Here is a 57,671-nt window from a genome sequence, read left to right on the forward strand (position 1 = left end):
TAGGACACCGCCGAACAAATTTTGGGAAAACCCCCGCATCGGAAGATGCGGGGGTTTTCTGCGTTTCAGGGGTCTGTCATCTCTGCTGAGCAGGCCAAGCCCTTCTCGCTCAGCAGAGATGCGGAAAATCAGAGTCGGCCTGCCGCCTTCAGCGCGAGGTAGGCGTCCGCCAATGCGGGAGCGAGATCATCAGGCGTCGCGTCCACGACCGTGACAAGGCGCCGGCGGAGTTGCTCCGCGGTCCGATGCCGTTCGCTCTGGGCCTGCGCGGCCGCCGCGGCCTCGTACACCGCGTCGGTGTTTCCACGAGCCGTCGCCATACGGGCGATATGCGGGTCGGCCACAGAGGCGAGCAGCACCGTGTGGCGCTGGGTCAGTTGGGAGAGCACGGGAAGCAAGCCCTGTTCGACCGGGGCCGTGTCGAGCGTCGTGAACAGGACGATCAGGGAGCGGCGTGGAGCCGTGCGGAGCGCGGTGGCGGTGAGCCCCCGGGCGTCCGTCTCGACGAGCTCGGGCTCCAGTGTGGCCATGGCGTTGACCAGGGACGGCAGGACGTCGCCCGCGGCGCGGCCCTGGACGAGGGCGCGGACTCGGCGGTCGTAGGCGAGGAGGTCCACGCGGTCGCCCGCGCGGGACGCGAGGGCCGCCAGCAGGAGTGCCGCGTCCATGGAGGCATCCAGGCGGGGGGCGTCGCCGACTCGGCCGGCGGAGGTACGGCCGGTGTCGAGGACCAGGAGGATGCGCCGGTCGCGTTCGGGACGCCAGGTGCGTACCGCGACCGCGGACTGCCGTGCCGTGGCGCGCCAGTCGATGGAGCGGGTGTCGTCGCCGGGGACGTACTCGCGCAGGCTGTCGAATTCCGTGCCCTCGCCACGGGTCAGAACGCTGGTGCGGCCGTCGAGTTCACGCAATCGGGCGAGTTTCGAGGGCAGGTGCTTGCGGCTGGTGAAGGGGGGCAGGACCCTTACGGTCCAGGGCACTTTGTGGCCGCTCTGCCGGGAGAACAGGCCGAGGGGGCCGTAGGAGCGGATCGTGACGCGGTCCGCTTGGCGGTCACCGCGGCGGGTGGGGCGTAGGCGGGTGGTGACGCGTCGGCGTTCGCCCGGCGGGACGGCCAGGCGGTGACGCGAGGCCTCGACTTCCGTGCCGGGCTGCCAGCTGCTCGGCGGCCAGGCGTCCCGGATGCGGGCCCGGAGCGGGCGCCCGGACGGGTTGGTGACCGTCAGGGTGACGTCCGCGGTCTCGCCCAGGCGGGCGGAGATGTCGCCGGAGCGGGTCAGCACGAGGCGTCGTACAGGGGCCGCCAGGGCGAAGTCGCAGGCGCAGGCGAGCGCCAGCGGGCCGTCGACGGCGAGGATGCCCGTCCAGCTCGGTTCCCAGATACCGATGGGGATCGATCCGATGGCCGCGATGAGGGCGGCGCGTCCGGTGAGGGGCATCAGCGGGGGACCGGGACGTGGGCGAGGATCGCGTTGATGACGGAGTCGGCGGTCACGCCCTCCATCTCGGCCTCGGGGCGGAGCTGGACGCGGTGGCGGAGGGTGGGCAGGGCGAGGGCTTTGACGTCGTCGGGGATGACGTAGTCGCGGCCGGTCAGCCACGCCCAGGCGCGCGAGGTGGCCAGGAGGGCCGTGGCGCCGCGTGGGGATACGCCGAGGGTGAGCGAAGGGGACTCACGGGTGGCTCGGCAGATGTCGACCACGTATGCGGTGATCTCCGGGGAGACGGTCGTCTTGGCGACGGCGGCGCGGGCGGCTTCGAGCTGGGCGGGGCCTGCGACGGGGCGGACACCGGCGGCGCGCAGGTCGCGGGGGTTGAAGCCCTCGGCATGTCGGGTGAGGACGTCGATCTCGTCCTGACGGGAGGGGAGAGGGATCGTCAGCTTCAGCAGGAAGCGGTCGAGTTGGGCTTCCGGGAGGGGATAGGTGCCCTCGTACTCGACGGGGTTCTGGGTCGCGGCGACCAGGAACGGGTCGGGCAGGAGGCGCGGCGTGCCGTCCACCGTGACCTGGCGTTCCTCCATGGCTTCGAGGAGGGACGACTGGGTCTTGGGCGGGGTGCGGTTGATCTCGTCCGCGAGGAGGAGGTTGGTGAAGACCGGGCCGGGCTGGAAGGAGAACTCGGCGGTGCGGGTGTCGTAGACGAGGGAGCCCGTGATGTCGCTCGGCATGAGGTCGGGGGTGAACTGGACGCGCTTGGTGTCGAGTTCGAGCGTGGCCGCGAGGGCGCGGACGAGCAACGTTTTGGCGACTCCGGGGACTCCTTCAAGGAGAACGTGTCCGCGGCACAGGAGAGCTACGACGAGACCGGTCACGGCGGAGTCCTGGCCGACCACGGCTTTGGCGATCTCCGCGCGCAGGGCCTCCAGAGAGGCCCGGGCGTCGGCCGGGGCCCCGGTGTTCCCGGCGTTGTCAGTGGTCGGGTCCATCATGGACGGCGTACCTCTCTTTCGAGGGCGTCGAGCTGGTCGGTGAGGGCGATGAGGGCCGCGTCGTCGCCGGGCGGCGGTCCGAAGAGCAGGGCGTGCAGGGCCTGTCCGTCGCCGTGGAGGTGCGCGGACAGGGCGGGGAGCAGGGCCTCGGGCGCGTGCGCCTGGGAGACGGGGACGCCTACGAGGGGGGCGAGACGGGTGCGGGCGGTGGAGCGAAGAGCGGTGGCGGCGCGGTCGCGGGCGCTCGCCTTGCGGTAGAGACGGGCGCGGCCTTCGACGGTTTCGGAGGCGCGTATCGCCACGGGGAGTTTCTCGGGTACGAGGGGGCCGAGCCGACGTGCCCGCCAGAAGGCGGCGAGGGCTGCGGCGATGAAGAGCTGGAGCGTGCCCCAGAGCCAGCCCGAGGGCAGCAGGTCGAACAGGGACTTCTGGTCGCCGGTGTCGGTGGCCGTCGCGTCGGAGAGCGAGGGGAGGTACCAGACCAGATGGGGGCGGGAGCCGAGGAGTTGGAGGGCGAGCGAGGCGTTGCCCTGCTCGTCGAGGCGGTCGTTGAGCAGGATGTCGGGCGCGCCGAGGACGACGGTGTCACCGCCCCCGGAGGCCGCGGGGACGCGCAGCAGGGTGGCCAGGCGCTGGCTGGGGTAGCAGGAGTCGGCGTCGAGGTGGGTGGTGGTGTAGCGGATGCCACCGGTGTCGGCGCTGCCCGCTCGCCGGGCCGCGGTCAGGGTGCAGTGGGGTGCGAGTGTGGACCTGAGGCTGGTGGCGGGGTCGGCGGTGACGCCGGGGGCGAGCCGTTCGACGGACGGGCTGCCGGCGGCGACCAGGACGGTGCGGCCGCCCGACCGGGCTGTCGACGCCCGCAGCTGGGTCTGCTGATGCGGGGTCAGGAGGTCCGGGACGGCGACGAGAAGGGTGGTGTCCCGGCCGGCCGCGGCGCGTGCCTCGGCCAGGGTGGTGACTACACGTGTGTCCACGCCCCGGTCGGCGAGGAGTTCGGCGACGGCACGGCTGCCGGACTGGTCGGCGGAGCGCGGGTCGAGGTCGCCGTGCCTGGTGTCGGAGCGGATGACGGCGATGGCGACGGCCCCGGCGAGGACGAGCACCACGGCGAGGACGATGCCTCGGGTGCGGGTCCACACCTGACGGGTGGTGGGTGCGGTGGAGGTGGTCGGGAGGGTGGCCACGCCGGTGGTCATTCGGCGGCTCCCTGGCGGGTGTTGTGGGCCGTGCTGTGGGTGCTGCCGGCGAGGATCGGCTTGCTGTGTTCCAGGTCGCGGTCGAGGCTGGTGACGTGGTCGTACGACGCCTGGGTAGCCCTGCGGCCGCCGTACGTCACGTCGTCGAACTCCCGGGCGGCGGCGCGCAGTCGGTCGGTGTGGGCGGGCAGGGCGCGGCCGGCTTCGGCGGCGGCCTCGTCGGCGGTGCGGCCGGGGCGGATGTCGAGCAGCGCGCGTTCCTCCAGGGCGCGGACGACGGCGCGCATGCGTTCCTGGAGGGCCTGGTTCCAGTGGCCCTGGGCGGCGTGTGCCTCGGCGGCCGCGCGGTGTTCGGCGGCGCTGCGGGGACGGTCGTCGAACAGGGCGGCGGCGGAGACAGGTTGGCGGCCGGGGGTGCCCAGGCGCCACCACAGGGCGCCCAGGACGGCGATGACGGCCAGGACCACGACGACCAGGCCCAGTGCGCCTCCGGGTGTCGCGGACGCGGCGGCGGCCAGCAGGCGGTCGATCCAGTCCAGGACGGCGTTCAGGGCGCGCTGCAGCAGCCCGGGATCGTGCTCGTGGTACATCCGTTTGGACAGCTCACGCCGTGCCGCCTCCCGCGCGGGGTCGCGTGGGGTGGTCACCGGCGGTTGGTCGCCCGAGCCGGTCAGCGACAGCAGGGCTGTGTCCCGGGCCCGCAGCAGGCCTCGTACGGCCTCGCCGGCAGCGCGCGGCAGGGTTGCGGGCACTGCTGTGAGGACTCCCCCCGTCGGGCTCACCGCATCAGCTCCCGGGGACGGTGCCGGGGGTGCCGGCGCCGTAGTTCTCGACACCGGCGGCGCGGGCCAGTTCGAGGTCGAGGGCCTCGCGGCGGATGCGCTGGTCGATGTAGAGGAGCACGGTGACGCCCGCGTTGATCGGGAAGGTGAGCATGGAGCCGATCACCGAGCCGATGCCGCTGATGAGGAGGAACGTCCAGCCGTAGTTGGTGTTGGTGTTCTCGAGGAAGCCGGTCAGGCCGTTGCCGCTGGTGTAGGCCCCGAGCAGGGTGAAGGGGACCACGGCGAGCGACGAGACGATGTTGGCGATGATCGAGGCGAGGAACTGGATGCCGAAGACCCGCCACCAGGAGCCGCGGACCAGCTTCATGGAGCGGCCCAGCGACTTGGTGATGCCCTGCTTCTCCAGCATGAGTGCGGGCGAGGCCAGGGAGAAGCGGACCATCAGCCACACGGTGACGACGGCACCGGCGAGGATGCCGAGGACCAGCAGGGCGGCGATGGCGCCTCCGGGGCCGCCGGCGATCGCGACGACGATGCCGGGCAGCGCGCCGACGAGCAGGACGCCGACCGCGATGAGTCCGGTCAGGAGGATGAGGCCGAACAGCTTGAGGACCTGCGGGCGGGCGTCGCGCCAGGCCTCACCGATGGTGACGGACTTGCCGAGCACAGCGCGGCTGGTGACGGTCGTCAGCAGGGCTGTCGCGATGATGGTGCCGACCAGGGTGATCAGCACGACGGCGCCCGAGCTGAGCGCGACCTCGCCCGCGGCGCGGCTGATCTCGCTGAGGGAGGCGCTCGGGTCGTTGAGGGCGTCGGTGGTCTCGGTGTCGTTCAGGACCAGGCCCTGGAGCAGGATCACCGCGACCTCGGTGATGACGGCGACCGTCAGCGAGATGCCGAGGACCGTGCGCCAGTAGGTGCGCATGGTGGAGACCGCGCCGTCGAGGATCTCGCCGACGCCGAGCGGGCGGAGCGGGATCACGCCGGGCTTGGCGGCGGGCGGGGGGCCGCCCCAGCCGCCGCCCCAGGCTCCGTATCCCCCGGGCGGGCCGTATCCACCGGGGCCTCCAGGGCCTCCGTGTCCTCCGGGCCCGCCGTATCCGCCGCCGGGGGGCCGGCCGCCCCAGCCGGGGCCGGGGGGTGGTGGCGGCGGTGCCTGGCCTGGTGCCGGGGCGCCGGTGGGCGCGGACCACTGGCCGGGCGGCGGCTGCTCCTTGGACCACTGCGAGCCGGAACCCTGTGGATCCGGTCCCGGCTGATCGGCGGGCTGCTCGGCAGGTTCTGCGGGGACGGGGCGGTCGGCAGGGGCGGACGCGCCGGGTTCCCGCCCGTCGGACGGGGCGGATCCGGGCGAGGCCCAGCCCGGAGTGTCGTTCATCGAAGCTCCTTCACGGTGCCCGTCCGCTGTCGCGGTGGCAGGTTGGCTGCCATCGTGCCATGGGGTGGGTGCCCAGTGACCGGCCGCGGTAGAGGCTGCGCACCTTCAATTGTCCGCCGGATACGGGGCAGACTGACCGCATGGCTGATCAGTACGCGCAAACCGGCGAGGACAAGCGGCCGACGGGAATACCGGTGATCCGGTGGGAGGAGCCGCCCGAGGGTCCTGTGGTGGTCCTTCTCGACCAGACCAGACTGCCGAGTGAGGAGGTCGAGCTGGTGTGCACGGACGCGTCGGCGCTGGTCGAGGCGATCCGTTCGCTGGCGGTGCGCGGGGCGCCGGTGCTCGGGATAGCGGGCGCCTACGGGGTCGCGCTCGCCGCCGCGCGGGGCTTCGACGTGGACGAGGCCGCGGTGGCCCTGTCGGGTGCCCGGCCCACGGCCGTGAACCTGTCCGTCGGGGTGCGCAGGGCCGCGGCGGCGTACCGGTCCGCTCTGGTCAAGGGCGGTGACGGCGGGGCGGCGGCCGCGGCGGCGCTCGATGCGGCGCGGACGCTGCACCGGGAGGATGCCGAGGCCAGCGCCCGGATGGCCCGGCATGGGCTGGCGCTGCTGGACGAGTTGCTGCCCGGCGGAGGGCACCGGATCCTGACCCACTGCAACACGGGTTCGCTGGTGTCGGGAGGGGAGGGCACGGCGTTCGCGGTGGCCCTCCGGGCCCATCGGGCAGGGCGGTTGCGACGGCTCTGGGTGGACGAAACGCGTCCGTTGCTGCAAGGTGCTCGCCTGACGGCATACGAAGCGGCTCGCAGCGGTATGGCGTACACCTTGCTCACCGACAACGCGGCCGGTTCGCTGTTCGCGGCGGGTGAGGTGGACGCGGTGCTGATCGGGGCGGACCGGATCGCGGCCGACGGATCGGTGGCGAACAAGGTGGGGAGCTATCCGCTCGCGGTGCTCGCGCGGTACCACCATGTGCCGTTCATCGTGGTGGCCCCGGTGACGACGGTGGATCCGGCGACACCGGACGGGGCGGCCATCGAGGTCGAACAGCGCCCCGGATATGAGGTGACCGAGGTCACAGCACCACAGGTGCCGGTGGCGGGAGCGGGAGGCGGGATTCCGGTGGCACCCCTGGGAACCCAGGCGTACAACCCGGCGTTCGACGTGACGCCGCCGGAACTGGTGACGGCGATCGTCACCGAGGAAGGCGCCGTTTCGCCCGTGACAGCCGAGGCTCTTGCCGAGCTGTGTGCCAGGTCACGCCAGGTAACGATTAGCTAATGGGATGATGTCGTTTATGAAGGGACGAGTCCTTGTCGTCGACGACGACACCGCACTGGCCGAGATGCTCGGCATCGTGCTGCGTGGTGAAGGTTTTGAGCCGTCTTTCGTAGCCGACGGCGACAAGGCGCTGGCCGCTTTCCGTGAGACCAAGCCCGACCTGGTGCTCCTGGACCTGATGCTGCCCGGTCGGGACGGTATCGAGGTATGCCGTCTGATCAGGGCGGAGTCCGGGGTGCCGATCGTGATGCTCACGGCGAAGAGCGACACCGTCGACGTGGTCGTGGGCCTGGAATCGGGCGCGGACGACTACATCGTGAAGCCGTTCAAGCCGAAGGAGCTGGTGGCCCGGATCCGGGCCAGGCTGCGCAGGTCGGAGGAGCCGGCGCCGGAACAGCTGGCCATAGGTGACCTGGTCATCGATGTGGCCGGGCATTCGGTGAAGCGGGACGGGCAGTCGATCGCGCTGACCCCGCTGGAGTTCGACCTGCTGGTCGCGCTCGCCCGCAAGCCGTGGCAGGTGTTCACGCGTGAGGTGCTCCTTGAGCAGGTCTGGGGCTACCGGCACGCGGCGGACACCCGTCTTGTCAACGTTCACGTCCAGCGGTTGCGCTCCAAGGTCGAGAAGGACCCGGAGCGGCCGGAGATCGTGGTGACCGTCCGTGGTGTCGGATACAAGGCGGGACCCAGCTGACATGTCCGGGGACAGTGCCGCTTCGGCCCCCGGTCGGTCCGGGGACCGTCCGGAGCGGCCTGTCGGCGGGAATCGGCTGGGAAAGCGCTGGCGGCTGCTCTTCGAGGGCGGACTGCTCCAGGGCGGGGTTCAGGGCAGCCCGGTGCTGCGCCTGTTCATGCGCTGGGTGCGGCGGCCGCTGCTGCCGGTCATGCGGCTGTGGCGGCGCAACATCCAGCTCAAGGTCGTCGTCACGACCCTGCTGATGTCGTTGGGCGTCGTACTGCTGCTCGGCTTCGTCGTCATCGGGCAGGTCCGCAACGGCCTGCTGGACGCCAAGGTGAAGGCCTCGCAGAGCCAGGCCACCGGTGGTTTCTCGGTGGCCAAGCAGAAGGCCGACGAGGCCGCGACCGGCGTCAGTGACACCGCCCAGACGGCGGACGGACGGCAGTCGCAGAACCTCACCTCGTGGATGAGCGACCTCGTGGAGTCCCTGTCCAGCGGTGGCCAGGGTGCCTTCGACGTGGTGACGCTGCCCGCGGGCGACAACAACGGCGGCGGCGGTCGCGGACCGCGCGCCTCCGGCCAGGTCGACCCGACGGCCAGTGTTCCCGACGCCCTGCGCACGAGGATCAACGGCAGTATCACCGCCGCGCAGAGCTACACGCGGATCATCTACACGGACGACAAGGAGTCGCAGCCTGCTCTGGTCATCGGCAAGCAGGTCAACGACCCGAACAACGATCCGTACGAGCTGTACTACCTCTTCCCGCTCACCCAGGAGGAGAAGTCCCTCAGCCTGGTGAAGGGCACGCTGGCGACCGCCGGGCTGTTCGTCGTCGTGCTCCTCGGGGCCATCGCCTGGCTCGTGGTGCGCCAGGTCGTGACGCCCGTGCGGATGGCGGCCGGGATCGCCGAGCGGCTGTCCGCGGGGCGGCTTCAGGAGCGGATGAAGGTCACCGGCGAGGACGACATCGCGCGGCTCGGCGAGGCCTTCAACAAGATGGCGCAGAACCTCCAGCTGAAGATCCAGCAGCTGGAGGACCTGTCACGGATGCAGCGCCGGTTCGTCTCCGACGTCTCGCACGAGCTGCGGACGCCGTTGACGACCGTGCGGATGGCCGCGGACGTCATCCACGATGCACGCGAGGACTTCGACCCGGTGACCGCGCGGTCCGCGGAACTGCTCGCCGACCAGCTGGACCGGTTCGAGTCGCTCCTCGCCGACCTGCTGGAGATCAGCCGCTTCGACGCGGGCGCGGCGGCACTGGAGGCCGAGCCGATAGACCTCAGGGAGGTCGTACGGCGGGTGGTCAGCGGGGCCGAGCCGCTCGCGGAGCGCAAGGGCACGCACATACGCGTGGTCGGCGACCTGCAGCCCGTGGTGGCCGAGGCGGACGCCCGGCGGGTGGAGCGGGTGCTGCGCAACCTCGTCGTCAACGCCGTGGAGCACGGCGAGGGCAAGGACGTCGTCGTCAAGCTGGCGGCGGCCGGCGGCGCGGTCGCGGTCGCGGTGCGCGACTACGGTGTCGGGCTCAAGCCCGGCGAGGCGACCCGGGTCTTCAGCCGCTTCTGGCGGGCGGACCCGGCACGCGCGCGTACCACCGGCGGTACCGGCCTGGGACTGTCGATCGCCCTGGAGGACGCGCGGCTGCACGGCGGCTGGCTGCAGGCGTGGGGGGAGCCGGGCGGCGGCTCGCAGTTCCGGCTGACGCTCCCCAGGACGGCGGACGAGCCGCTGCGGGGCTCGCCGATACCCCTGGAACCCAAGGACTCCCGGCGCAACCGGGGTCCCGACGGCGCCGGTCCGCCGGGCGGTGGCGAGGACAAGCGGGCGACGGTACCGGTGCAGCCCGGTGGCCAGGCGTCGCCGCTGGCGCCCATGCAGCAGCGGCTGGCCGCGGTGGCGCCCACGGCCGATCCGACCGCGCTGCCCGGCAACGGCGCGCGCGTGGTGCCCCGGCCGGCCCAGGGCGCACGGCGTCAGGAGGGCCCGCCCGAGACCGGTCAGGCCGGCGGGGCGGACGAGTCGAACAAGCCAGGGGAGGCATTTCGTGGGCGCTGACCGCGAGGGGAGCGCTCGGCGCGGACCGGCGCGCGCGGTGGCGTACGCCGCCTGTGGGGCCGTACTGCTGGGGGGCTGCGCCTCGATGCCGGACAGCGGCGACCTGCGGGACGTCGAGTCCACGCCGCGGCAGGACACACAGGTGCGGGTGTTCGCCATACCGCCGCAGCAGGACGCCTCGGCCACGGAGATCGTGCAGGGTTTCCTGGAGGCCCTGACCAGTGACGATCCGAACTACGACACGGCGCGCAAGTATCTGACCAAGGCCGCCGCGAAGACCTGGCAGCCGGAGTCGCAGACCACCGTGCTGGCGAACGGGCCCAGCATCCAGACGGACTCGCGCCCGGTGAACCGGGAGGGCGACAGCGGCATCACCTACACGTTCCAGGGCAGCCGGGTGGCCACGGTCGACGCGCAGCAGGCGTACGCGCCCGCGGACGGGGCCTACCGCCGGACGGTGCATCTGACCAAGGACGGCAAGAGCGGACAGTGGCGGATCGACTCGCTGCCGCAGGGTGTGGTGATGGGCAAGTCCGACTTCCAGCGCAACTACACGTCCGTCGACAAGTACTACTTCGCTTCGGACACGTCGGCCGAGGAGACCGGGCAGCCGGTGGCGGTCGCCGATCCCGTCTTCGTGCGCAGCAGCGTGGACCCGACGACCCAGCTGGTGCGTTCGCTGCTCAGCGGCCCCACCACCTGGCTCGGCCCGGTGGTCCGGTCGAGTTTCCCGACCGGTACGACGCTGAAGAAGGGCGTGTCGGGGCTGGCCCCGGACGACCAGAACCGGGTCACGGTGCCGCTGAACGTCAAGGCGTCCCGGATCGGCTCGGCCATGTGCAACGAGATGGCGACCCAGCTGCTCTTCACGCTGCGGAACCTGACGCCCACCGTGGAATCGGTCGCCGTGCAGTCCGTCAGCGGTGCCCACATGTGCGACGCCAACGAGGAGCAGGCGGAGACCACCGCCTGGCGGGCCTCGACCAAGCGCCCCGAGTACCTGTACTTCCTTGACGCCAAACACCGGCTGGTGCGGATGGCGACCGGCGGCAGCGGTACCACCGGCGCGGTCGCCGTACCGGGCCCGTTCGGCGCGGGCACCAAGCCGCTGCGGTCGGTCGCGGTCGCCCGCGACGAGCGGACCGCAGCCGGGGTCGGCAGCGACGGCAGGGCGCTGTACGTCACCTCGCTCGCGTCGGACGGTTCGCTGGGCAACGCGGTGCTGACCAGTCACGGTGCGACCGAGGACGACCGGCTGACGGCGCCGAGCTGGGACGCCCGCGGCGATCTGTGGGTGGCCGACCGGAACCCGGCCAAGCCGCAGTTGTACATGCTGGCGCAGGGCGTGGGCCAGCCGCTGGCCGTGCAGATCCCCGAACTGAACGGCCGTGTCGAGGACGTGCGGGTCGCCGCGGACGGGGTGCGGATCGCGCTCGTCGTCGAGAAGGACGGCAAGCAGTCGCTGCTCGTCGGGCGGATCGAACGCACCAAGTCCGATGACCAGCAGGAGGTTTCGGTCCTCGAACTGCGCTCCGCCACCCCCGGCTCCGAGGAGGTCACCGCGATGTCCTGGGCCGGGGACAGCCGGCTCGTGGTGGTCGGGCGCGAGCAGGGCGGCGTGCAGCAGACGCGGTACGTCCAGGTCGACGGCTCCACCCCGGACGGGCCGGCGCCCGCGGCGCTCACGGGCGTCCTGGCGATCGCCGCGTCCGAGGACGACCGGGTGCCCCTGGTGGCCGACTCGCAGGACGACGGGATCGTCCGGCTGCCGTCCGGGGACCAGTGGCAGAAGGTGGTCAAGGACGGGTCGGCGCCGGTCTATCCCGGCTGAGCCCCGAGCCGTGCGTGAGCGGCCGTCCCGGACCGGCACCGAGCCGACGGGACGGCCGTTTCTCGTTTCCGGGTGCGGCACCTGCCTACGACATGGGCTTCTCACCCGTGTGGGTGACGTGCTGTGCGTATGGCGTGGAGTTGTCCACAGGCGGTTGTCCACAGGGGTGGCCGGTCCGGCCGGTCGTTGGCACAGTGGGCACATGCGGGGGTGGTGGCAGGACCTCACCGACCTGGTGCTACCGGCCGAGTGCGGAGGCTGCGGGACGCCTCGTACGGTGCTCTGCGCGGAGTGCCGTGCCGCCCTGAGCGGGGCCGTACCGCGCCGGGTGCGACCGGTGCCGGAGCCGCCGGGGCTGCCGGCGGTGTACGCGGCGGCGCCTTACGCGGACGAGGTACGGGCGGCTCTCCTCGCCCACAAGGAGCGCGGCGCGCTGGCGCTCGCCGGGGTGCTGGGCGCGACGCTCGCGGGAGCGGTGCGGGCCGGCCTCCGCGACGGCAGGATCGTGCGGGTCGTCGGCTCGTGGACCGGTACGGCGGACGGCGCCGCCGGGTCCGGGCCCGTGTTGCTCGTTCCGGTGCCGTCCGCGCCGTGGGCCGTGCGGGCGCGGGGACACGATCCGGTGCGGCGGATCGCCCTCGCGGCGGCCGCGGAGCTGCGGCGTGCCGGGACCCCGGCCCGGGTCGCCCCGGTGCTGCGGCAGCGGCGGGCCGTGGCCGACCAGGCGGGGCTCAACTCCCGGCAGCGGTTCGCGAACATCGCGGGTGCGCTGGAGGTGACGGAGTACGGTGCCGGGCTGCTCGCCGGGGGTCGGGTCGTCCTCGTCGACGACCTCGTCACCACGGGCGCCACCCTCGCGGAGGCGGCACGCGCGGTGCGGGAGGCGGCGGAGGACGCCGGGGCAGGAGAGGGCACGACGGCCGTGTATCGGCGCGCGGCCTGGGCAGGAAGGGAGGAACGGAAGGCCGGACCAGGGGAAGAGCCGGCGAGGTGGAGACGGGAGACACCGGGAATGGCCGAGGTGAACGGCCTGGCGGGGTCGGTCCGTGCGGCTGTGGTCGCGGCCGCACCGGATTCTTTCGAAATGAACCGGAACTGACCGTGAACGTACAACGTTGCAGGTAGTGACAGGGCCAATTCACCTGAATGGAGGTACGCATCAGTAGAGGGTGACGACATCCGTCCGGGCGAGATATGTTCGGTTGTGAGAGGGAAAGCCGCAGGCCATGTCTCTCCTATCCGAATGCCGTGCCGCGGGTTTTCCGCAATCATCGCGGTGCTGGGGTGCAGATCTTGCCCAAGGGGGAGGAGGAGGTGAAGTCGCCGAGTCCGTGGCTCCGGGGTTCACCGGAGCTGGTGCAAAAGGGAGACGCTCCGCAGTGCAGCGGAGTGATCCGGGAACGGAGTTCTGCGTGGACATCGTCGTCAAGGGCCGCAAGACCGAGGTGCCCGAGCGGTTCCGCAAGCACGTGGCCGAGAAGCTGAAGCTGGAGAAGATCCAGAAGCTCGACGGCAAGGTGATCAGCCTCGACGTCGAGGTGTCCAAGGAGCCCAACCCCCGACAGGCCGACCGCTGTGACCGAGTGGAGATCACGCTCCGCTCCCGCGGTCCGGTGATCCGGGCGGAGGCAGCGGCCAGTGACCCGTACGCGGCACTCGACCTGGCGGCGGAGAAGCTGGACGCGCGGCTGCGCAAGCAGCACGACAAGCGGTTCTCGCGCCGTGGCGCACGGCGGATCACGGCCGCCGAGGTCCCCGACCACGTCCCGGGCGCGGCGACGCTCAACGGGAACGGCTATCCCGTCCATGAGGAAGAGCCCGACGGCGTGCCCACCAAGAAGATGGGCTCCCTGGAGGTGAAGGGCGAAGGCCCCCTCATCGTCCGCGAGAAGACCCACGTCGCCTCCCCGATGAGCCTCGACCAGGCCCTCTACGAGATGGAACTGGTCGGACACGACTTCTACCTGTTCGTCGACTCCGAGACCAAGGAGCCGAGTGTCGTCTACCGGCGGCACGCTTACGACTACGGCGTCATCCACCTGAGCACGGACCCGATGGTTGCCCAGGCGCAACCCCCGGCGGCGGGAGGCACGCTGGGCGGCTGACCCGCCCGGCCGGCAGCCGAGCCGGTGCCCCTGGATGCGCCGTGCGCGCCCCCAGGGGCACCGGTGTGCGACCACTTGGCGCCCCGCTCCGTGACCTCGTTTTCGCCCGGGCATGGAATCATGGCCGCAACGGCCCAACCGGTGGGCCGCTGCCTTGGGTTGGCGGATGGCACAGCACCACAGGCCACAGCCTTCAGGGGGAGGAACGATGGCGGACAGTTTCGGACCGATGCAGGACGGTGATGCCGACGGCGGCGTCGTCGGCATGGGCCCGGACGCGGGCGGTGTTCCACGCAAGGAACCGATCAGGGTCCTTGTCGTCGACGACCATGCCCTCTTCCGCCGCGGACTGGAGATCGTGCTCGCCGCCGAGGAGGACATCCAGGTCGTCGGGGAGGCGGGCGACGGCGCGGAGGCCGTCGACAAGGCCGCCGACCTGCTGCCCGACATCGTGCTGATGGACGTCCGGATGCCCAAGCGGGGCGGCATCGAGGCCTGCACCTCCATCAAGGAGGTCGCACCCAGCGCGAAGATCATCATGCTGACGATCAGTGACGAAGAGGCCGACCTCTACGAAGCGATCAAGGCGGGCGCGACCGGATACCTCCTCAAGGAGATCTCCACCGACGAGGTGGCCACCGCAATTCGCGCGGTGGCCGACGGGCAGTCGCAGATCAGCCCGTCCATGGCGTCGAAACTCCTCACCGAGTTCAAGTCGATGATCCAGCGCACCGACGAGCGCCGGCTGGTGCCGGCGCCGCGGCTCACCGACCGGGAACTCGAAGTGCTCAAGCTGGTCGCCACGGGGATGAACAACCGCGATATCGCGAAGGAGTTGTTCATCTCCGAGAACACCGTGAAGAACCATGTGCGCAACATCCTGGAGAAGCTCCAGCTGCACTCCAGGATGGAGGCGGTGGTCTACGCGATGCGGGAGAAGATCCTCGAAATCCGCTGAGGCCGCCGGTCAGCGAAGTGCGATGATCAGGGCGCGGGTCACTTCCTTGAGAAGCGGCTCGCGCAGTTCGGGGGCGTCCACGCGTTCCACGCGCACCGTCATGCAGTCCACCCAGCTCGCCGCCTCGATCAGCGCCTCCGCCACCGCCGGGATCGCCTTCGGGCCGTCCAGTGTGACCTGGCGGGCCACCAGGATGCCGCCTGCCTCGCGCGCCGGGTCCACCCGGCCCACGAGCCGGCCGCCGGCCAGCACGGGCATCGCGTAGTAGCCGTGCACCCGCTTCGGCTTCGGGACGTAGGCCTCCAGACGGTGGGTGAAACCGAAGATCCGTTCCGTGCGCGCCCGGTCCCAGATCAGGGAGTCGAACGGGGAGAGCAGCGTCGTACGGTGCCGGCCGCGCGGGGGCGCGGCCAGGGCCGCCGGGTCCGCCCAGGCGGGCTTCCCCCAGCCCTCGACCTCGACCGGTACCAGACCCGAGTCGGCGATCACGGCGTCGACCTGCTCGCCCTTGAGCCGGTGGTAGTCGGCGATGTCCGCGCGGGTGCCGACGCCCAGCGACTGCCCGGCCAGCCGGACCAGGCGGCGCAGGCACTCGGCGTCGTCCAGCTCGTCGTGGAGCAGCTCGCCCGGGACCGCGCGCTCGGCCAGGTCGTACACCCGCTTCCAGCCGCGCCGCTCGACGCACACCACCTCGCCGTACATCAGCGCCCGCTCCACGGCGACCTTGGTGCCGGACCAGTCCCACCACTCGCTGGTCTTCTTCGCGCCGCCCAACTCCGTCGCGGTCAGCGGGCCTTCGTCGCGCAGCTGCTTGATGACCTGGTCGTAGGCGCCCTCGGGGAGATCGTGGCTCCAGTGCGGGCGGTCGCGGTAGGCGCGGCGGCGGAAGGCGAAGTGCGGCCACTCCTCGATGGGGAGGATGCAGGCCGCGTGCGACCAGTACTCGAAGGCGTGCGCGTCCTGCCAGTAGGCGGCCTCGACCGTCCGGCGGCCGACGCGGCCGAGACGGGCGTACGGAATGAGCTCGTGGGAGCGGGCGAGGACCGAGATGGTGTCGAGCTGGACCGCGCCGAGGTGGCGGAGCACGCCCCGGACGCCGGAGCGGCGGTCGGGGGCGCCGAGGAAGCCCTGTGCCTTCAGCGCGATACGACGGGCTTCGTCCGCCGAGAGGGTGGCGGCGGGGCGCGGGAGGGTCGTCATGGACCGGACGATAGAGGGTGGCACTGACAGTCCGGCGCGAGCTGCGGTTTCAGCCCTGCGACGGGGCCGGCAGGTAGGGCGCCGCCGACGGCAGGCCCAGGTCCGACGGAAGCAGGGAGCCCACCCAGCAGTCGCGTCGTACGCCCTTGTTGTTGAGGGAGGAGCGCAGGGTGCCCTCGACGGTGAAGCCGGCGCGTTCCGCGACCGCGCGGGAGGCGTGGTTGCCGACCTCGGCACGCCACTCGACCCGGTCGATCGCCATCCGCGTGAACGCCCAGCGGGCGGCCGCCAGGGTGGCCTCGGCGGCGTAACCGTGGCCGCGGTGCTCCTTGGCGGTCCAGAAGCCCACCTCGGCCGCCCCCAGGGAGCGCATGGTCAGGGCGAGCATCCCGGCCAGCTCCCCGGTCGGCAGGAAGACGCCGAAGGTGAACATCGAACCCTCGGACCAGCCGTCCGGGACCATCTGCTCCGTGAAGCTGCGGGCGTGCTCGGCGAGGTACGGCGAAGGGATCGTCGTCCAGCGCTGGATGTCGGGATCCTGGACGGCCGCGTACACCGCGTCGGTGTCCTGCGGGCCGACCGCGCGCAGCAGCAGACGAGGAGTGGTGAGCGTGACGGGTTCCATCGGCCGATTCTGCTCGCCGTGGCGGCCGGTACGCCATCGGTTTCGCCGTCCGTGACCGCGTGATCACATTTCGCGCATTTCCTCGTCCCGGCGCGGCACTATCCGCGGGCCCCGGCCGTTGTCCCCCATGAAGCGGCAAATCCCAGCGACACCACCCGGCACCACCCCTCAATCCCCTGCAACAGTGACACGAGGCGGGCTCACAGGGCCCGCAGGAAAGTGACGGACGGCCGTTGGGCCGCCCAGGCCTCCCGACGTGGCCGGGTCCTCGCATACGATGGCCGTTGCTCAGTACGTCAAATGGAAACCGACCCTCCCAGGCCCGACCGGCAAGGAGACAAACCCCCGTGTCCGTCCTCTCGAAGATCATGCGTGCAGGCGAAGGCAAGATCCTGCGCAAGCTGCACCGCATCGCGGACCAGGTCAACTCCATCGAAGAGGACTTCGTCGACCTCTCCGACGCCGAGCTGCGGGCCCTCACCGATGAGTACAAGCAGCGCTACGCCGACGGCGAGAGCCTCGACGACCTGCTCCCCGAGGCCTTCGCCACCGTTCGCGAGGCCGCCAAGCGCGCCCTCGGCCAGCGTCACTACGACGTGCAGATCATGGGCGGCGCGGCTCTCCACCTCGGCTACGTGGCGGAGATGAAGACCGGTGAGGGCAAGACCCTCGTCGGCACCCTGCCCGCGTACCTCAACGCGCTGTCGGGCAAGGGCGTCCACCTCATCACGGTCAACGACTACCTGGCCGAGCGCGACTCCGAGATGATGGGCCGTGTCCACAAGTTCCTGGGCCTGAGCGTCGGCTGCATCCTCGCCAACATGACGCCGGCCCAGCGCCGCGAGCAGTACGCGTGCGACATCACGTACGGCACGAACAACGAGTTCGGCTTCGACTACCTGCGCGACAACATGGCGTGGGCCCAGGACGAGCTCGTCCAGCGCGGCCACAACTTCGCCATCGTGGACGAGGTCGACTCCATCCTGGTCGACGAGGCCCGTACGCCGCTGATCATCTCCGGCCCGGCCGACCAGGCCACCAAGTGGTACGGCGACTTCGCCAAGCTGGTGCTGCGCCTGAAGAAGGGCGAGGCCGGCAACCCGCTCAAGGGCATCGAGGAGACCGGCGACTACGAGGTCGACGAGAAGAAGCGCACGGTCGCGATCCACGAGTCCGGTGTCTCCAAGGTCGAGGACTGGCTGGGCATCGACAACCTCTACGAGTCGGTGAACACCCCTCTGGTGGGCTACCTGAACAACGCCATCAAGGCGAAGGAGCTCTTCAAGAAGGACAAGGACTACGTCGTCATGGACGGCGAAGTCATGATCGTCGACGAGCACACCGGCCGTATCCTCGCCGGCCGCCGCTACAACGAGGGCATGCACCAGGCGATCGAGGCGAAGGAAGGGGTGGACATCAAGGACGAGAACCAGACCCTCGCCACGATCACCCTCCAGAACTTCTTCCGCCTCTACAAGCGCCACGACCACAACGACAAGGAACAGCCGGGCCTGTCCGGCATGACCGGTACGGCCATGACCGAGGCCGCCGAGTTCCACCAGATCTACAAGCTCGGCGTGGTCCCGATCCCGACGAACCGGCCGATGATCCGCAAGGACCAGTCGGACCTGATCTACCGCACCGAGGTCGCCAAGTTCGAGGCGGTCGTCGACGACATCGCGGAGAAGCACGAGAAGGGCCAGCCGATCCTGGTCGGCACGACCTCCGTCGAGAAGTCGGAGTACCTCTCGCAGCAGCTCTCCAAGCGCGGTATCCAGCACGAGGTGCTCAACGCCAAGCACCACGAGCGCGAGGCGACGATCGTCGCGCAGGCCGGCCGGCGGGGCGCCGTCACGGTGGCCACCAACATGGCCGGCCGTGGTACCGACATCAAGCTCGGCGGCAACCCCGAGGACCTCGCCGAGGCGGAGCTGCGCCAGCGCGGCCTCGACCCCGAGGAGCACATCGAGGAGTGGGCGCAGGCGCTGCCCGCCGCCCTGGAGAAGGCCGCGCAGGCGGTCAAGGCCGAGTTCGAGGAGGTCAAGGACCTCGGCGGCCTCTACGTCCTCGGTACCGAGCGGCACGAGTCGCGCCGGATCGACAACCAGCTGCGCGGTCGTTCCGGCCGTCAGGGCGACCCCGGCGAGTCCCGCTTCTACCTCTCCCTCGGCGACGACCTGATGCGCCTGTTCAAGGCCCAGATGGTCGAGCGCGTGATGTCCATGGCGAACGTGCCGGACGACGTGCCGATCGAGAACAAGATGGTCACCCGCGCGATCGCGTCCGCGCAGTCGCAGGTCGAGCAGCAGAACTTCGAGACGCGTAAGAACGTCCTGAAGTACGACGAGGTGCTCAACCGGCAGCGTGAGGTCATCTACGGCGAGCGCCGCCGCGTCCTGGAGGGCGAGGACCTCCAGGAGCAGATCCAGCACTTCACGAACGACACGATCGACGCGTACGTCGGTGCGGAGACCGCCGAGGGCTTCCCGGAGGACTGGGACCTCGACCGCCTGTGGGGCGCCTTCAAGCAGCTCTACCCGGTGAAGGTCACCGTCGACGAGCTGGAGGAGGCGGCCGGTGACCGCGCCGGCCTGACCGCCGAGTACATCTCCGAGTCCATCAAGGACGACGTCCACGAGCAGTACGAGTCGCGCGAGGCGCAGCTCGGCTCGGAGATCATGCGGGAGCTGGAGCGCCGGGTCGTGCTGTCGGTCCTGGACCGCAAGTGGCGCGAGCACCTGTACGAGATGGACTACCTCCAGGAGGGCATCGGCCTGCGCGCGATGGCCCAGAAGGACCCGCTGGTCGAGTACCAGCGCGAGGGCTTCGACATGTTCACCGCGATGATGGACGGCATCAAGGAGGAGTCCGTCGGCTACCTGTTCAACCTGGAGGTCCAGGTCGAGCAGCAGGTCGAGGAGGTCCCGGTCGAGGACGCCGACGAGGTCACGGACGGCGTCCAGGACGCGGTGCCGGCCCAGGCGGGCTCCCGTCCCGAGATCCGTGCCAAGGGCCTGGAGGCGCCGCAGCGGCGGGGCATGCACTTCTCCGCGGCCACCGTGGACGGCGAGGGCGGCATCGTCGAGGGCGAATTCGACTACGACGACGATGAGCCGGCCCGCTCCGAGGCCGACGGCCTGACCCGCGCCGAGCGCCGCAAGCAGGCGAAGAGCCGCCGCGGCCGCCGGAAGTAACCCCGGCAGCAGAGAGCGTCGCGCAAGGGTCGGCCCCCTGGAGAAGGGGGCCGGCCCTTCGGCTTGGGCGATTCCCGGGACGGCGGCCCGGCACGGCTCGGACGGGCGCCCGTACGGCCACGACGGGCGCCTGTACGCACCGGCCGGAGCCCATGCGGCGGGACTGCGGCCAGGACCGGGCGGCTCGGCCCCGTGGCCGTATCCCGGCCGTATCCCGGCCCGTCAGCCGCCGTCAGCCGCCGTCAGCCGCCGTCGGTCGCCGTCAGCGGCGGTCAGCGGCGGTCAGCGGCGGTCAGTCGTCGTGTGGGGCGCGTGGGCCGCCCATCTCCACGGCCGTGCAGCGCCAGCGCAGGTCCGCGCCCTGTTCCAGGCGGAAGGCCATCGCACGCAGCCGGTCGCCCGCGGCGATGCGCGCGAAGACCTCCAGGGCACCGGCGCGTGGGACGAAGTAGCCGATGTCGCGGACGACGGGGTCGTTGCCGTGGGTGCGCAGGGGGCCGCGTTCGGCGAGCCGGGCCAGGTCGTCGTAGGCGCGCCCGGCGGTGTGGCGGAGCATCCAGTGGACGGGGCGGCGGCCGCTCAGGACGGCCAGCAGACGCTCCGCGAAGAGGTCGGTGGGGCGCGGGCCCGGCGGAGCCGCCGGAGGCGTGAGCGGCCTGCGGGAGGAGGGGGCGCCGGGGCGGCGGGAGTCGCGGCGGCCGGGCGGCCGGGTACCCGGGCGGAGGTGGGCGGTCCGGGTCATGACCTTGTTCATGGGGGGTCACCGTTCGGCGGGCCCGGCGGATACCGGGCGGTAACTTTCGGTCACGGATCTTGTACGGGGCCGGGGCGGCGACAGCAAGGCGGCGATGGTCCATGCCGGGGGTCCCGGAATGTTCACCTATCCGAGTGATCGAGGGTGCGGGGAACCCGCTGGGCGGGCGGCGGCACCGGGTGAATCGCGGGGCGTGGGGTGGACGCTCCCGACATCACCGCCCGGGACTCGAAAGGGGACGCCCGCACGTATCCTGAAGGCCCTCCGGGAGGCGCCAGAACCTGCCGGGGACGCCGAGTCGAAGAGTCCGGAAGAGAGCGGCCAGCCATGCGCGTCTACGTCCCCCTGACCCTCCCCGGGCTTGCCGAGGCGCACAAGACGGGCGAACTGGGGACCGGTCCCTTCGTCGCCTACGCCGTCACGCCCGCGCTGCGCGAGTGGTACCTCTCCGACGACATGGAGGAACTGGAGTACGCCGCGCTCAACCGGGCCGCGCTGGCCTCCCTGCGGCTGCTGGCCGCGGACCCGGACGCGATGCGGCGCCGGGTCGTGGTCGCCGTGGACGTCCCCGACGGCGCGGCGGCGGCCGACCCGGACCGCGGGCTGGACCCGGCGGCGCTCGGCGAGGTCCGGGTGACCGGGACGGTGGCGCTGGCCAAGGCGGCCTCGGTGCACGTCGACTCCGACGACGCGGACGAGGACGTGACGGCGGCGGCCGACGCGCTGGAGGCGGCGGACGGCGGGGACGACGACGCGCAGTTCGTCGTGGACGGGGCCGAGGACCACGAACTGCTCTGGTACGCCACGCAGGAGATCCCGAACCTGGTGGTCTTCGGCGGCTGAGCGGGGCCGACGGGGGCCGACGGGGCCCGGCTGGAGCCCGCCGGACGGCTGTGGCCTGCGGTGATGTGCCGGTGGTCTTGATTGTCAGTGGTGGCGGGTAGCGTTTTTGGCATGGGGAAGCACGAAAGCGCACACATTGTCTGGGACTGGAACGGGACGCTGTTCCACGACAACGACGCGATCATCGGGGCGACGAACGCGGCCTCGGCCGAGCTGGGCCTGGCGCCGATCACACTGGAGCAGTACCGGGCGCTGTACTGCGTGCCGGTGCCGAGGTTCTACGAGCGGCTGATGGGGCGGCTTCCGACGGAGGCCGAGTGGGAGGTCATGGACGAGATCTTCCACCGCTACTACGCCGAGCACCGGGGCCGGTGCGGGCTGACCGACGGGGCGGCGGAGCTGCTGGCCGGGTGGCGTTCGGCGGGGCGCAGCCAGTCGCTGCTGAGCATGTACGTGCATGACGAACTGGTTCCGCTGGTGCGGGGGTTCGGAATCGAGCCGCACTTCGTACGGGTGGAGGGACGGACCGGGCCGTCCGGGGGCAGCAAGGCCGAGCACATGGTGCGGCACCTGCGGCAGCTGGCGGATGTGGAGCCCGGCCGGACCGTGGTGATCGGGGACGCGGCGGACGACGCGGTGGCGGCGCGGGCGGTGGGGGCGAGAGCGGTGCTGTACACCGGGGGGTCGCACGGCAGAGCCAGTCTGGAGGAGGTCGGGGTGCCGGTCGTGGACTCCCTGGCGGAGGCGGTCGAGGAGGCGGAGCGACTGGTGGCGTGAGCCGGTGCCGGTGGGCCGGGGCCGGGGGTGGGGCGCTTGCCGGGTGCCGCTGCGCCCACCCGTGCCGCCCTGCGGCACGCCTGCCCGCAGCTGAGTGGCGTGCCCCGCATGTCAGCCGGGCCGGCGCGGCGTCTCTGTGCAGAACGTCAAAGTTCCACCCCCGCTTTTGTACACATACGGCTCATGACGACCCCCCGGTGGAGAGCGATAGCCTGGTGGCGTGATCAGCGCGATAGTTCGCGGGGGCATCGGTGCCCCTGCCCTGCGCCCGGTTTGCACGGAGCACCTCCGTGACCGGGCGGCGGTCGCTGGTCTTCCCGGGCGGAGGGCGCCGAAAGCGGCCCTGGCGGGTTCGCTGCCGAGAGCAGCGTCACACCTGCCGAGCAGCTCAAAGATGGCTCAATACCCCCCGCTCGTCTCCCCATGCGGCATAGCGTCGGAGCAGACCGGAGAACCCGGCCGTGGCGTCGAGCCGCAGTGGGAAGAGCCCGTACTTCCTTCTACGTCACGCAATGGCGCGCGACAGGAGCCAGAGGACCATGCAGACCAAGCTGGACGAAGCCAAGGCCGAGCTGCTCGATCGGGCCGCCCGGGTAGCTGAGAACAGCCCGGCCGGGGGGCACCTACCGACTGGGACGACGGGAACGGCGGATCAGGAGTCCGTCTTCGCGTTCCTCCAGCGCTACTACCTGCACACCGCACCGGAGGACCTCGCCGACCGCGACCCGGTCGACGTCTTCGGCGCCGCCGTCTCGCACTACCGTCTCGCCGAGAACCGCCCGCAGGGCACCGCGAACGTCCGGGTCCACACCCCGACCGTCGAGGAGAACGGGTGGACGTGCAGCCACACCGTGGTGGAGGTCGTCACCGACGACATGCCCTTCCTCGTGGACTCGGTCACCAATGAGCTGACCCGGCAGGGACGCGGCATCCACGTCGTCATCCACCCCCAGTTCGTGGTCCGCCGCGACCTCACCGGCAAGATGATCGAGGTGCTGCCCACCCCGCCGGCCGACGAGGAACTGCCCCACGACACGCACATCGAGTCCTGGATCCACGTCGAGATCGACCGCGAGACCGACCGCGCCGACCTCAAGCAGATCACCGCCGACCTGCTGCGCGTGCTCTCCGACGTCCGCGAGGCCGTCGAGGACTGGGAGAAGATGCGCGAGGGCGCCGTCCGCGTCGCCGAGCAGCTCGGCGAGGAACCGGTCCCCGCCGACCTGCCGCGCCCCGAGGTCGAGGAGGCCCGCGAGCTGCTGCGCTGGCTGGCCGCCGACCACTTCACCTTCCTCGGCTTCCGCGAGTACCAGCTGCGCGACGACGACTCGCTGGCCGCCGTGCCCGGCACCGGCCTCGGCATCCTGCGCTCCGACCCGCAGCACGCCGGCGACGAGGGCCACCCGGTCAGCCCCTCCTTCGAGCGGCTCCCGGCCGACGCGCGCGCCAAGGCCCGTGAGCACAAGCTCCTGGTCCTGACCAAGGCGAACAGCCGGGCGACCGTGCACCGGCCGTCGTACCTGGACTACGTCGGCGTCAAGAAGTTCGACGCGGACGGCAACGTGGTGGGTGAGCGGCGCTTCCTGGGCCTGTTCTCGTCCGCCGCCTACACCGAGTCGGTGCGCCGGGTGCCGGTCATCCGGCGCAAGGTCGACGCCGTGCTGGAGCGGGCGGGCTTCTCGCCCAACAGCCACGACGGCCGTGACCTGATGCAGATCATGGAGACCTACCCGCGCGACGACATGTTCCAGACCCCGGTCCCGGAGCTGGAGTCCATCGTCACGAGCGTGCTGTACCTCCAGGAGCGCCGCCGGCTGCGGCTGTACCTGCGCCAGGACGAGTACGGCCGCTACTACTCGGCCCTCGTCTACCTTCCGCGCGACCGCTACACCACCGGTGTCCGGCTGCGGATCATCGACATCCTGAAGGAGGAGCTCGGCGGCACCAGCGTCGACTTCACGGCCTGGAACACCGAGTCGATCCTCTCCCGGCTGCACTTCGTGGTCCGGGTCCCGCAGGGCACCGAGCTGCCCGAGCTGTCCGACGCCGACAAGGACCGTATCGAGGCCCGTCTGGTCGAGGCGGCCCGCTCCTGGGCCGACGGCTTCGCCGAGGCGCTCAACGCCGAGTGCGGCGAGGAGCGGGCGGCCGAGCTGCTGCGCCGCTACACGAACTCCTTCCCCGAGGGCTACAAGGCCGACCACACCCCGCGCGCGGCGGTCGCCGACCTGGTCCACCTGGAGCGGCTCACCGAGGAGGCGGGCAACGACTTCGCGCTCAGCCTCTACGAGCCGGTGGGCGCCGCCCCGGGCGAGCGCCGGTTCAAGATCTACCGCAAGGGCGCGGCGATCTCCCTGTCGGCGGTGCTGCCGGTGCTGAACCGGCTGGGCGTCGAGGTGATCGACGAGCGGCCGTACGAACTGCGCTGCGCGGACCGGACGACCGCGTGGATCTACGACTTCGGGCTGCGGATGCCGAAGGTGTCCGGCGGCAGCAACGGCGACTACCTGGGCGACGACGGCCGGGAGCGTTTCCAGGACGCCTTCGCGGCCACCTGGACCGGCCTGGCGGAGAACGACGGCTTCAACGCGCTGGTGCTGAGCGCCGGGCTGAGCTGGCGCCAGGCGATGGTGCTGCGGGCGTACGCGAAGTACCTGCGGCAGGCCGCTTCCACGTTCTCCCAGGACTACATGGAGACGACGCTCCGCAACAACGTCCACACCACCCGGCTGCTCGTCTCCCTGTTCGAGGCGCGGATGTCACCGGACCGCCAGAAGGCCGGCCTGGAGATCACCGACGCCCTGCTGGAGGAGCTGGACGCGGCGCTGGACCAGGTGGCGAGCCTCGACGAGGACCGCATCCTGCGCTCCTTCCTGACCGTCATCAAGGCGACGCTGCGCACCAACTTCTTCCAGGAGACGGTCGACGGCGCCCCGCACGCCTACGTCTCCATGAAGTTCGACCCGCAGGCCATCCCCGACCTCCCGGCGCCCCGCCCGGCGTTCGAGATCTGGGTGTACTCGCCGCGGGTCGAGGGTGTGCACCTGCGCTTCGGGAAGGTCGCGCGAGGCGGTCTGCGCTGGTCCGACCGGCGAGAGGACTTCCGCACCGAGATCCTCGGCCTGGTCAAGGCACAGATGGTGAAGAACACCGTCATCGTGCCGGTCGGCGCCAAGGGCGGCTTCGTGGCCAAGCAGCTGCCGGACCCGGCGAAGGACCGGGACGCGTGGCTGGCCGAGGGCATCGCCAGCTACAAGACGTTCATCTCGGCGCTGCTCGACATCACCGACAACATGGTGGCCGGCGATGTCGTGCCCCCGCAGGACGTGGTCCGGCACGACGAGGACGACACCTACCTGGTGGTCGCGGCCGACAAGGGCACGGCGACGTTCTCCGACATCGCCAACGAGGTCGCGGGCAGCTACAACTTCTGGCTCGGCGACGCCTTCGCCTCCGGCGGCAGCGCCGGCTACGACCACAAGGGCATGGGCATCACCGCGCGCGGCGCCTGGGAGTCCGTGAAGCGGCACTTCCGGGAGCTGGGCACCGACACCCAGACCGAGGACTTCACGGTCGTCGGCATCGGTGACATGTCCGGTGACGTGTTCGGCAACGGCATGCTGCTGTCCGAGCACATCCGCCTGGTCGCCGCCTTCGACCACCGGCACATCTTCATCGACCCGAACCCGGACGCGGCCACCTCCTTCGCCGAGCGCCGCCGCCTGTTCGACCTGCCCCGCTCCAGCTGGGGCGACTACGACACCGACCTGCTCTCGGCGGGCGGCGGGATCTTCCCGCGCAGCGCCAAGGCCATCCCGGTCAACGGCCACATCCGCGAGGCGCTCGGCATCGAGGAGAAGGTCGCCAAGCTGACCCCGGCCGACCTGATGAAGGCGATCCTGGCGGCGCCGGTCGACCTGCTCTGGAACGGCGGCATCGGCACCTACGTCAAGGCGTCGACCGAGTCCAACGCGGACGTCGGCGACAAGGCCAACGACGCCATCCGCGTCGACGGCGCCGACCTGCGTGTCAAGGTCGTCGGCGAGGGCGGCAACCTGGGCCTGACCCAGCTCGGCCGGATCGAGTTCGCCCGCCAGGGCGGAAAGATCAACACCGATGCCATCGACAACAGCGCCGGCGTGGACACCTCCGACCACGAGGTGAACATCAAGATCCTGCTCAACGGTGTGGTCGCGGACGGCGACATGACGGTCAAGCAGCGCAACAAGCTGCTCGCCGAGATGACCGACGAGGTCGGCGCCCTGGTGCTGCGCAACAACTACGCGCAGAACGTGGCGATCGCCAACGCCCTCGCCCAGTCCGGGGACATGCTCCACGCCCAGCAGCGCTTCCTGCGCCACCTGGTCAGGGAAGGCCATCTCGACCGGGCCCTGGAGTTCCTGCCCACCGACCGCCAGATCCGCGAGCGCATCGGCACCGGCCAGGGCCTGACCGGCCCGGAGACGGCCGTCCTGCTGGCGTACACGAAGATCACGGTCGCCGACGAGCTGCTGGCCACCACACTGCCGGACGACCCGTACCTGAGCAGCCTGCTGCACGCCTACTTCCCGACGGCCCTGCGCGAGCGGTTCGCCGCCGCGCTCGCCACCCACCCGCTGCGCCGCGAGATCACCACCACGGTCCTGGTCAACGACACCGTCAACACCGGTGGCACGACCTACCTGCACCGGCTGCGCGAGGAGACCGGGGCGTCCCTGGAGGAGATCGTCCGGGCGCAGACCGCGGCCCGCGCGATCTTCCGCTCGGCCCCGGTGTGGGACGCGGTCGAGGAGCTGGACAACACGGTCGACGCGGCCGTCCAGACCCGGATCCGGCTGCACTCCCGCCGCCTGGTGGAGCGTGGCACCCGCTGGCTGCTCAACAACCGGCCGCAGCCGCTCCAACTGCTGGAGACCGTCGACTTCTTCTCCGAGCGGGTCGAACAGGTCTGGCAGCAGCTGCCGAAGCTGCTGCGCGGCGCGGACCTGGAGTGGTACCAGCACGTGTACGACGAGCTGTCGGGCGCCGGTGTGCCCGACGAGGTCGCCACCCGCGTGGCCGGCTTCTCCTCGGCCTTCCCGGCGCTGGACATCGTCTCGGTGGCCGACCGCACGGGCAAGGAGCCGCTGGACGTCGCCGAGGTCTACTACGACCTCGCCGACCGGCTCGGCGTCACCCAGCTGATGGACCGCATCATCGAGCTCCCGCGCGCCGACCGCTGGCAGTCGATGGCCCGCGCCTCCATCCGCGAGGACCTGTACGCGGCCCACGCGATGCTCACCGCCGACGTGCTCGCCGCGGGCAACGGCACGTCGACCCCCGAGCAGCGTTACGAGGCCTGGGAGCAGAACAACTCCGCGATCCTGGGCCGGGCCCGGACCACCCTGGAGGAGATCCGCAGCTCGGACTCCTTCGACCTGGCCAACCTCTCGGTGGCCATGCGGACGATGCGGACGCTGCTGCGCACGCACGCGTAGCGGTACGAGAGAGCAGTACGAGTCAGTCGTACGACATGAAAGGCGCCCCGGGCCGGTGAAGGTCCGGGGCGCCTTTCTTTCCTTTCCTCCCTGCCGGTGCCTGTTCTTGCCGATATCCAGGGAGAAATGGACGGTGAATTTACCGTTTCCTGCTAATCGGGACACCTCGGATAAGGTCTGCCGTGTGACAGTGCAACTCACGGTGGGGCGGCCGGTCCCGCGGGTCGTCCTCGAAGTCGTGAAATTCGGGGTCGTCGGCGGCAGCGGTGTCCTCGTCAATTTCCTGGCCTTCAACCTGCTGCTGCACGGCCCGCGTTGGCCGGCCATGACGGCGACGGTGGCGGCCAGCTGCATGGCGATGGCGACCAATTACGTGGGCTTCCGTTTTTTCGCCTATCGCGACCGGGCCTCGCGCACACGACAGCAGATCGCACTTTTCTTCGTGTTCAGCGGTGTGGGCGTCGTACTGGAAAGCGGTCTGTTCTATGCCGGTTATCACGGTCTCGGTCTCGCGGGGCCGCTGGAATCCAACGTGGTGAAGGCGCTGTCGATCGTGCTCGCCTCCGCCTTCCGCTTCCTCGTCTACCGGACGTGGGTCTTCCAGACGGACGCGAGCCGCGCCGTGTAGCAACGGCGCGGCTCGCGGTCGTGGGTCTGCCGGGTCTGCGAGGTCTGCTCGCTCCGCCTCAGGAGGGCTGGGCGGCGGCCTTCGGCTTCGGCTTCGGAGCGGTCTTCGGCTTGTCGGACTTGTCGCCGGTGAAGGCCTCGTACTCCGCGAGGACGTCCTCGGTCGGCCCGTCCATGCGCAGCACACCCCGCTCCAGCCACAGCACCCGCTCGCAGGTGTCGCGGATGGACTTGTTGTTGTGGCTGACCAGGAACACCGTGCCCGCGTGCTGGCGCAGCTCGCGGATGCGCTCCTCGGACCGCATGCGGAAGGACGCGTCACCGGTGGCCAGGGCCTCGTCGATGAGCAGGACGTCGTGGTCCTTGGCGGCGGCGATGGAGAACCGGAGCCGGGCGCCCATGCCGGAGGAGTAGGTGCGCATCGGGAGGGTGATGAAGTCGCCCTTCTCGTTGATACCGGAGAAGTCGACGATGTCCTGGTAGCGCTCCTTGACCTCCTCCCGGGACATGCCCATGGCGAGGCCGCCGAGGTAGACGTTCTTCTCGCCGGTCAGGTCGCCCATCAGGGCCGCGTTGACGCCGAGGAGGGAGGGCTGGCCGTCGGTGTAGATCGCGCCGTGCTCCACCGGGAGCAGGCCGGCGACCGCCTTGAGCAGGGTCGACTTGCCGGAGCCGTTGGTGCCGATGAGACCGATCGCCTCGCCCTTGTAGGCGACGAAGGAGACGTTCTTGACCGCGTGCACCGTGCGGGTGCCCGCCGCCTTCTCGGCGTTCTTGCGGCGCAGGATCCGGTTGAGGGCGGCGGTGGCGGAGCCGCGTCCGGCGCCGGTGCCGTTGACCCGGTAGACGATGTCGACGCTGTCGGCGACGACGGTGGGGATGGGGGTGTCGCTCACGTTCTCAGCCACGGCCGTACGTCTCCTCAGCCTTCCAGAAGTAGATGAAGCCGCCGACACCGAAGAGCACGGCCCAGCCGGTCGCGAGGATCCACACGTGCGGGGGCAGCTGGCTGGAGTGGAAGCTGTCGATCAGCGCGTAGCGCATCAGGTCGATGTAGACGGCGGCCGGGTTGCCCTTGAGCACCGGGTTCACCCAGGTCGGCAGACCGTGGTGGTTCTTGGTCAGCTTGTCGATGTTCCACATGACGCCGGAGATGTACATCCAGGTACGCAGCACGAACGGCATCAGCTGGGCGATGTCCGGGGTCTTGGCACCCCACCGGGCCATGATCATCGCAATGCCGGCGTTGAAGCTGAACTGCAGGATCAGCGCCGGGATCGCCAGCAGCCAGGAGGCGGCCACCGGAACGCCGAAGCAGAGCAGGATGACGACCAGGGCGGCCATCGAGAACAGCAGCTGCTGGAGCTGCTGGAGGCAGAAGGAGATCGGCAGCGCGGCGCGCGGGAAGTGCAGGGCGCGGACGAGGCCGAGGTTGCCGGAGATCGCGCGGGTGCCGACCATGATCGAGCTCTGCGTGAACGTCCAGATGAACACGCCCGTGACCAGGAACGGGATGTAGTCCGGCACGCCACGCTTGGTGCCGAGCAGCACACCGAAGATGAAGTAGTAGACGGCCGCGTTCAGCAGCGGGGTCATGACCTGCCAGACCTGGCCGAGCTTCGCCTGCGCGTACTGCGCGGTGAGCTTGGCGGTGGCGAACGCGACGATGAAGTGCCGCCGCGCCCACAGCTGGCGGATGTACGCCGGCAGAGAGGGACGGGCACCGCTGACCGAGAGTCCGTACCGGGCGGCGAGCGCCGCGAGGTCGTCCTCGGCCGTGACCGGGGCCGGGGGCGGTGTGTGGAGAACCTGGGTCACATCCGCTGCTTTCACTCGGGGGGTGGGGATGCTGCGGCGTCCGGCTGGCGCCGGGCCCGTCATCCGAAGTTTCCTTACGCTTCTCTTCACGTTTTCTTACGTCGGGACGGGACCGTATCGTCGCAACGGGAGCGTAGGCCGATTCGGCGTCGGAACGCAACCGTTTCGTCGTCACGGTTGCCTGTGTGCCGTAACGCGTTCGAGGTCGGGGCGCGACCGATTCGTTGCTGTGCGGTGCGGACACGTGTTCGGTACGGCGGTGAGCTGGGGTGTGTTCAGCGGGTCCGTGCTGCGGCGTTCGGGTGGACGCGGCGTGTCGGAACGTCGTCGGAACGCAACCGTTTCGTCGTTACGCCCCTATGCTGGAGGCATGACGACGAACGCCGAGGAGTCCCAGACGCGTCCGCGCCGACGAGCCCCCGCCGGGGCGGCCGTCCTCCGAGAGGACGTGACCGAGGCCATCCGAGCCGCCGTCTTCGAGGAGCTCGCGGCGGTCGGGTATGCCCGGATGTCCATCGAGGGCATCGCACGCCGGGCCGGTGTCGGCAAGACCGCGGTCTACCGCCGCTGGCGCTCCAAGCTGCACCTGGTCCTCGACGTCGTCTCGGCCCTCGCCGTGCTGGGCCTGCCGGTGCCCGACACCGGCTCCCTGGAGGGCGACCTGCGACTGCTGTACGAGGTCACCTCCCGCGCGCTGCGCCATCCGGTCGCCTCGCAGATCATCCCGGACCTCCAGGCCGAGGCGGCCCGCAACCCCGATATCGCCGAGGCCATGCAGAAGACGCTGCGCGAGGGCCAGGAGGGTGTCGCCAGCAAGATCATCGAGGCGGCGCAGCGGCGCGGTGAACTCGCCGAGAGCATCGACGACGACCTGGCCATGGACCTGATCTCCGGCCCGCTGTACTGGCGCTCGGTGGTGATCCGCACCCCGAAGCTGCCCAAGGGCTACCTGGCGGCGCTGGCCCACGGGACGACGGAGGCGCTCAAGGCGCTGTGAGCCGGGGGCCGTCCGGCGGTTCGAGCCGCGGCACGGCGGCGGTGGCCGACGGCCGGGGTGCGCGGGGTCCCGGGAGGACTGTGCGGCCGCAGGGCGGAGGGGACCGGGCCTGATCAGCCGCTGCCGCGGCGGGCGACGTCCGGGTGATGTGGTGGGGGTGTCTCCAGGCCGCGGGGCCGGTGGCGTCGGCGAGTGACGGCGCTGTCGCAGGGGGTGTGGGAGGCCTCGCGTCTGTCCGCGGCGCGATCCGCCGGGCGGTGCCGACCGCGGGGGTGTCAACGGTCCCTGGCCGTAGGGATGTCGGCGGTCCTTGGCCGTGGGGGTGTCAACGGTCCCGGGCCGTGGGGATGTCACGGGCGGGGCGGCCGTCTCGTCGTAGAGGGTGCAGGCATCCTCGATCAGGGAGTGGACGATGAACCTCACGCTGTGGATCGCCGCCGGACTGCTCGCCGCGGTGGCGCTGGTCGGCGGGGTCAGCAAGACGTTCGTGCCGCGGGAGAGGCTGGCCGCGGCCCACGGCGGCGGCTGGACCGGCGACGTCGGCGACGGCTTCGTGCGGACGCTCGGCATACTCGAACTGCTGGCCGCGGCGGGGCTGGTCCTGCCCGCCGTCACTGGCATCGCGCCGGTCCTGGTGCCGGTGACGGCCGGTGCCTGGGTGCTGCTGATGACCGGTGCGTCGATCACGCACGGGCGGCGCGGCGAGCGGGCGTTCGTGGCGCTGAACCTGGTCTATCTCGCGCTCGCGCTGGTCGTCGCGGTGGGCCGGTTCGGACCGGGCTCCTTCTGACGGGACAGGACGGGACAGGCAGGGCGAGGGGGAGGGGCGGAGCACATGGAGAACCGGACCGAGGAGTTCCAGGAGCTGCGGCCGATGCTGTTCTCGATCGCGTACCGGATCCTGGGCAGCGTCGGCGAGGCCGAGGACGCCGTCCAGGAGGCCTGGCTGCGCTTCGCGGGCTCACCGGCGGAGATCAGGTCGCCGAAGGCCTTCCTGTCGGCCACGGTCACCCGGATCTCGATCGACGTACTGCGCTCGGCCCGGGTCCGGCGCGAGGAGTACGTCGGCCCGTGGTTCCCCGAACCGCTGCTCGCCGACCCCTACGAGGACCCGGTGCGGTCGGCGGAGCTGGCCGACTCGGTGTCGATGGCGGCCCTGCTGCTCCTGGAGCGGCTGAGCCCCCTGGAACGCGCGGTGTTCGTCCTGCGCGAGGTGTTCGACTTCGGCTTCCCCGAGGTCGCGGCGGCGGTGGGCCGTTCGGAGGCCGCCTGCCGGCAGCTGGCGGTCCGGGCCCGGCGCCACATGGCCGAGGGCCGCCCCCGCTTCGAGGCGGACCGCAGGGGACGCGACGAACTGGCCGCACGCTTCTTCGACGCCCTCCAGGAAGGCGACCTGGCCGGCCTCCAGGACCTGCTCGCCGCCGACGTGTCGCTGGTCGGCGACGGCGGCGGCAAGGCCCCGCAACTGGCCCGCGCGGTCCTGGGCGCCCAGCACGTGGCCCGCCTCCTCGCCGCCGTCTTCCCGGTGCTGGCCAGGATCGAGGTGACCTGCGAGCGGCACGAGGTCAACGGCCAGCCCGGCGCGATCTTCCGTGACCGCCACGGCAAGGTCCTCCAGACGTTCTCCCTCGACATCCTCGACGGCCGGGTCCAGGCGATCCGGCTGGTACTCAACCCCGACAAACTCGGCCACATGGGCCCGGTGGCGGACGCCTGGTCGATCTCCGAGGAACTCAAGCGGGCCCGCAGACCCCTGGACTGACGGGTCCTCAGGCCCCCAGGCGCCGGGTCAGCGCCACCAGGTCCGCCGTCCGCAGCACATCTCACCGCCATGGCCCGCCGTCGGGAACCGTGCGGAGAAGGCATGCTCGGGACCGAACTCGAAGGGTGCGCCCAGGGCGTCACCGACGGCCGAACCGATGACGGCGCCCAGGGCGCGGTCGGGGCGGGACGAGGGAGGCATGCCCGCAGGCTACGGGGTCAGCCCCGGGTCGCCTCGGGGTGCAGGCGCAGCCAGCCCTCCCAGGCGGAGGTGATCATGTCCTGGACGTCGTGCCTGGGCTTCCAGTCCAGTTCCGTCGTGATGCGGTCGGCGGAGGCGACCACCCGTGCCGGGTCACCGGGGCGGCGCGGGGCGACGGTCGCGGGCAGGGCGTGGCCGGTGACCGCGTTGATGCGGTCGATCATCTCGCGGACCGAGACGCCCTCGCCGCGCCCGATGTTGAGGGTCAGTTCGCGGCCCGGCTCGGCCTGGAGGGCGCGAGCCGCGACGACATGGGCCTCGGCGAGGTCCACCACGTGGATGTAGTCGCGGACGCAGGTGCCGTCCGGTGTCGCGTAGTCGTCGCCGAAGATGAGCGGCGGCGCGTGCTCCGTGAGCCTCTCGAAGACCATCGGGACGAGGTTGTACACGCCCACGTCGGCCAGTTCGGGGCGGGCCGCGCCGGCCACGTTGAAGTAGCGGAGCGAGGCCGTGGCGAGGCCTGTGGCCCGGCCCGTCGCGCGGACCAGCCACTCGCCCGCGAGCTTCGTCTCGCCGTACGGCGACATCGGCACGCACGGCGTCTCCTCCGTCACCAGGTCGACGTCCGGCATGCCGTAGACCGCCGCGGAGGAGGAGAAGACGAAGGAGGCGACCTGCGCCTCCGTCACCGCCTCCAGGAGGACCCGCAGGCCTTCGACGTTCTCGTGGTAGTAGTGCAGCGGACGAGCCACCGACTCGCCCACCTGCTTCTTCGCCGCCAGGTGTACGACCCCGGTCACCTCGTGCTCGGCCAGCACGCGCGCGACCTTCTCACCGTCGAGCGTGGAGCCCGTCACGAGGGGCACGTCCTCCGGCAGGCGCTCCGCGATACCGGAGGACAGGTCGTCGTACACCACCGTCCGCTCGCCCGCCGCCGTCATCGCGCGTACGACATGCGCCCCGATGTAACCGGCGCCGCCGGTGATCAGCCAGGTCATGTGTGGCCGTCCCCTCCGTGAGTTGGCCCGTGGTGTTCGTCAGCCGTGGTCACCCCTCAGTGAAGCAGGTGCCGCCGACATCCGCGGACGGCCCACCTGCCCCGCCGTCCCCGCGAGGACACGTGACGTGCTCTGCCGGCGGCGGGTGGCGCGCCACAGCCGGGTGAGGGAGAGCACGGCGGCGCTGGCCAGCAGGCCGTTGCGGGCGAGCATCAGCAGACAGCCGGTCCAGGTGCACTGGACGACCTCGGCGTAGAACGCCGGGTAGGCGACGGCGCTGAGCGCGGTCGCCGCCGCGATCAGCGCGGCGACCGGACGCTGGGTGGTGTGCCGTGCGGACAGGGCGACGGCGGCCAGGCCGAGCAGCCAGATCATGTACTGCGGGCTGATCACCCGGCTGGTGACGGTGAACAGGAGCACGGCGCTCAGTGCCGCGTCGTACGGGGTGGCCGGGGTCCAGTGCCGGGCGCGCACCCGCCACAGCAGGAGCAGCGCGAAGGCCGCCGCGGTGAGCGCCAGGGAGACGGTCGCGACCGCGCGCACATGCGGCCCGACCAGTTCGATGGCGCCGTACTGGTAGCGGGTCGTGCCCGGCCAGCCGGCGTGCCGCGCGAGGCTGAGCGCGGTCCCGCCGAGCGACTCGACCTGCACGCCCCGGCCGCCCTGCTGACGGAGAAAGGCCAGCGGGTTGCGGAACGACACCACCAAGGCGGCGAAGGCGACGGTCCCCGTCAGGGCCGCCGACAGCCATGCCGTGCGGGTCGGGCGGCCGGGCGCCAGGCCCAGCAGCACCAGCGCCGGCCACACCTTCACCAACGCGCCCAGCGCCGCCAGCGCACCGCACGCGCGCGTGGAGCGTTCCAGCGCCAGCAGGGAGAACACGGCGAAGGCGGTGACCTCGACGTCGTAACGGGCGAGCGGGAGGTGCAGCAGCAGTGGCAGACCGCCGGTCCAGAAGGCCGCGCCGAGCAGGGTGCGGCCGGGACGCGTGCCCGCGCGGGCGAGCGCCGCCGTGATCAGGGCGTCGGTGGCCAGGGTGAGCGCCACGAACGCCTGGAAGTAGCTCAGTCCGGGCACCAGGCCCGGCGCGAACAGCACCGCGCCGGCGCCCGGCGGGTACTGCCACAACGTGTCGTGCGCCGGGAAGGCGCCGTGCGACAGCACGCCGTACCAGTGGAAGTACAGCCGCCACACTTCGCGCGCGACCGCTCCGTGACCCAGGGTCCGCTCGTTGTTGTGGGCGAGGAGCCACAGCATCAGCGCGCGCGTGGTGACCCAGGTGACGGCGAGGCAGAGGAGACGGAGGAGGCGGAGGAGGCGAGGGAGGTCGGATGGGCGGCGGAGCCGCAGGAGTCGAACAGCCGGGGCGAACGGGACGCGCGGGAGCGGGAAGAACGGGCGGCGATTCATCAACGGCGAGCGTAAGCCGCGCGGATGGTGTATCCATGCCGATACGCCGTCAATACCCGGCAAAGGTTGGCTAATCGCAAAAGATCGGGCCGTGGTGACTATCGGGCCTCTCGTAAAAGCACATCCGCACACGACGCGAACAGCTCAGGACGGCCGGTCGGCGCCACGGAGCCGGCCGCGCCCGCCGGGCGGTCCGTCCCGGTGGCCGGGGGCCGTCCGGGTGCTCACCGTGGCCGTCCCGGCCGCGGTGATGCTCGCGGTAGGACTGTGGGGGCTGCACCGCGGCGGCATGTGGCGCGACGAGGCCGTCACCTACCAGGTCGCCCGGCGCACGGTGCCGCAGATCTGGCGGCTGCTGCACGGCGTGGACGCGGTGCACGGCCTGTACTACCTGCTGATGCACGTCGTCCTCGCCTGCGATCCCGGCCACCCGGGCGAGGTCGTCCTCCGGCTGCCCTCGGTGTGCGCGGCCGCCGGCACCGCGGCTCTGGTCGCCGCCCTGGGCGCCCGCCTGGCCCGGCCGCGCGTCGGCCTGTGGGCCGGGCTGCTGTACGCGGTCACCCCGCTGGTCGGTCACTACGCGCAGGAGGGCCGCTCGTACGCCCTGGTCGCCGCGGGCGCCACCGGCGCGACGCTGCTCCTCGTGCGGGCGGTCCGGGGGGAGGGGCGACGGGCCTGGATCTGGTACGGCACCGTGCTCGGAGTCACCTGCTGGCTGCACGAGTTCGCCGTCCTGCTGCTGCTCGCGCACGCGGGAACCCTGGCGCTGTCCCGTTCGTCGGGAAGGGTGTGGCGGGGGTGGTGCTGCGCGGCCGGGGGCGTGGCGCTGTCGCTGCTGCCGATGGTCGTGGTCTCGCACGGACAGTCGGCCCAGGTGGCCTGGCTGCGGGAGCCGGACGTGGAGACCGCCCAGGAGCTGCTGCGCCAGTACCTCGGACCGACCGACGGGGTGTACTGGGCGTGCCTGGCGCTCGGGCTGCTCGGACTGACGCGGCTGGTGGGCCGGCGCGGTGAGGTGACCCTCGCGGCAGTGGCGCTGCCGCTCGCGGTGCTGCCGCCGGTGGCGCTGATGCTGGCCTCGCAGCTCACCCCGCTGTACGTCGACCGGTACGTGCTCTACGCGCTCGCCGGGGCGCCCTTGCTGGTGGCGCTCGGCGCGGACCGGGTCGCCGGGATGCTCGGCCGGCTCCGACTACGGCTCCGACTACGGCTCGGGCTCCGACTACGGCTCCGACTACGGCTCCGGTCCCGCGCCACGGCGACCGCGCCCCGGTGGCCGGCGCTCACCCTGGCCGGGGTCCTGGCGATCGCCCTCGCCTTCACCCACCAGGTCCCGCTGCTGCGGACGGACCGGGTGCCGGGCACCCGTCCCGACGACCTCGGCGCGATCGCGGCGGCCGTGGCCCGTGCGCTGCGGCCCGGCGACCCCGTGCTGTTCCTGCCGGCCCACGCGCGCGGTGCGGAACTCGCGTATCCCGCCGACTTCAAGGGCACGCGGGACGTCGCGCTGGCCGAGCCGGGGGCGCAGTCCGGGACGTTGTACGGGCGTGAGGTGAAGGAGGGGGTGCTGCGACGGCGGTTGGCGGGGGCCGACGAGGTGTGGGCCGTGATGGAGAAGTACGCGCTGGTGAGGGGGTATCGGCCGCGGCTGGGGACGGAGCGGGCCAAGTTCGCCGTGCTGAACCAGCAGTTCGTGCTGCGGCAGGAGATGGTGATCGACCGGATCGCGCTGCGGCTGTACGTGCGGCCGATCCGGGTGGGTTCGGCCGAGTCCGCGGTGCGGGGCGACGGAGGCCGGCCGCGCCCACGCGACGGCGGCCGCGCATCGACCACGGTCCCGCGTCCCTGAAGGCCGCAGACAGGCCCTAGTTCGTGCCCTCTTCCGAGGCGGCTGCGTCCAGCGTCCCCGTCAGCTGGTCCAGGCGTGCCTTCAGGTCCCGGATCTCGTCCACGTCGAACCCCGTCGCCGACACGATCCGGCGCGGCACCTCCAGTGCCCGCTCCTTCAGCGCGGCCCCCTGCTGCGTCAGCCGCACCTCCACCGAGCGTTCGTCCCGCGCGCTGCGCTCCCGGTGCACCAGGCCTGCCGCCTCCAGGCGCTTGAGCAGCGGCGACAGGGTGCCGGAGTCCAGGCGCAGGTGTTCGCCGAGCTTCTTGACCGGCAGATCGCCCTGTTCCCACAGCACCAGCATCACCAGGTACTGCGGGTAGGTGAGACCGAGATCCTTGAGGATCACGCGGTAGACGCTGTTGAAGGCGCGGGACGCGGCGTGCAGGGAGAAGCAGATCTGGCGGTCCAGACGGAGCCACTCTGCCTCGGGGGAGGGAGTCGGGGTCGTCGCGGTCATGGCTCAATCGTAGCGCTTGCGGGTCATTTAGTTGTGCACAATTAAATCGTGTGCTCTACTTATGGCCGTGAGGGCGGCCGGAACGGGAGCCGCCGGAACACCGATACTTCGAGTACATCGAGAGGGATGGTCTTCCATGGACGCCATCTACACGGCAGCCGCCACCGCCACCGGCCGGGAAGGACGGGCGGTCAGCTCGGACGGGCAGCTGGACCTCACGCTGGCGTTCCCGCCCGCGCTGGGCGGCAACGGCCAGGGCACCAACCCCGAGCAGCTCTTCGCCGCCGGTTACGCCGCCTGCTTCGCCAGCGCCCTCGGCGCCATCGGCCGCCAGGCCAAGGTCGACACCGGTGAGATCTCCGTGACCGCCGAGGTCGGCATCGGCAAGGACGAGTCCGACGGCGGCTTCGCGCTCAAGGTCACCCTGCGCGTCGAGCTCCCCGAGGCGCTCGCCAACGAGACGGGCGAGAAGCTGGTCCACCAGGCCCACGCCTTCTGCCCCTACTCCAAGGCCACCAAGGGCAACATCCCGGTCGACCTCGTCATCGAGTAGATCCGGTCGAACGAGTAGATCCAGCCGAACGAGTCGGTCGAGCGGATCGAGCCGGTCGGGCCGAAAGGGCGGATCGAGCCGGTCGGGCAGTAGGCGGTACCGGGGGCGCATCCCCCGTCGGGGTGAGCCGGGCGAGCACCTCCCCGGTCCGCCGGCTCCAGTCCACGACCACCGCCCCCGAGGGCAGCCGCTCCCGCCGCGTCAGCAGCAGCCAGCGCACCCGGGGGCGGTGGTCCTGGCCGTCGGTCAGGTCGATGCCGTACCCGGGGAGCAGCCGGACGGCGTAGTACGCGTCCGTGAGCACGGGTTCCCCCGGGCCGATGTGCCGGGCCGCCCAGTCGTACGACGGCCAGCGCGGCGGCTGGACGAAGCCGACCGGGTCCACCGAGCGCGGTACGACCGCCCCGGCCTGCGCGGCCAGAAACCCCAGGCAGACCCCGCCGGCCGTGGCCCAGCCGAGCGCCCGCCGCCACCTGGGCCAGGGCCGCTGTGCCGCCAGCTCCACGGCGAGCGCGCACTGCGGAGCCACCAGCACGAGTCCGAGCACGCCGACGAGCCGGCCGCCCGCCAGCACCAGACACTCCAACACGAACAGCAGTACGAGCGGATCACGCCAGCCCACGAGGCCCGCCGAACCTCGCGACGCCGTTCCGGCCGCTCTGCCCGTTCCGGCCGCTCCGCCCGCTCCGCCCGCGCCCCGCGCCGATCGCCGTGAAGCCGGCCCTGCGGTGCCGTCGAACGCCGGCTCAGCCACGCCACCGCACGTCGGACCGGCCGCGCCGCGAAATGCCGGCCCAGCCGCGTCCCACGCCCGACTCCGCGACAGCGGCCCGGCCGGTCCCCGCGCGGCACGCACGGCCGGTCCCCCGGCCGCCCGCCGGGCCCGCAGCCACAGCGCCGGGACCCCGAGCAGGGCCAGCCAGCACCGGTCGGCCGACCCGGTCCACCCGGTCCACCCGACCGACCCGGTCAGCCCGGACAGTCCGGTCAGCCCGCTCAACCCGTCGTACGGCCCGTAGGGCGACGACGGCAGCACGCGCGCGTGTGCCCCGAGGACGAGCACGGCCGCCGCCACCGCGCACATCAGCGCCCACCGCCCCCACACCGCGCCCCGCCACCCCCGCTGCCACCCCGCCGCGAACGCCACCGCCCCGGCCGCCGCGCCCACCCCGGTCACCGGGTCGATCAGCGCCACCGCCCCGTACAGCAGACCGAGGGCCGCGTATCCGGACAGGCTGCGCAGGCCGCTCGGACCGACATAGCGCACCCGGCGCAGATCGCGGGCGCGGGTGCCGGTCAGCGCCCAGGCCCAGAAGGCGAGGCCGAGCGCCAACGCGGACGGGTAGCCGAGGCTCCCGGTCAGCGGCAGCAGGGCCAGCGAGCCCCCGCCCCACGCCGGGCGCGTCCCCCAGAGCACGGACAGGAAGGCCAGCGCCAGCACCGGCGCCCAGGGACGCGGGGTGAGCACCCGGACCAGCCGGCCGAGGCCCGTCAGCAGCACCAGCAGGTGCAGCGGGCCGCACACCCGCAGCAGCTGCCATCCGCTGAGCCCGGTCAGCCGCGCGAGCGCACCCTGCGCCAGCACGTACGGGGACACGGCCGGGCCCGTCAGCCCCGCTCGCAGCCGGGCCACCGCCGCCGCGTGCTGCCCGGCCTCGCAGCACGGCGGCACCCGCCAGTACGCCAGGGTCATCAGCAGCCAGAACAGCAGGCCGAAGACCTGGTACGGAGTGAGCCTGCGGACCCGGCCGCCGCGCAGGGCGGTGGAGCCACGCGTGGCGCGCCGGAGCAGGGCGCCGGTACTCACCGGAGGAGACGGACAGGGGGGACCATTCACCGAGTGTTCCCGTCCGCCCCCACGGCGTTGCCGCCCGTCACCTCATCGAGTGACGCCGACCGCCCTGGGCGATCCCTGAGCGGGCACCGGGGCCGGCCGCCGCGCCAGCGGTTCGAGGAGCAGCGGCACGCCCACCACCGGCAGCAGCCAGGCCAGCACGATCAGCCGGTCGCCGCCGATGGTGATGTCGGGGTGGCCGGCCTGGGTGAGGATCCCGGTTGCGGCGGCCGCCAGCAGGAGGACGCCGAAGGCGGGCCGCCGCCGTGCGCCCCACGCGCCGGCCGCCAGCGCGGCCGGGAACAGCGGCTCCGTCAGCTGCCGGCGCAGCCACTCCACCCAGAAGTCCCACTCCAGATGGAGGAACTCCCGCCCGGGGTGGGCCCGGTCCGGGTGGGTGTAGTGGCCGGTCAGCAGGTCCTGCACGCTCTCCGCCTCGGAGGGGTAGCGCAGCAGCCGGGCGAGGAGCAGGGTGCCGGCCACCGCCCCGCAGCTCACCGCCGCGATCACGGTCACCGCGCGCCCGGGTCCCCGGCCGTGCCGGCGCCGCCAGAGCGCGACCGCCGCCGCGGCCCCGGCCAGACACCCGCCGAGGAAGAGCGCCTGTGAGTGCTTCACGGTGAACAGCGCCACCAGCGCCCCCGCCACCAGCGCCGTTCCCGCCCGGGTCCGCCCGGTCAGGGCCAGCGCACAGCCCCACACCGCCGTCAGGGTCAGGGCCAGCAGCAGACCCTCGGCCATCGGCCGCATCGCGGTCGTGCCGACCGGCAGGACGTAGTACAGGGCCTGCCCGGTCAGCGCGAGCGGCACCGGGACCGCCACCGTCCGCAGCACCAGGAAGACCAGCACCCCGCCCGCGCCCGCGGCCAGCACGCTCGCCAGCCACACCCCCCACGTCACCCCGAACACGGTGACGAACGGCACCAGGAACACCGGATAGCCCGGCCGCACCTCGAAGATCCGCCGCAGCCGGGGGGCCACGAACGGCGCGATGTGCCCGTCCGTCTGCGCACCACCGGCCCGCAACCGCCGCTCCACGCGCCGCAGTTCACCGGCCCGGCAGTCCGCGGACACCCGGCCCGCCGGACTCGGCGCGTGGAAGCGCAGTACGTCCACCCGCTGTGCGCGCTCCGCCGCCGCCCCCTCGCCCGCGCACGCCCAGTCCACCGTCTCGGCCGCCGCCTCCCGCTTGCCCGCCCCGGCCAGGGCCAGCGCGTACGACACGTAGTTCTTGGAGTCGGGCGTGTCCCGGCCGGTGACGGCGGCGAGTTGCAGCACCGCGAAGACGGCGGCCAGCACCAGCACCCAGGCGCGCGGTCTCACGTCGACGCCAGCAGATCGGGCGCGCCGGCCGGACCGGGCACCCGGGCCGGCTCCGGCATCGGCTCGCCCAGCAGCAGGGTCCGTACCACCCGTTCGGCGGCCCGGCCGTCGTCGAACTCGCAGAACCGGGACCGGAAGTCGGCCCGCAGTCGCGCCGACTCCTCGTCCCGCCAGCCGCCCGAGGCGAACAGCCAGGCCAACTCCCGGTAGGAGTGCGAGACATGGCCCGGCGCCTCGGCGGTGATGTCGAGATAGGCGCCCCGGCTCGCCGTGTACGCGGCCCAGTCGTCGGCGTGCACGACGATCGGCCGGTCCAGGTTGGCGTAGTCGAACATGACGGAGGAGTAGTCGGTGACCAGGGCGTCCGAGGCCAGCATGACCTCCTCGACGTCCGGTTCGCCGGTCGCGTCGACCACGATGCCGCGCCGGTGCAGCTCGGCCAGGCCCGTCCCGCGCGCCGGACCGGTCGCCAGGGCCGGATGCAGCCGGACCACCAGGGTGTGCCCCTCGCCCAGGTCGGCGGCGAACCGGGCCAGGTCGATCCGCTCGACGTGCCCGCCCCGGACGTAGTCGCGGCGGGTCGGCGCGTACAGCACCACCGTGTGGGCGGCGGGAATGCCGTACCGGTCCCGGAAACCGGTCCGGCCGCCGGTGACCAGGACGTCGTTGCGCGGGCTGCCGGTGCGGGCCGACGCGAAGTGACAGGGGTAGGCCCGCTCCCACACCAGCTCCGAGTGCCGGTTGGCGACCAGGCTGTGGTCCCAGCGGTCGGCCCGGCGCAGCATCTGCGGCACGTCGAAGCCCAGCCGGGCGCCGGGCTTGCCCAGCAGGTCGGCGCCCAGGTACTTGAGCGGGGTGCCCCGATGGGTGTGGACGTGCACGCTGCCGGGTCGTTTCACCAGCGTGCCGGGCCAGTTGACGTCGTTGACGAAGAACTTCGCGCGGGCGGCCAGCCGCTGGTACTCCGGGGAGTCCAGCAGTACATGCTCCACACCGGCCGGGAGCCCCGCCGCCACCTCCGCGTCCCGCACCACCCAGACGCCGCGCAGCCGCGGGGCGATCTCCCGGGCCGCGCGGTACACGGCCGCCGGGTCGCCCCGCAGCCCCTGGTGCGAGGCCGCCGAGTACAGGACCAGCTCCTCGTCCAGGGGGCGCAGGCCGCGCAGCCCGGTCAGGGCGCGCCGGGCCCGGATCCGGGCCGCCTGCCGCACCCGCAGTGCCTGCCGCCCGCCCTCCCGGCCCGCCCGCGCCGCCTGCTGCCGCAGCCGGTACGAGGCGTACGACCCGCCCAGCACATCGAGGTCGCCCCCGCCCTCCGTGGCCCCCTCCGGCCGGAACGCCCGGTACAGCTCCGCCGTGCGCCGGAAGAACTCGCCCCGGTCGGCGGGCGGCAGCCGGTCCGGCTTGGCGAGGATGTCCAGGCAGTGCTCGCCCATCTTCCGGTGCAGGTAGGGCCGCCAGCCCGCCAGCTCCGGGCGGGCGTCGACGAACGCGAAGACCCGCTGGTACTGGTCGTGGACGTCGAAGTGCTTGCGGCTGGTGGTGGAGAGGATGTTGCCCTGCCGGCGCTGGCGGTAGTTGAGGCAGATCCGGTCGAGGGTGGCGATCCGGGCCGCGCTGAGCATGACCGGGAAGGTCCAGGGGGTGTCCTCGTAGTAGCCCGGCGGGAACTGGAAGCCGTTCTCCTCGACGAAGGACCGGCGGTAGACCTTGTTCCACACCACCATCAACAGATCCAGGATCTCGGGGTGTTCGGCCGCCGTGAAGACCTCCGACGTGATGCCGAGCACCTCGGCGAGGGCGTTGCGCCGGGTCCCGCCCCACCAGTAGGTGCGGGCGTAGTCGAAGACCAGCACGTCCGGGTCGCCGGTCTCCGCCAGCCGGTCGGTGACCGCTTCCAGCGCGCCCGGGGTGAGGGTGTCGTCGCTGTCGAGGAAGAGCAGGAAGTCACCGGTGGCGTAGGGGAGTCCGGCGTTGCGGGCGCGGCCGAGGCCGACGTTCTCGGGCAGGTGCAGGACCCTGACGCGCGGGTCGCGGGCCGCGTACTCGTCGAGGATCGCGCCGCAGCCGTCCGGGGACCGGTCGTCGACGGCGATCACCTCGATGTCGTGGCAGGACTGCTCCAGGACCGAGTCGAGGCACTCCCGGAGGAAGCCCTGCACCCTGAAACAGGGGATGATCACGCTGAGTCGGGGCACGGTCAGCTCCTGACGAGGGTCGCGGCCGGGGCGGGCAGACGTTCGGCGAGCGGGATCACCGCCGGGATGTCCTGCGGCGGCCGGCCGAGGAACACCCGCCGCACCACCCGCTCGGCGGCCAGGCCGTCGTCGAACTGGCAGAAGCGCGCCCGGAACTCGGTCCGCAGCTGCCTGGACTCCGCGCTCAGGTAGGAGCCGTCGCGGAAGATCCGGGCCAGTTCCTCCGGGGTGCGGGCGACCGGTCCCGGCGGCTCGGCCATCAGGTCGAAGTAGACGCCCCGGGTCTGCCGGTAGACCTCCCAGTCGTCGGCGTACACGACGATCGGCCGGTCCAGGTTGGCGTAGTCGAACATGATGGACGAGTAGTCGGTGATCAGCGCGTCCGCGGCCAGGCACACCTCCTCGGCGGAGCGGTGCGCGGTGACGTCGATGACCCGGCCGCTGTCCGGGCCGGTTCCCCGGTCGTAGAAGTAGTGCGCGCGCAGCAGCACGACGACGTCCTCGCCGGCCGCCTCGCAGAACGCCTCCAGGTCGAGGCCCGGCTCGAAACCGGTGTGGTGGTCGCGGTGGGTGGGGGCGTACAGCACGGCCGTCCGGCCGTCGGGGACCCCCAGCCTGCGGCGGGCCCGGACCACGTCACGGGCGGACGCCGTGTAGTAGACGTCGTTGCGCGGATAGCCGTACTCCAGCGTCCGGTACGAGCCGGGGAAGGCGCGCTCCCACATCTGGGTGGAGTGGCGGTTGGAGGAGAGGTTGAAGTCCCAGCGGTCGACGCGGCCGAGCAGCTTGGTGAAGCTGCCGGACCGGGCGGCGACCACCGGGTACGTCGACTGGTCGACGCCCATCTTCTTCAGCGGGGTGCCGTGCTGCGTCTGGACGTGCACGCTGCCCGGCCGCTTGACGACGCCCTCGGCGAAGTTGGCGTTGTTGACGAGGTACTTGGCGCGGGCCAGCACCTGCCAGTACCGGCGGCTGCCGATCACCGCGTACTCCACGTCCTGCGGCACGGTGTGTTCCTGACCGGCCTCGACCAGGAACACCGAGCGGATGTGCGGGGCGAGTTCACGGGCCACGGCGTGGATCGCGGCCGGGTTGCAGACGTAACCGCGCCCCCAGTACGCGCAGTACACGGCGAGGTTCACGTCCAGCGGGCGGCGCAGGTCGAGGGCGTAGCGCAGCCGGGTGAGCGGCAGGTGCGGGCGCGGCAGCCGCCCGGCAGCCCCGGCCGCGACCCGGTTGGCACCGCGCAGCACGCGGAACGCCGTGTACGCGCCGGCCGCGAGGAGCCGGTGCTGGACCCCCACGCTGCCGCCCGGCATCCGGAACCCGTCCGGCCGGTGCGCGCGGTGCAGCCGTGCCGCCCGCCGGAAGAACGCCCGGTGCCCGGACGGCATCCGGTCCGGCCGTGCGGCCGTCTTCAGCACCACCCCGAAGACCTGCTCGAACAGCGCCCGCGCCCGCGCGCCCGGCAGCCCGGCGGCCCGTTCCAGCACCAGCTCCACCTGGTCGAGGAGGTCCCGCTGGTGCGGTCCGGGCAGGTTCAGCCGGCTGCCCTGCCGGCGCAGCCGGTGCCGTACCACCACCGAGCGCAGCACCGCGATCCGCTCGGCGGCGACGGTGGTCAGGCCGCCCCAGCCGAGGTCCGTGAAGTGCCCGTCCGGAAAGGACAGCTCCCGTTCGGAAAGGAAGGACCGGCGGTAGGCCGCGCTCCAGGCCGGCAGGGCCACGCCCGTCAGCCGGGGTGCCCGGTCCGGGGCGAACGCGCCGCCCGGGACACCCGCCAGCAGGGGGGCCGCCGGATTGCTCGGCTCGCCCTCCCACCAGGGCGTCCGCTCGTGCTCGGCATACAGGACGTCCACGTCGCCGGTGTCGGCGAGCCGGGCGTCGAGCAGTGCCAGCGCGCCCGGGACCAGCACGTCGTCGCCGTCGAGGAACAGCAGGTACGTGCCGTGCGCCGCCCGCATCCCGGTGTTGCGGGCACCGCTCAGCCCGGCCGACGGCGGGGAGTGCACCGGGATCACCCGGGAGTCCCGCTCGGCGTAGGCGGCGGCGACCGAGGCGGCCGGGGCGTCGGGCGCGTCGCAGACCGGGATCAGCTCCAGGTCGCCGAAGGACTGGGCGAGGACCGAGTCCAGCGCCTGGGACAGCCGGCCGGCGACCCCGTGGGACGGGACGATGATGCTGAAGCGGGGCATGCTGCTCTTTCTCAGGTGTGCATGCGGCCCGGCCTCCCCGTCGGTCGCCAGGTGGACGGCCGGGACGGGGTGGGCCGCGAGGTGTTGGGGGGCATGAGGGAACTCCCTGCAAGGCAAACGGCGTTCAGCGGCTCTCGGTGACGGGCAGATGGCCGGAAGGTTGCGGAACGGTGGCCAGCGGGGAGTGGGCGAGCCCGGCGGCCGCCGCGGGCACGGGGTGCCGCTGCTCCAGCGGGATGAACTCCGGCAGCCCGGCCGGCTCGCCGAGCACCACATGGCGGACCACCCGCTCGGCGGCGCGGCCGTCGTCGTACCGGCAGAACCGCTCGCGGAACGCGGCGCGCAGCTGGGCGGAGCGGGAGCCGCGCCAGTGGCCGGTGGCGAAGATGTCGATCAGCTCGTCCTCGGTGCGGGCGACCGCGCCGGGCGGCTCGGAGCGCAGATCGAAGTAGGTGCCGCGGGCCGCGTGGTAGGCGTCCCAGTCCTCGGTGTGCACGACGATCGGCCGGTCCAGGTTGGCGTAGTCGAACATGATCGACGAGTAGTCGGTGACCAGCGCGTCCGCGGCCAGGCACAGGGACTCCGCACTGGGGTGGTCGCTGACGTCGATCACCCGGTCCCCGGACGCGAGCGGGCCGCCGTGCCAGTAGTGGGCGCGGGCCAGGATCACGAAGCGCGGGCCGAGGCGGCGCACGATCCGGTCCAGGTCGAGGGCCGGGCGCTGGGTGCGCCGGTAGTCGCGGTGGGTGGGGGCGTAGAGAAGGGCGACCGTGCCCTCGGGGATGCCGAGCGACTCGCGGATCCGGGTCACGTCGGCCGAGGTGGCCCGCTGGAGGACGTCGTTGCGCGGATAGCCGTATTCGAGGGTCCGGTAGCCACCGGGGTAGACGCGTTCCCAGGTCAGGGTGGTGTGGCGGTTCGCGGACAGCACGTAGTCCCACTTGTCGACACCCCGCAGGAGCTCCTCGAAGTCCATGCCGGCGGCCGCCGCCGGGTGTTCCTGGAGGTCCAGGCCCATGTGCTTGAGCGGGGTGCCGTGCTGGGTCTGTACGAACACCTGGCCGGGGCGCTTTCTCAGCCGCCGGTCGAAGTTGACGTTGTTGACCAGGTACTTGGAGCGGGCCAGCGCCGTCCAGTAGGCGAAGGTGCCCGGACGCAGCCGGCGTGGGCCCGGCGGGATCGTGTGCTGATGCTCCGGGCGGGCGATCCAGGCGGTGCGCACGTGCGGGGCGTGGGTGCGGAACGCCTCCTCCAGCGCGCCCGGATTGCAGCTGTGGCCGCGGTTCCAGTAGGCGGCGAAGACCGCGCGGTCGGCGCGCAGCGGGAGGCGCAGCTGGACCCGGTAGTGCAGCTGGAGCAGCGCCGAGCGCAGCCCGCGGGCGGACTTGACGCCGGCCTTGAGGGCGCGGCGGCGGACGGACATCGCCAGCTGGAGGGCGCGGTAGGTGCGGTGCAGGCCGTGGTGGACGAGGCCGTGGCGGAGCCGGGTGCGCAGCCGGATCTCCGAGCCCCCCGCGTGATGGCGCCGGCAGTGGGCACGGGCCGTGCGCAGGAACTCGGCGCGGCTGCCCTTCGGGAGCCGGCCCCGCCTGGTGAACACCGTCGAGAGGTGGTCGATCATCCGCCGGAACAACACCGGCCGCCAGTGCGCCAGTTCGGGCCGCTCCTGGAGGAACGCGAAGACCCGGTCGTACTGGTCGAAGATGTCGAAGTGCTTGCGGCTGGTGGTGGAGAGGATGCTGCCCTGCCGCCGCTGCCGGTAGTGCACGCAGACCCGGTCGAGGGTGGCGATCGATCCGGCGGTCATCAGGGCCGGATAGGTCCAGGGCGTGTCCTCGTAGTAGCCGGGCGGGAAGGCGAGGCCGTTCTCCGCCACGAACTCCCGCCGGTACGCCTTGTTCCACGCCACCATGAGCACCCGCAGCAGACCCGGCCGGTCCTCGAGCCGGAACGGCGCGGGACCCTCCTCCGCCAGGTGCGTCGCGACCTTGTTGCGCTCCGCCCGGCCCGTCCAGAACGTCCGCGCGTAGTCGTACACGAGCACGTCCGGATCGCCGGTCTCCTTGATCCGGTCGGCGACCGCCCGCAGTGCGTCCGGCGTCAGCGTGTCGTCGCTGTCCAGGAAGAGCAGGTAGTCGCCGCGCGCCTGCGCCATCCCCGCGTTGCGGGCGCCGCCCAGGCCCTGGTTCTCCGGCAGGTGCAGGGCCCGCACGCGGGCGTCCCGGGCCGCGTACTCGTCGATGATCGTGCCGCAGGAGTCCGGTGAGCAGTCGTCGACGGCGATCAGTTCCAGATCGGGGTACGACTGCGAGAGCACCGAGTCCAGGCACTCGGGCAGGTACGCCTGGACCTGGTACGCGGGGACGATGACACTGAACCTGGGCAAGGGGCATCCATGGGTCGGTCGGCGCGGGCGTTCTGCCCGGGAACGGCCAATGGAGTGATTTGGTTACGGTTCCCTACGTCATGTGGGTTACGTTCCGTGAGCGGACCGGGGCGAGCCGACGGCCGACTCGCCCCTTCCGAGAGCTCCTCGCGCGCTCTGGTGCGGTTATTTGACCGCGCCCGCCATCACCCCCGTCACGAACTGCCGCTGGAAGGCGAAGAACACGGCCAGCGGGATCACCATCGAGATGAACGCGCCCGGTGCCAGGACGTCGACGTTGTTGCCGAACTGGCGGACCTGGGTCTGGAGCGCGACCGTGATCGGCTGGGTGCCCGACTTGGTGAACACCAGCGCGACCAGCATGTCGTTCCACACCCACAGGAACTGGAAGATGCCCAGGCTCGCGATCGCGGGCCCGCCCAGCGGCATCACCACCCGGGTGAACAGCCGCAGTTCACCGGCGCCGTCGAGCCGGGCCGCCTCCAGCAGCTCGCGCGGGATCTCCGCGAAGAAGTTCCGCAGCAGGAACACCGCGAACGGCAGCCCGAAGCCGACATGGAAGAGGATCACCCCGAAGATCGTCCCGAACAGGCCGATCTTGCCGAAGAGTTCGGCGATCGGGATCAGCGCCACCTGGACCGGCACGACCAGCAGACTGACCACGGTCAGGAACCACCAGTCCCGGCCCGGGAACTCCATCCACGCGAACGCGTAACCGGCCAGCGCTCCGATGATCACGACCAGGACCGTCGCCGGGACGGTGATCAGGACCGTGTTCCAGAGGGAGCCGGTGATGTCGCTGTTCTCCAGGAGCTTCTGGTAGCTCTCGAAGGTGAGCTGGGACGGCTTGCTGAACACGTGCCACCAGCCGCTCGCGCTCATGTCGTCCGGCGAACGGAGCGAGGAGGCCAGCAGCCCGATCGTCGGCACCAGCCAGAACAGGGCGACGACGATCAGGAAGACCCGGACCAGACCGCCGTTGATCTTCTCCAGAACCCAGCTCATCGCCGCTCCTCCCGCCGCAGCCTGCGGACGTTGAACCACATCACCGGGATCACGAGCAGCAGCAGGAACACCGCGATGGCGCTGGCGATGCCCGGCTGGCCCTCCGAGAAGCCCTTGCGGTACAGCTCCAGGGCGAGCACGTTCGCGTCGTCCTGCGAGGAGCCCGGCGCGATGATGTACACGAGGTCGAAGACCTTCAGCACATTGATCATCAGGGTCACGGTGACCACGGCGAGGACGGGTGCCAGCAGCGGCACGGTGACCTTGCGGAACACCTGCCACTCGGTGGCCCCGTCGACCCGTGCCGCTTCGAGCAGCTCCCGCGGCACACCGGCCAGCCCGGCCGCGATCAGCACCATCGCGAAGCCCGCCCACATCCAGACGTACGACCCGATGATGGCCGGCGTGACGAGGGACGGGCCGAGCCAGTCGACGCCGTTGTACGGCTGCTTGAAGTTGCTCGCGGGCAGCCGGAGCCGGGCCCCGTCGGCGGCGGCCGGGAGCGTGAAGGTGCCGTCGGCGGCGGCCTTCGTGGACGCCACCACCTGGCCGTTCTTCACCGCCTCGATACGCATCCCGTCGTAGCCGAGCTCGGACGGGTCGGGGGTGCCGAGCCTGCCGACGCCCTTGCCCCGTGTGAAGTCCTGCCAGGTGGTACCGGTGATCCTCCCGTTCTCGGACCTCGCCGCCACGGCCTTCCGCGCGCCGCCCGGCATCTGGTCGGGGGCGACCCCGACGAGCGGAAGGGCGACGGTCTCGCCGGTGTGGACCGTCGTCCTGGTGATGAAGCCGCCCTGGTCCGCCGTCAGGGGCGACTCCCGGCCCGGGTGGGCGTTGGGGAACGCGGAGGACCGGGCGAAGGTGTCGTGGACGCCCACCCAGACCGCGTTGGCGACCCCCTTGTCCGGGTCCTGGTCGTAGACCAGGCGGAAGATGATCCCGGCGGCCAGCATCGAGATCGCCATCGGCATGAAGACGACCAGCTTGAACGCCGTGCCCCAGCGCACCCGTTCGGTCAGCACCGCGAAGACCAGGCCGAGGGCGGTGGCCACCGTCGGCGCGAACACCACCCAGATCACGTTGTTCTTCAGGGCGGTACGGATGCCGTCGTCCGTGAAGATCGCCTTGTAGTTGTCGACGCCGGCGAACCCGTCGCCGTTCGCGTTGTAGAAGCTGCGGATCAGCGAGTACCCGATCGGGTAGACCACGAGCGCGCCGAGCAGCACCAGGGCCGGGAGGAGGAAGAGCACCGCCACGGTCCTGCGGGTGCCGGTCACGCTCCTGCGGCGGCCGGGAGGAGAAGCGGGGGCCGTGGCTGCGGGTGCGGCCATCGCCGGGTCAGCTTCCGCTGCCGTAGGCGGCCGCCGCGTCCTTCTCCAGTTTCGCCTGGGTGCCGGCGACGTCCGTCGGGTTCTGCAGGAAGTCCTGGAGGTCCTTCCACTCGCCCTTGCCCGGGGTGCCGCCGAAGGCCTGCGGGGCCTGGTCGGACATGTCGAAGCGGAAGTCGTCGCCGGACGCGATCAGGGACTTGGCGATCGTGCGCTGCACCTCGTTCGGGTAGGCCGAGTTCGGCACGCTCTTGTTCGGCGAGAGATAGCCGCCGAGCTTCGCCTGGATGGTCGCCGCGTCCGGGGAGGCCAGGAACTTCGCCAGCGCCTGGGCGCCCTTGGAGTCCTTGAAGACGACCGCCGCGTCACCGCCGGAGACCACGGGCGCGGTCGAGCCGACGGCCGGGAACGGGAACACCTTGGCGTCCGTGCCCACCTTCGCCTTGGTCTCACCGATGTTGACCTGCACGAAGTCGCCCTCGTACACCATCGCGGCCTTCGGCTGGTCGCCGCCGGTGAAGGTCTGGGTGACCGAGGCCGGGAACTCCGTCTGCAGCGCGCCGGACGCGTTGCCCGCGACGTACCCCTTCTTGCCCCAGATCTGGGCGAGCGTGGTCAGCGCCTGCTTGACGGACGGGTCGGTCCACTTGATCTTGTGCTGGGCGAGCTGGTCGTACTTCTCCGGGCCCGCCTGGGAGAGGTAGACGTTCTCGAACCAGTCGGTCAGCGTCCAGCCGTCGGCGCCGCCGACCGAGAACGGTGTGACGCCCGAGTCGTACACCGCCTGCGCCGCCGTCAGCAGGTCCTGCCAGGTCCTGGGCTCCTTGGCGCCCGCGTTCTCGAAGACCTTGGCGTTGTACCAGACCAGTGACTTGTTGGCGGCCTTGTAGTAGACGCCGTACTGCTTGCCGTCGACCTTGCCGATGTCCTGCCAGCCCTGCGAGTAGTTCTTCTGCACCTCCGTGATCGTGTCCGCGTCGAGCGGCTTCGCCCAGCCCTTCTGCACGGCCTGCTTGATCGCGCCGGGCTGTGGCAGCAGCGCGATGTCCGGCGGCTGACCGCCCGCGATCTTCGACCCCAGGAAGTTGATGATCGGGTCCTGGGCGGGCACGAAGGTGACCTTCGCGCCGGTGCGCTTCTCGAACTCCGCGAGCACCTGCTTGAAGTTCTTCTGCTCCTGACCGGTCCAGACGGCGGCCACTTCGAGGGTGGTGCCGTCGAGCTTCGGCAGGGTGAGGGTGCTGGTTTCGGTGGCGCCGGTGCTGTGGTCGCCGTCGGATTTCTTGTCGCTGCCTCCGCACGCGGTGAGTGCGAGCGAGCCCGCGAGCAGGGCGGCGAGTGTGGTGAGGGCCCTGTGTGTCCGGATGGTGTTGCTCATGGCGCGCATCACTTCCCCGTTCGTCGTTCCTCGTTGAACGTCAGAACTCTGTGCCGTGCGCTCCGGTGTACGCGGGGGCCGCTTGCGCGGCAAGGGGGCCTACCGGGGAGGGCCCGGGATCGTGATCGCGTTGTGATCGGTTCCCGCGCTCACAGGAGACCACACTCACAGAAGGGAGGGGACCTCCGCCGCCGAGACTTCCTTCGCCGCCCGCTCCACCGCGCTCGCCAGCAGGGCCAGGTCCGTCGGGCCGTTGCCCAGTTCGCGTACCGGGCGGCGGGTCGGGGGGTCGCCCATGCGGTGCCAGTCGAGGGGGACCACCGTGGGGCGCTGGGTCGCCGTGCGCGGGATACGGCCCGTGACCCGGCCCGTCTGGAACGCCGTGGTCCGGCCGTCCGGGGTGGTCAGACGGCCGCGGCCGGGCGCCGGTTCGTCGGGGCCGCCGGCCGGGGTGTCCAGGGTGATGCGCAGGGTGGCCTGCCGGGCCGGTTCCGTCTCCGCCGTACGGCCGCCCGTGCCGGCCGCCGCGACCAGGTGCACGCCCAGCCGGTCGCCCTCCTTCGCCACCGCCTCCAGCGCCCGCATCACGGACCCGGCGGCCGGCCGGCCCGGTGAACCGAGGGCGGGGGAGACCAGGGCGTCCAGGTCGTCGACCACGACCACGAGACGGGGGAGCGGGGGCGGCGCCTCCGTGCGCCCGCGGGCCGCGGCGCCGGCCGACGGGCGCAGGCGGATCGTCGAACTGGGCGGGGCTTCTATGTCGGCGGCGCCGGAGGCGGCGGAGCGGGCGCGCTGCGGGACGATACGGCCGGAGATCTCCCGCTGCGCGTGCCAGTCGGTGAAGTCGGAGCGGCCCAGCAGCTCGGCCCGCCGCTTCAGCTCGGCGCTCAGCGACTGCGCGAACTCCCGCATCCGCACCGGGTCGTTGGCGGTGAGGTGGGTCGTGACATGCGGTATGTCCGTACAGACCCGCAGGCCTTCGCCGTGCCCGGCACCTGTGCCGACGCCGTCACGGCCGTCGATCAGGACGATCCCGAGCCGGTCGGGGCGCTCGGCGGCGGCCAGCGAGGCGACCACCGCCCGCAGCAGCTCGGTACGGCCGCTGCCGGGCGGGCCCTCGATCAGCAGGTGCGGTCCCTCGGCCACCAGGTCGGCGGTGAGCGGGCCGCGCGGTCCGGCACCGAGCACCGCCCGGCCCCGGCCGCCCAGCGACTCGGTGTCGTCGGCCGCGTCCGCCCAACGCGCCATCAGGGACGCCGGGGTGGCCCGCGCCAGCCCCAACTCGTCCAGCAGACGGGCGGACTGGGGGAGCCGGGCGGCCGCGCGCGGGTGCCGCTCGCCGGCCGGGCCCTCGGGGCGCAGCGGGGCCAGCGCCCTCGCGAACCGCTCGGCCCAGGCGGGGGAGACCGCGTCCACCGCGGCCAGGGTGCCGGGGCCGACCGGGCCGGGGTGACCGCCATGGCCGCCGTGACCGGCGGAGACGCGCATCAGGTGCAGCGCCGTCGCCACGTCCCCGCTGAGCAGGGCGACCGCCCCGCACTCCCGGAACGTCGGCGTCACCGCGCACGCCTCCTCGTAGGTCTCGGCGACCGGGGAGCCGGCCGAGGCGGGGGCCGTCTCCGCGAGGCAGATCACGTGCACGCCGGCCCGCGGTCCGGCCACGGCCAGCCGCGCCACCGCGTCACGCAGCGCGGAGCCGCCGGGATCGCCGTCCACCACGACGACCGTGTACGGCCCGGGGAAGCCGCCGTCGCCGTCGGCACCCAGGTCCTCGCGGGCCCAGGAGGGACGGTGGGCGGTCTCGGGGGGCGGGGCGCCCGCCGTCGTACGGGCGGATGCGGATGCGGGTGCGGATGCGGATGCGGATGCTGCGGACGGTGCCGGTGTCGGGCGGTCGGACGGGGTGGCGGGCCTGCGGGGGGCGGACAGTTCCTCCGTCCGCCGCAGCAGCTCCTCCACGCGGGCCGCCGCCTGTTCGCGGTCGTAGGCCAGCAGCAGGCGGCAGTCCTGGCCGTGCCCCGGGCGGACGTGCGGGAGCCAGCCCAGCCAGGACCACTCGGCCGTGCGCTCCTCCAGGGAGCGGGCCCGGTCCGCGCTGATCAGGACGATCTCCAGCAGGTCGGGCGAGTGCAGCGCGGCAAGCTGGGCCAGGACCGAACGGGCCAGGCCGGCCAGCCGGGTGCGCGGGCCGGCCAGGCCGAGCGCTCCGGCCTCGCGCAGACCGGCGGTGACCGGGACGGCGGGAAGCAGGCCCGAGCCGTCGGGCGCCGGGCGGTCCGCGCTGCCGAGCCGGACGGTGAGCGCCTCCGGATGGCCGGGGCCGCGCTCCCAGAGGCGGGGGCCGGGGCCGAGCGCGGTCAGCAGCAGGGCGGCTGGATCGGGCCAGGTCTCCGGCTGGGCGGGCACCTCGAAGGACGCGGCGCCGCCGTCCGCCGCCACGGTCTCGTCGTCCGCGGCCGACGGGGCCTCACCGCGCCCACCGGCCAGCCGCCGCGCCCAGGCCCCGAGCCCACCGCGCCTGCGGGCGCCGGACAGGGCGGGGGCGTCGGTACCACGGAGGGGGGTGCCCTTGCGTCTGCCGGAGGGGGTGGGGGCGTCGGCGGGGTCGTGGGCGAGGCGGGCGCCGTCGGCCGGGGCCGGGCCAGGGGCGGTGCCGCCCGCGCCGGTGGAACTCCGGCCGCTTCCGATTCCGACGCCGCCGGCACTTCCGGAGGGGGCCGGGCGATCGCCGAGCGCTCCGGATCGGCCGGCGTGGGTCTCGCCTGAGCTGCCCTTGACGGCGGTGCCGGGTGCGGTGTCAGGGCCTTGCGCCGTGTCGGAGCCGTATGCGGCTCCTGATCCGTGGGGTGCGCCGGCGCCGTACGCGGTCGCCGACCCGTGGGGCGCACCGGTGCCGTACGCGGCCTCGGATCCGTGGGAGGGGACCGGGCCGTGCGCGGTCGCGGCGGTGCCGCGTGGGCCCGGCAGCGTGCCGCGACTCCCGGTCGACGGGTAGCCGTGCCGGTCGCCGTCGTACCCGCGCTCGGCCGACGGCGGCTCGGTCCGCTGCCCGGCTGGTGCCGGGAACCCGCCCGCGGGTCCGCCGTCCCCGGCGGGGGATCCGCCGGCCCGCCCGGTCCACGGCGGCCCGTCGCCACGGCCGGCCGCCGGCCGCCCGCCCCGGCTCTCGATCCTCGGCGCGTCCCCCTGTGCCGGTACGACCGGTGGTTCCACCGGGCTGTGTTCGTGGCTCCGGGCGGACCCGCCCGCGGCACCCCAGCCCGCCGTGCCGTAGGCGTGGTGGGTACGGCCGGCCGGCGCGGCGGGGCCGCTCCCGCCGGCGGCGGAACCCTCGCCGTCGATGCCCTCGCCGCCCGTCAGCACCCGCACGCACCCCTCACCGTCGGGTGTCGTGCCCACCCGGGCCCCCGGGCCCCCGGACGGCGTGAGCCGCAGGGCCGACTCCCCGATGCGCAGGAGCGAGCCCGGGGTGAGGCGGACCGGGTGGTCGGTGACGCGGGTGCCGTCCAGGACCGTGCCGTTGGTGGAGTTCAGGTCGGCGACCGAGACCCGGCCGTCCGCGGCGACCGTGACCGCGCAGTGCAGCCGGGAGACGTCCGGGTCGTCGAGCGGGACGTCGGCGTCGGCGGAGCGGCCGATGGTGATCTGGCCGCCGTGCAGGAGGTGGACCCCGCCCGCGTCCGGGCCGGCGATCACGTGCAGCTGGGTCGGGGCGTCGTCCAGCTCGGGGTGCGGCTCGGGGGCCGCGGGGGCGCCCAGGGACAGCACCGCGCCGTCGACCAGCGGGGGCTCGCCCAGGATGCGGCGGCGGGCGTCCAGCCGCTCCACCCCGGCGTAGAGCACGACCGGGGCACCGCTCGGCTCACGGCCGCCCAGGCTGCCGTCCCCCGTGACCGCCGAGGCCAGCCCCGACGCCACCGCGGCCAGGTCGGTGCCCGCGGGGGCCGTCACCAGCACGTCCCGGCTCACGGCCCGGCCCCGCTGCGCGGCAGGGCCCAGCGGGTCTACGACGGTCAGCCGGATCTGCATCGCCGTCAGCGGTCCCTTCTGCGCGGGCGCGGAATTCCCCCACCGCCACGAGCACGTCGGCCAGTTCTGCTGTCAAGCGCATCCTCGCACCTGCCACTGACAACGCGCCCACGTCCCGATGGTAAGTGATCTTGATTGGTCAGCTCTGCCCCCAAAAGTGCCTGACCAATACCGTGCGGGCGATCACTTGAGATCGGTCACGTCCGAGCCCGGCAACCGGCGGACCGAAGCCAGCGTCTTTCCATCGAACGCACGCCGGAACGGCAACGTATGGGGATACGTCGGGACGCTTATCGCCTCCCTACCGAAGAGGGGGAAAGCACAGCCGGACGACAGCCCGGTCCCAGCCACCACCGCACTACAGTGGTTCGGACACATGGGTCGGAGACATTCAGCAAGCAGCTAGGGAGCGCATGACGTGCGGCCGGTAGGCAGCAAGTACCTCCTGGAGGAGCCGCTGGGACGCGGCGCCACCGGTACCGTCTGGCGTGCCCGCCAGCGGGAGACCGCGGGCGCCGAGGCAGCCGTGGCCGGCCAGCCCGGAGAGACCGTCGCGATCAAGGTCCTCAAGGAAGAGCTCGCGAACGACTCCGACATCGTGATGCGCTTCCTGAGGGAGCGCTCCGTCCTGCTCCGGCTCACCCACCCGAACATCGTCCGGGTCCGCGACCTCGTCGTGGAGGGCGATCTCCTCGCTCTGGTCATGGACCTCGTCGACGGCCCCGACCTGCACCGCTACCTGCGGGAGAACGGCCCCTTCACGCCCGTGGCCGCCGCCCTGCTCACCGCCCAGGTCGCCGACGCGCTCGCCGCCAGCCACGCCGACGGCGTCGTGCACCGCGACCTGAAACCGGCCAACGTGCTGCTCGCCCAGTACAACGGCCAGATGCACCCGATGCTGACCGACTTCGGCATCGCCCGCCTCGCCGACTCCCCCGGCCTGACCCGCACCCACGAGTTCGTCGGCACGCCCGCGTACATCGCGCCGGAGTCCGCCGAGGGCCGCCCGCAGACCTCCGCCGTCGACATCTACGGCGCCGGCATCCTGCTGTACGAGCTGGTCACCGGCCGCCCGCCGTTCTCCGGCGGCAGCGCCCTGGAAGTCCTCCACCAGCACCTCAGCGCCGAGCCCCGCCGCCCCTCCACCGTGCCCGACCCGCTGTGGACGGTCATAGAGCGCTGCCTGCGCAAGAACCCCGACGACCGCCCCAGCGCCGAGAACCTCGCGCGCGGCCTGCGGGTCGTCGCCGAGGGCGTCGGCGTGCACGCGAACTCGGCGCAGATCGCGGCGGCCGAGGGCGTCGGCGCGCTGCTCGCCCCCGACCCGGCGCCGGCCGCCGTACCGGGCGCGGCCGACCCGACCCAGGTGCTGCCGAACACGAGCGCCCCGACGGGGACGTACGACCCGAACGCCGCGACCAGCTTCCTGCCGCACACCGGCGGGCCGGCGCCGTTCGGTGCCGCCGACCCGACCGCCGTACTGCCGAACACCGGCGCCGCCGACCCGACGGCCGTCCTGCCGCCGGTGCCCCAGGGGCAGCCGGGCCAGCAGCAGCCGGAGCAGCCGCATCCCTGGCAGACGCAGCTCCGCGCGGCACGTGACCGCAACGAGCAGACCCAGGTCCAGTACCTCGACCCGGGCGAGGACCCGCTGCGCCGCCGCCCGCAGCGGCAGGTGGCCCGGCCCCAGCAGCAGCCGCCACGCC

The 57,671-nt window shown here is 72.2% G+C and carries 40 protein-coding genes and 1 pseudogene (1 of these 41 running past the window's edge); 18 read left to right on the forward strand and 23 right to left on the reverse strand.

The features are described from left to right. Positions 1-128: 128 nt before the first annotated feature. Genes IEZ11_RS41135 through IEZ11_RS41155 form a run of 5 tightly spaced genes read right to left on the reverse strand, consistent with a single transcriptional unit; the run spans position 129 to position 5,790 of the window. Positions 129-1,439: a DUF58 domain-containing protein gene (locus tag IEZ11_RS41135; protein ID WP_189268172.1), complete on the reverse strand. Its 1,311-nt coding sequence runs from the start codon at positions 1,437-1,439 to the stop codon at positions 129-131. Further along, positions 1,439-2,428: an AAA family ATPase gene (locus IEZ11_RS41140; protein ID WP_189268173.1), complete on the reverse strand. Its 990-nt coding sequence runs from the start codon at positions 2,426-2,428 to the stop codon at positions 1,439-1,441. The genes IEZ11_RS41135 and IEZ11_RS41140 overlap by 1 nt, the downstream gene beginning before the upstream one ends. Continuing rightward, positions 2,428-3,627 carry a DUF4350 domain-containing protein gene (locus tag IEZ11_RS41145; protein ID WP_189268174.1) on the reverse strand — a complete coding sequence of 400 codons (1,200 nt, stop codon included), beginning with the start codon at positions 3,625-3,627 and terminating at the stop codon, positions 2,428-2,430. Before IEZ11_RS41145 ends, IEZ11_RS41140 begins: the two co-directional genes overlap by 1 nt. Next, positions 3,624-4,379, reverse strand: a complete 756-nt coding sequence (locus IEZ11_RS41150) for a DUF4129 domain-containing protein (RefSeq protein ID WP_229713668.1) — start codon at positions 4,377-4,379, stop codon at positions 3,624-3,626. Before IEZ11_RS41150 ends, IEZ11_RS41145 begins: the two co-directional genes overlap by 4 nt. A gap of 34 nt (positions 4,380-4,413) precedes the next feature. Then, positions 4,414-5,790, reverse strand: a complete 1,377-nt coding sequence (locus tag IEZ11_RS41155; protein ID WP_189268176.1) for a DUF7847 domain-containing protein — start codon at positions 5,788-5,790, stop codon at positions 4,414-4,416. Positions 5,791-5,930: 140 nt separating this feature from the next. Between IEZ11_RS41155 and mtnA the strand changes: the two genes are divergently transcribed. The 7 genes from mtnA to IEZ11_RS41190 all read left to right on the forward strand — a co-directional run bounded on the left by mtnA (position 5,931) and on the right by IEZ11_RS41190 (position 14,705). Continuing rightward, a complete protein-coding gene (gene mtnA, locus IEZ11_RS41160; RefSeq protein WP_189268177.1) occupies positions 5,931-7,073 on the forward strand; it encodes an S-methyl-5-thioribose-1-phosphate isomerase in 1,143 nt (380 codons plus the stop codon). Between the two features lie 4 nt (positions 7,074-7,077). Then, positions 7,078-7,767 carry a two-component system response regulator MtrA gene (gene mtrA, locus IEZ11_RS41165; RefSeq protein ID WP_015659998.1) on the forward strand — a complete coding sequence of 230 codons (690 nt, stop codon included), beginning with the start codon at positions 7,078-7,080 and terminating at the stop codon, positions 7,765-7,767. Between the two features lies 1 nt (position 7,768). After that, the gene (gene mtrB, locus IEZ11_RS41170; RefSeq protein WP_189268178.1) at positions 7,769-9,811 is read left to right on the forward strand and encodes an MtrAB system histidine kinase MtrB; all 2,043 of its coding nucleotides are present in this window, start codon (positions 7,769-7,771) and stop codon (positions 9,809-9,811) included. Next, the gene (locus IEZ11_RS41175) at positions 9,801-11,642 is read left to right on the forward strand and encodes an LpqB family beta-propeller domain-containing protein (protein WP_189268179.1); all 1,842 of its coding nucleotides are present in this window, start codon (positions 9,801-9,803) and stop codon (positions 11,640-11,642) included. The genes mtrB and IEZ11_RS41175 overlap by 11 nt, the downstream gene beginning before the upstream one ends. Positions 11,643-11,844: 202 nt before the next feature. Beyond that, positions 11,845-12,741, forward strand: a complete 897-nt coding sequence (locus IEZ11_RS41180) for a ComF family protein (RefSeq protein ID WP_189268180.1) — start codon at positions 11,845-11,847, stop codon at positions 12,739-12,741. A gap of 313 nt (positions 12,742-13,054) precedes the next feature. After that, positions 13,055-13,747, forward strand: coding sequence for a ribosome hibernation-promoting factor, HPF/YfiA family (gene hpf / locus IEZ11_RS41185; protein WP_229713669.1), 693 nt, complete (start codon positions 13,055-13,057; stop codon positions 13,745-13,747). Between the two features lie 208 nt (positions 13,748-13,955). Next, positions 13,956-14,705 (forward strand): response regulator, encoded by a 750-nt coding sequence (locus tag IEZ11_RS41190; RefSeq protein WP_189268182.1) that lies wholly within the window; start codon positions 13,956-13,958, stop codon positions 14,703-14,705. Between the two features lie 9 nt (positions 14,706-14,714). Here the strand turns inward: IEZ11_RS41190 and IEZ11_RS41195 are convergent, their stop codons facing one another. Then, positions 14,715-15,905: a winged helix-turn-helix domain-containing protein gene (locus IEZ11_RS41195; RefSeq protein WP_189268183.1), complete on the reverse strand. Its 1,191-nt coding sequence runs from the start codon at positions 15,903-15,905 to the stop codon at positions 14,715-14,717. A gap of 49 nt (positions 15,906-15,954) precedes the next feature. Further along, the gene (locus tag IEZ11_RS41200) at positions 15,955-16,530 is read right to left on the reverse strand and encodes a GNAT family N-acetyltransferase (RefSeq protein WP_189268184.1); all 576 of its coding nucleotides are present in this window, start codon (positions 16,528-16,530) and stop codon (positions 15,955-15,957) included. Positions 16,531-16,877: 347 nt separating this feature from the next. Here IEZ11_RS41200 and secA point away from each other — a divergent pair, with 347 nt between their 5' ends. Next, entirely contained in the window at positions 16,878-19,724 is a 2,847-nt protein-coding gene (gene secA, locus IEZ11_RS41205; protein WP_189268185.1) for a preprotein translocase subunit SecA, read from the forward strand. Positions 19,725-20,016: 292 nt separating this feature from the next. On the opposite strand, the gene IEZ11_RS41210 is transcribed toward secA, so the two are convergent. Continuing rightward, positions 20,017-20,478: an Rv3235 family protein gene (locus IEZ11_RS41210; RefSeq protein WP_189268186.1), complete on the reverse strand. Its 462-nt coding sequence runs from the start codon at positions 20,476-20,478 to the stop codon at positions 20,017-20,019. 327 nt (positions 20,479-20,805) lie between these two features. Here IEZ11_RS41210 and IEZ11_RS41215 point away from each other — a divergent pair, with 327 nt between their 5' ends. The 4 genes from IEZ11_RS41215 (at position 20,806) to IEZ11_RS41230 (ending at position 28,203) form a co-directional block, all read left to right on the forward strand. Continuing rightward, complete coding sequence (locus tag IEZ11_RS41215; RefSeq protein ID WP_189268187.1) at positions 20,806-21,321, forward strand: DUF6912 family protein; 516 nt, start codon at positions 20,806-20,808, stop codon at positions 21,319-21,321. Between the two features lie 111 nt (positions 21,322-21,432). After that, a complete protein-coding gene (locus IEZ11_RS41220; protein WP_189268188.1) occupies positions 21,433-22,098 on the forward strand; it encodes an HAD family hydrolase in 666 nt (221 codons plus the stop codon). Between the two features lie 539 nt (positions 22,099-22,637). After that, complete coding sequence (locus IEZ11_RS41225; RefSeq protein ID WP_189268189.1) at positions 22,638-27,575, forward strand: NAD-glutamate dehydrogenase; 4,938 nt, start codon at positions 22,638-22,640, stop codon at positions 27,573-27,575. 184 nt (positions 27,576-27,759) lie between these two features. Next, on the forward strand, positions 27,760-28,203 hold the full coding sequence (locus IEZ11_RS41230) for a GtrA family protein (protein WP_189268190.1): 444 nt from the start codon (positions 27,760-27,762) through the stop codon (positions 28,201-28,203). Between the two features lie 58 nt (positions 28,204-28,261). Here IEZ11_RS41230 and IEZ11_RS41235 read toward each other — a convergent pair whose 3' ends face one another. Together IEZ11_RS41235 and IEZ11_RS41240 are read right to left on the reverse strand one after the other, a co-directional pair. Then, positions 28,262-29,110, reverse strand: coding sequence for an ABC transporter ATP-binding protein (locus tag IEZ11_RS41235; RefSeq protein ID WP_189268191.1), 849 nt, complete (start codon positions 29,108-29,110; stop codon positions 28,262-28,264). Next, the gene (locus tag IEZ11_RS41240; protein ID WP_189268192.1) at positions 29,103-30,020 is read right to left on the reverse strand and encodes an ABC transporter permease; all 918 of its coding nucleotides are present in this window, start codon (positions 30,018-30,020) and stop codon (positions 29,103-29,105) included. The genes IEZ11_RS41235 and IEZ11_RS41240 overlap by 8 nt, the downstream gene beginning before the upstream one ends. Positions 30,021-30,390: 370 nt before the next feature. On the opposite strand from IEZ11_RS41240, the gene IEZ11_RS41245 reads away from it, so the two are divergent. From IEZ11_RS41245 to IEZ11_RS41255, 3 genes are all read left to right on the forward strand, one after another. Continuing rightward, positions 30,391-31,017 (forward strand): TetR/AcrR family transcriptional regulator, encoded by a 627-nt coding sequence (locus tag IEZ11_RS41245; RefSeq protein WP_189268193.1) that lies wholly within the window; start codon positions 30,391-30,393, stop codon positions 31,015-31,017. A gap of 412 nt (positions 31,018-31,429) precedes the next feature. Further along, positions 31,430-31,807 carry a DoxX family protein gene (locus IEZ11_RS41250; RefSeq protein ID WP_189268194.1) on the forward strand — a complete coding sequence of 126 codons (378 nt, stop codon included), beginning with the start codon at positions 31,430-31,432 and terminating at the stop codon, positions 31,805-31,807. Positions 31,808-31,852: 45 nt separating this feature from the next. Beyond that, positions 31,853-32,779, forward strand: a complete 927-nt coding sequence (locus tag IEZ11_RS41255) for an RNA polymerase sigma-70 factor (RefSeq protein ID WP_189268195.1) — start codon at positions 31,853-31,855, stop codon at positions 32,777-32,779. A gap of 48 nt (positions 32,780-32,827) precedes the next feature. On the opposite strand, the pseudogene IEZ11_RS41260 reads toward IEZ11_RS41255, so the two are convergent. From IEZ11_RS41260 to IEZ11_RS41270, 3 genes and pseudogenes are all read right to left on the reverse strand, one after another. After that, positions 32,828-32,980: pseudogene (locus IEZ11_RS41260) on the reverse strand (ADP-ribosylglycohydrolase family protein); the annotation flags it as partial. 17 nt (positions 32,981-32,997) lie between these two features. After that, positions 32,998-33,978, reverse strand: a complete 981-nt coding sequence (gene galE / locus IEZ11_RS41265) for a UDP-glucose 4-epimerase GalE (protein ID WP_189268196.1) — start codon at positions 33,976-33,978, stop codon at positions 32,998-33,000. A 39-nt stretch (positions 33,979-34,017) separates the two neighbouring features. Continuing rightward, complete coding sequence (locus tag IEZ11_RS41270; protein WP_229713676.1) at positions 34,018-35,235, reverse strand: glycosyltransferase 87 family protein; 1,218 nt, start codon at positions 35,233-35,235, stop codon at positions 34,018-34,020. 382 nt (positions 35,236-35,617) lie between these two features. On the opposite strand from IEZ11_RS41270, the gene IEZ11_RS41275 reads away from it, so the two are divergent. After that, positions 35,618-37,237 carry a glycosyltransferase family 39 protein gene (locus IEZ11_RS41275; protein ID WP_373295037.1) on the forward strand — a complete coding sequence of 540 codons (1,620 nt, stop codon included), beginning with the start codon at positions 35,618-35,620 and terminating at the stop codon, positions 37,235-37,237. Positions 37,238-37,253: 16 nt separating this feature from the next. On the opposite strand, the gene IEZ11_RS41280 is transcribed toward IEZ11_RS41275, so the two are convergent. Then, complete coding sequence (locus tag IEZ11_RS41280; RefSeq protein WP_189268198.1) at positions 37,254-37,736, reverse strand: MarR family winged helix-turn-helix transcriptional regulator; 483 nt, start codon at positions 37,734-37,736, stop codon at positions 37,254-37,256. A 136-nt stretch (positions 37,737-37,872) separates the two neighbouring features. On the opposite strand from IEZ11_RS41280, the gene IEZ11_RS41285 reads away from it, so the two are divergent. After that, positions 37,873-38,289, forward strand: coding sequence for an organic hydroperoxide resistance protein (locus IEZ11_RS41285; protein WP_189268199.1), 417 nt, complete (start codon positions 37,873-37,875; stop codon positions 38,287-38,289). Here the strand turns inward: IEZ11_RS41285 and IEZ11_RS41290 are convergent. The 9 genes from IEZ11_RS41290 to IEZ11_RS41330 all read right to left on the reverse strand — a co-directional run bounded on the left by IEZ11_RS41290 (position 38,279) and on the right by IEZ11_RS41330 (position 55,965). Next, a complete protein-coding gene (locus tag IEZ11_RS41290) occupies positions 38,279-40,096 on the reverse strand; it encodes a hypothetical protein (protein ID WP_189268200.1) in 1,818 nt (605 codons plus the stop codon). The genes IEZ11_RS41285 and IEZ11_RS41290 overlap by 11 nt on opposite strands. Before the next feature lie 72 nt (positions 40,097-40,168). Then, positions 40,169-41,446: a hypothetical protein gene (locus tag IEZ11_RS41295; RefSeq protein ID WP_189268201.1), complete on the reverse strand. Its 1,278-nt coding sequence runs from the start codon at positions 41,444-41,446 to the stop codon at positions 40,169-40,171. Then, on the reverse strand, positions 41,443-43,644 hold the full coding sequence (locus IEZ11_RS41300) for a bifunctional glycosyltransferase/CDP-glycerol:glycerophosphate glycerophosphotransferase (protein WP_189268202.1): 2,202 nt from the start codon (positions 43,642-43,644) through the stop codon (positions 41,443-41,445). Before IEZ11_RS41300 ends, IEZ11_RS41295 begins: the two co-directional genes overlap by 4 nt. Positions 43,645-43,646: 2 nt before the next feature. After that, positions 43,647-45,839 carry a bifunctional glycosyltransferase family 2 protein/CDP-glycerol:glycerophosphate glycerophosphotransferase gene (locus tag IEZ11_RS41305; RefSeq protein WP_189268203.1) on the reverse strand — a complete coding sequence of 731 codons (2,193 nt, stop codon included), beginning with the start codon at positions 45,837-45,839 and terminating at the stop codon, positions 43,647-43,649. Between the two features lie 124 nt (positions 45,840-45,963). Further along, complete coding sequence (locus IEZ11_RS41310; RefSeq protein WP_189268204.1) at positions 45,964-48,225, reverse strand: bifunctional glycosyltransferase/CDP-glycerol:glycerophosphate glycerophosphotransferase; 2,262 nt, start codon at positions 48,223-48,225, stop codon at positions 45,964-45,966. Between the two features lie 165 nt (positions 48,226-48,390). Beyond that, positions 48,391-49,230 carry a carbohydrate ABC transporter permease gene (locus IEZ11_RS41315; RefSeq protein WP_229713670.1) on the reverse strand — a complete coding sequence of 280 codons (840 nt, stop codon included), beginning with the start codon at positions 49,228-49,230 and terminating at the stop codon, positions 48,391-48,393. Next, a complete protein-coding gene (locus IEZ11_RS41320; RefSeq protein WP_189268206.1) occupies positions 49,227-50,561 on the reverse strand; it encodes a carbohydrate ABC transporter permease in 1,335 nt (444 codons plus the stop codon). Before IEZ11_RS41320 ends, IEZ11_RS41315 begins: the two co-directional genes overlap by 4 nt. 7 nt (positions 50,562-50,568) lie before the next feature. Continuing rightward, complete coding sequence (locus IEZ11_RS41325; RefSeq protein ID WP_189268207.1) at positions 50,569-51,945, reverse strand: ABC transporter substrate-binding protein; 1,377 nt, start codon at positions 51,943-51,945, stop codon at positions 50,569-50,571. Between the two features lie 156 nt (positions 51,946-52,101). Next, on the reverse strand, positions 52,102-55,965 hold the full coding sequence (locus IEZ11_RS41330) for an FHA domain-containing protein (protein WP_189268208.1): 3,864 nt from the start codon (positions 55,963-55,965) through the stop codon (positions 52,102-52,104). A gap of 418 nt (positions 55,966-56,383) precedes the next feature. Here IEZ11_RS41330 and IEZ11_RS41335 point away from each other — a divergent pair, with 418 nt between their 5' ends. Next, on the forward strand, positions 56,384-57,671 hold the 5' portion of the coding sequence (locus IEZ11_RS41335) for a serine/threonine-protein kinase (RefSeq protein ID WP_189268209.1). Its footprint extends 440 nt past the window's final position; only the first 1,288 of its 1,728 coding nucleotides appear in the window; its start codon is at positions 56,384-56,386; the stop codon falls past the right edge of the window.

The sequence above is a fragment of the Streptomyces fuscichromogenes genome, assembly GCF_014645815.1.
Lineage (GTDB): Bacteria > Actinomycetota > Actinomycetes > Streptomycetales > Streptomycetaceae > Streptomyces > Streptomyces fuscichromogenes.

What these genes read in the sequence shown, in the direction of transcription:
- IEZ11_RS41135 (WP_189268172.1), bottom strand. Translation starts at nt 1,439, where the DNA reads ATGCCCCTCACCGGACGCGCCGCCCTCATCGCGGCCATCGGATCGATC.
- IEZ11_RS41140 (WP_189268173.1), bottom strand. Translation starts at nt 2,428, where the DNA reads ATGGACCCGACCACTGACAACGCCGGGAACACCGGGGCCCCGGCCGAC.
- IEZ11_RS41145 (WP_189268174.1), bottom strand. Translation starts at nt 3,627, where the DNA reads ATGACCACCGGCGTGGCCACCCTCCCGACCACCTCCACCGCACCCACC.
- IEZ11_RS41155 (WP_189268176.1), bottom strand. Translation starts at nt 5,790, where the DNA reads ATGAACGACACTCCGGGCTGGGCCTCGCCCGGATCCGCCCCGTCCGAC.
- mtnA (WP_189268177.1), top strand. Translation starts at nt 5,931, where the DNA reads ATGGCTGATCAGTACGCGCAAACCGGCGAGGACAAGCGGCCGACGGGA.
- mtrA (WP_015659998.1), top strand. Translation starts at nt 7,078, where the DNA reads ATGATGTCGTTTATGAAGGGACGAGTCCTTGTCGTCGACGACGACACC.
- mtrB (WP_189268178.1), top strand. Translation starts at nt 7,769, where the DNA reads ATGTCCGGGGACAGTGCCGCTTCGGCCCCCGGTCGGTCCGGGGACCGT.
- IEZ11_RS41180 (WP_189268180.1), top strand. Translation starts at nt 11,845, where the DNA reads ATGCGGGGGTGGTGGCAGGACCTCACCGACCTGGTGCTACCGGCCGAG.
- IEZ11_RS41190 (WP_189268182.1), top strand. Translation starts at nt 13,956, where the DNA reads ATGGCGGACAGTTTCGGACCGATGCAGGACGGTGATGCCGACGGCGGC.
- IEZ11_RS41195 (WP_189268183.1), bottom strand. Translation starts at nt 15,905, where the DNA reads ATGACGACCCTCCCGCGCCCCGCCGCCACCCTCTCGGCGGACGAAGCC.
- IEZ11_RS41200 (WP_189268184.1), bottom strand. Translation starts at nt 16,530, where the DNA reads ATGGAACCCGTCACGCTCACCACTCCTCGTCTGCTGCTGCGCGCGGTC.
- IEZ11_RS41210 (WP_189268186.1), bottom strand. Translation starts at nt 20,478, where the DNA reads ATGAACAAGGTCATGACCCGGACCGCCCACCTCCGCCCGGGTACCCGG.
- IEZ11_RS41215 (WP_189268187.1), top strand. Translation starts at nt 20,806, where the DNA reads ATGCGCGTCTACGTCCCCCTGACCCTCCCCGGGCTTGCCGAGGCGCAC.
- IEZ11_RS41220 (WP_189268188.1), top strand. Translation starts at nt 21,433, where the DNA reads ATGGGGAAGCACGAAAGCGCACACATTGTCTGGGACTGGAACGGGACG.
- IEZ11_RS41225 (WP_189268189.1), top strand. Translation starts at nt 22,638, where the DNA reads ATGCAGACCAAGCTGGACGAAGCCAAGGCCGAGCTGCTCGATCGGGCC.
- IEZ11_RS41245 (WP_189268193.1), top strand. Translation starts at nt 30,391, where the DNA reads ATGACGACGAACGCCGAGGAGTCCCAGACGCGTCCGCGCCGACGAGCC.
- IEZ11_RS41250 (WP_189268194.1), top strand. Translation starts at nt 31,430, where the DNA reads ATGAACCTCACGCTGTGGATCGCCGCCGGACTGCTCGCCGCGGTGGCG.
- IEZ11_RS41255 (WP_189268195.1), top strand. Translation starts at nt 31,853, where the DNA reads ATGGAGAACCGGACCGAGGAGTTCCAGGAGCTGCGGCCGATGCTGTTC.
- galE (WP_189268196.1), bottom strand. Translation starts at nt 33,978, where the DNA reads ATGACCTGGCTGATCACCGGCGGCGCCGGTTACATCGGGGCGCATGTC.
- IEZ11_RS41270 (WP_229713676.1), bottom strand. Translation starts at nt 35,235, where the DNA reads ATGCTGTGGCTCCTCGCCCACAACAACGAGCGGACCCTGGGTCACGGA.
- IEZ11_RS41280 (WP_189268198.1), bottom strand. Translation starts at nt 37,736, where the DNA reads ATGACCGCGACGACCCCGACTCCCTCCCCCGAGGCAGAGTGGCTCCGT.
- IEZ11_RS41285 (WP_189268199.1), top strand. Translation starts at nt 37,873, where the DNA reads ATGGACGCCATCTACACGGCAGCCGCCACCGCCACCGGCCGGGAAGGA.
- IEZ11_RS41305 (WP_189268203.1), bottom strand. Translation starts at nt 45,839, where the DNA reads ATGCCCCGCTTCAGCATCATCGTCCCGTCCCACGGGGTCGCCGGCCGG.
- IEZ11_RS41315 (WP_229713670.1), bottom strand. Translation starts at nt 49,230, where the DNA reads ATGAGCTGGGTTCTGGAGAAGATCAACGGCGGTCTGGTCCGGGTCTTC.
- IEZ11_RS41320 (WP_189268206.1), bottom strand. Translation starts at nt 50,561, where the DNA reads ATGGCCGCACCCGCAGCCACGGCCCCCGCTTCTCCTCCCGGCCGCCGC.
- IEZ11_RS41325 (WP_189268207.1), bottom strand. Translation starts at nt 51,945, where the DNA reads ATGCGCGCCATGAGCAACACCATCCGGACACACAGGGCCCTCACCACA.
- IEZ11_RS41330 (WP_189268208.1), bottom strand. Translation starts at nt 55,965, where the DNA reads ATGCAGATCCGGCTGACCGTCGTAGACCCGCTGGGCCCTGCCGCGCAG.